The sequence below is a fragment of the Bradyrhizobium liaoningense genome (genome assembly GCF_018130825.1).
GTDB lineage: Bacteria > Pseudomonadota > Alphaproteobacteria > Rhizobiales > Xanthobacteraceae > Bradyrhizobium > Bradyrhizobium liaoningense_B.
In genome coordinates this window covers 1-55,755 of sequence record NZ_JAFCJS010000014.1, presented here as the reverse complement: position 1 = coordinate 55,755, position 55,755 = coordinate 1, and the positions used below count along the sequence as shown (strand labels likewise).

Below are 55,755 nucleotides of genomic sequence, written 5' to 3'. Positions count from 1 at the left end.
GGATCGACCGCGCCATCGAACGTGCCCATCGCGACCTCGAAGGCGTTGCGGGTATCGAGCACAAGCGTGTCGGGAGCTGCGATCAGCGCGTTCCATTCGTTCGCATCGACATAGGTGCCGACCTGGCGCGTCGGATCGGCGGCCGTATCGCCCAGCGTGACGATCTCCTTCTTCAGCCGCACCTTGAGCCGGCCGAACGGCATCGTCGCCGCAGTCGAGAACTTCAATTCGAGATTGTTCAGCCGGCCGCCGAACAGGGCGCCGTGTGCGAGCTCGTGGGCGAAGGTGTCGATCGCCTCCGGCGCGCCCGCGATGGTGCCGTTGATGCCCTCTTCGGCCAGCAGCACGCTGCCCTTCAGCGCCAGGCCGGCGCAGAACGCGCGCAGCGGCTCGCGCAGCTCGCGGTAATCGGGCAGGGCGGCGAATTGATAGAAGGCGCAGACCTTGTAAGGCATTTTCCTGGACGTCATGGCCGCTCGTTTAGCAGGCGGCCGGCGCCCGGAAAACCCGCATCGCGAGCGCCTGCAAAGGGTCTATACGCCCAGCGGATGGCTGCCATTTCCCTGGTATGCCAGCATTGCCCCGACCGGCCGGAATGTGCCATGTAGACCCGGTTTTTCCGAGACGGCGCGGCGCGCGCATCCACGGCCAAGAAAGCCTAACGAGAGCAAGAATTCGATGAGAAACTTCCATTTCCCCGGCAGGTCCACGGTCCACGCCACCAACGCCATGGTTGCGACCTCGCATCCGCAGGCCTCGCTGGCCGCGATCGAGGTGCTGCGCGAGGGCGGCACGGCGGTGGACGCCGCGGTCGCCGGCTCGGCCGTGCTCAGCGTGATCGAGCCGCAGTCGACCGGCATCGGCGGCGACTGCTTTGCGCTGATCCAGCCGCGCGGCGAAGGCAAGATCATCGCCTATAACGGCTCCGGCCGCGCCCCGAAGGCGGCGAACGCCGACTGGTATCTCGAGCGCAAGATCAATTCCGTGCCGCTGACCTCGGCGCATGCGGTCTCGATCCCCGGCGTGATCGACGCCTTCGCGACCGTGCTGCGCGATCACGGCAAGTTCGGCTTCGACCGCCTGCTGCAGCCCGCGATCAAGGCGGCCGAGGAAGGCTATGTCGTCGCGCCGCGCATCGCCTTCGACTGGAAGAACCAGTTCGAGAAGCTGAAGGCCGGCACCAACACCGTGCGCTACCTGCTGCCGGGCGGCAAGCCGCCGGTGGCCGGCGACGTTATCCGCCAGACCGAGCTCGGCAAGACGCTGCGCGCGATCGCCAAGGACGGCCGCGACGCCTTCTACAAGGGCGCGATCGCGGAGGATATGGTCGAGACCCTGCGCGGCATCGGCGGCCTGCACACGCTCGATGATTTCGCCGCGCACACCACCGAGACGACGACGCCGATCGGCACCGCGTATAAGGGCTACGACGTCTGGCAGTGCCCGCCGAACGGCCCGGGCGTCACGGCGCTGCTGATGCTCAACATCCTGTCGCGCTTCGACCTGACCAAGTACGCGCCCGTGAGCGTCGAGCGCTTCCATCTCGAGGCGGAAGCCGCGCGCATCGCCTACATGAACCGCGAGATGCACGTCGCTTCTCCCGAGCACATGAAGATCAACGTCGCCGAGATGCTCGAGAAGGGTTTTGCCGACGAGTACATCAGCAAGATCCGCATGGACGGCATGCTCGACCTGCCGAACGTTGCGCCCCCGATGAATCCCTCGACCATCTACATCACGGTGGTGGACAAGGATCGGAACGTCTGCTCGTTCATCAACTCGGTCGCGCATTCCTTCGGCTCGGCGATCGTCTCCAACAAGACCGGCGTCTTGTTCCAGAACCGCGCCGGCGGTTTCCGCATCCAGCCGGGCCATCCCAACTGCATCGAAGGCGGCAAGCGTCCGCTGCACACGATCATGCCGGGCCTGCTGACCAAGGGCGGCCGTTCCGCGATGTCGTTCGCGGTGATGGGCGGCCAGTACCAGCCGACCGGCCAGACTCATCTGTTGACCAACATTCTCGACTATGGCTGCGACGTGCAGGAGGCGATCGACATGCCGCGCGGCCTGCACTACGAGGGCCAGTACCAGCTCGAGGACAGCGTTCCCGCCGACATCGTCGAGGGCCTGAAGAAGCTCGGCCACAAGACCACCAGCGTGGTCGGCCCGCTCGGCGGCGCCCAGGCGATCTGGATCGATTGGGACAAGGGCACGCTCACCGGTGGTTCCGATCCGCGCAAGGACGGCTGCGCACTGGGTTATTGATCTTCGCGAGACAGTTCCTCGCAGACGATCAGGAAAAGTTGACGGAGGGCGGCGCGGTATCTGTTGCGCCGCCCTTTCTCATTCGGAACGGGGCTCATCGCTCCCAGTTAAGGGCGGAGCGGCGCAGGTGTGCGCCGCTTGATCCGAAAGCGGCGGAGGCCGTTCATGCCCGACAACTTGAGTTCCAGATCATCCGGCTTCGACCGACGCGCCTTCATGGCCGGTGCTGCCGGCAGCGCGCTTGTTCCGATTACGGCGCGCGCGGCCGCGCAGGACCCGCGCGCACCGGCTGCGCAGGATCCATCACTGCCGGTCGATGTCACGCTGCATGTGAACGGCAAGGATCGGCGTCTGCGCATCGATGCGCGCACGACCGTGCTCGACGCGCTGCGCGAGCATATGGGCCTCACCGGCAGCAAGAAAGGCTGCGATCACGGCCAGTGCGGTGCCTGCACGGTGCTGATCGGTGACCGCCGCGTGGTGTCGTGCCTGACGCTGGCGCTCGCAGCCGAAGGGCAGGAGATCACGACGATCGAAGGCCTCGCTACCGATGATCGCCTGCACCCGATGCAGCAGGCCTTCGTCGACAACGATGCGTTCCAATGCGGCTATTGCACGCCCGGCCAGATCATGTCGGCGATTGCCTGCGTCAAGGAAGGTCATGCGGGCTCCGAGGCCGACATCCGCGAATATATGAGCGGGAATATCTGCCGCTGTGCCGCCTATCCCAACATCGTCGCGGCCGTGAAGCAGGCTGCGCCCGAGATATTGAAAGGCTAAGCGCATGCGATCCTTCCTGTATCAGAGGGCGACGGACCCCGACATGGCCGTCCAGGCGCTGAGCGCAGATGCCGCGGCTAACAACCCGCTGACCCAGGCTACCGCCCAGCCGCTTGCTGGCGGTACCACGCTGATCGATCTGATGAAGCTCGACGTGATGCGGCCTGCCGCGATCGTCGACATCAACCCGCTCGCGGGAGGCTGGTCGGCGATCGAGCCCGGCGGCGAGAACTTGCGGCTCGGCGCACTCGCAAAAATGTCCGACGTCGCCGCGCATGACGAGATCCAGCGCAATTATCCGGTCATCGCCAATTCCCTGAAGCTCGCCGCCAGCGCCCAGTTGCGCAACATGGCAACGCTCGGCGGCAACGTGATGCAGCGGACGCGCTGCAGCTATTTTCGCGATGTCTCCTACGAGAACTGCAACAAGCGCAATCCGGGCTCGGGTTGCGCGGCGATGGACGGCGTCAACCGCATGCACGCCGTGCTCGGCGTCTCCGACCAGTGTATCGCGACCTATCCCGGCGATTTCGCGCAGGCCCTGATCGCGCTGGATGCGACGGTCGAGATCACCGGCAAGTCCGGCAGCCGCAGCATGCCCTTCTCGGAGCTGCACAAGGCGCCGGGCAATTCGCCTGATATCGAGACCACGCTTCAGCCGGGCGAGTTGATCTCGGTCTTTGTCGTGACCGGCCGCTGGCCGCGTTCGGTCTACCTCAAGGCGCGGGACCGGCAGTCCTACGAATTCGCCTTGTCGTCCGCTGCGATCGCGCTCGACGTGCGGGATGGCACGATCCGGGACGCGCGGGTCGCGCTCGGCGGCGTCGCCACGGTCCCCTGGCGCGCCCGCGAGGCGGAGGCGCTGCTCAAGGGGCAGAAATTCGATGACGGCCTCGCGCAGCGCGCTGCCGATGCCGCCTTTGCAGATGCTCGCGGCCGCCGGCACAACAGCTTCAAGATCGCGCTCGGCAAGCGCGTGATGGCACGCGCGCTCCAGCAGGCCGTAACGATGGAGATTTGACCATGACCGCTGCAGCTCCCGAGCCGAAGGCGAATATGGGCCAGCCCGTGCCGCGTTATGACGCGCGCTCGAAGGTCACGGGGCGGGCGACCTACGGGTCCGACATGCCGCTGGCCAATCCGGCCTATGCGTTCCTCGTCACCAGCGCGATTGCCAAGGGCCGCATCGACAATTTCGACCTCGACGACGCCAGGGCCGTCCGCGGCGTGATCGACATCGTCACGCACGAGAACGCGCCGAAGCTGAAGGAGTCGAAGCTGTTCAGCAATGGCGGCTATGCCGGGACCACGATCCAGCCGCTGAAGTCGCCCGACATCGCCCATGACGGACAGATCATCGCGGTCGTTATCGCCGAAAGCTACGAGGCCGCGCGCGAGGCGGCCAACCGCGTCAAGGTCGGCTATACGATCGCTACGCCCAGCGCGACCTTCGACTCGCCGGGCACGACGACGGCCGCGGCGAAGGGACAAAATTCGCAGTTCAAGGAAGACCCGAAGGTCGGCGATTTCGCCAAGGCGTTCGAAGGGGCCGAGATACAGCTCACCGCCTCCTACGATACGCCGACGCAGCACCACAATCCGATGGAGCTGTTTTCGACGAGCTGTGCCTGGATCGGTGACGATCTCGTCATCTACGAGCCCAGCCAGTACGTCCATGGCCTCAAGAACGGCGTCGCCGAGCAGCTCGGTATCGATGCCGACAAGGTGCGCGTGGTCAACCCTTACGTCGGCGGCGGCTTCGGTTCGCGCGGCTCGATGACGCCGCGCACCGCCATCATCGCCGGCATCGCCAGGCGGCTGAACCGGCCGATCAAGCTGGTCCCGACCCGCGACCAGGGCTTCACCATCACGACCCACCGCGCCGAGACGCGCCACGAGATCAAGCTCGGCGCCAGGCGCGACGGCAAGCTGGTGGCGCTCAGACATGAGGGCGCCGAGGTCTCCTCGCGGCCGGACGCCTATTGTGTCGGCGGCACCAAGACCACGACGCGGCTTTATGCCTGCCCGAACGTCGACAGTCTGGTGTCGATCGTGCGCGCCGACCGCAACACGCCCGGCTTCATGCGCTCGCCGCCGGAGGTGCCTTATTTGTTCGCGCTGGAAAGCGCGATGGACGAGCTCGCCGTGAAGCTCAACATGGATCCCGTCGAGCTTCGCCGCATCAATGACACCACGACCGAGCCGATCGGCGGCAAGCCCTATACGTCGCGATCGCTGATGGCATGCTTTGACGAAGCCGGCAAAGCCTTTGGCTGGGCGCAGCGATCGCGGCAGCCGAAATCGATGGCGGAGGGTGACTGGCTGATCGGCTATGGCTGCGCGGCCACCTGCTACCCGACCCAGATGGGACCGGCGGCGGCCCGTGTGCGCCTCCAGCGCGACGGCCGCACCCGCGTCGAGATCGCCGGCCATGAGATCGGCACCGGCGCCTATACGGTCATCGCGCAGACCGCGGCCGAGCGGCTCGGCGTGCCCCTGGAGAGGGTTGCGGTCTTCATCGGCGACAGCGATCTGCCGCCGGCGCCGGTTGCGGGCGGCTCGAACTCGACCGCCAGCACCTGCTCGGCGGTGATGATGGTGTGCGACCAGATCCGCCAGCGCCTGTTCAAGGCCGTGATGCCGAGCGACAGCCTCACGGAGAAGGCCAAGGAGACCGTCGGCATCAGCCAGGCGCCGAGCACGCAGGCGGCGAAGAGCGATCGTCCGCTCGATATCGAGAAGGCGTTCGACGCGCTCGGCGTCGGCGTGGTCGAGGAATATGGCGAGTGGAAGCCGGAGGGCGCGCCGCTGGACTCGTTCCGGGCCATGCACAGCGGGCACGTCCGGCTCGTGGGCGGCCATCAGATGAAGGACAAGATCGCCTACGCATTCGGTGCCGAATTTGTCGAGGTCAGGGTCAACCGCTTCACGCACGAAATCCGCTGTCCTCGCCTCGTCGGCGCGTTCGCGGCCGGCCGCATCATGAACCCGCGCACGGCGCGCAGCCAGCTGATGGGCGGTCTGATCTGGGGCATGTCCTCGGCACTGCTCGAGGCCACAGAGATCGACGAGCGCAGCGCGCGCTACGTCAACGACAATCTTGCCGATTATCTCGTGCCCGTGAATGCGGACGTACCCGGCGTCGAGGTGATCCTGCTCTCCGAGCAGGACGATCACATCAACCCCGCGGGTGCGAAGGGCCTGGGCGAGCTCGCCAATGTCGGCACCAATGCGGCGATCTGCAATGCGCTCTATCACGCCACCGGTCAGCGCATCCGCAAGCTCCCCGTCAGGCTGGAAAATATCGAGGTCTAAAGGGGTGGAAACGGCGTCGGCGTTGGGTTAGACACCTCCCGCCTCAAATGGAAGGTGTCTAATGCAGCGTTTCCAGCGCGTGCTCTTCGCTATCATGTCGGCACTCGCGATCACGGTGATCGCCAGCGTGTCCGATTTCGTTTCCACCACGGCCTCGGCCCAGACCGCAGGAAAGACCATGACCACAGCTTCAGGCTTGCAGACTATCGACAGTGTCGTCGGCACCGGCGCTTCGCCGAAGCCCGGCCAGATCTGCGTGATGCACTACACCGGCTGGCTTTATGAGAACGGCCAGAAGGGCAAGAAATTCGACTCGTCGGTCGATCGCAACGAGCCGTTCGAGTTTCCGATCGGCAAGGGCCGCGTGATCGCAGGCTGGGACGAGGGCGTCGCCTCGATGAAGGTCGGCGGCAAGCGCACGCTGATCATTCCGCCGCAGCTCGGCTATGGCGCGCGCGGCGCCGGCGGCGTGATCCCGCCGAACGCAACGCTGATGTTCGATGTGGAATTGCTCGCGGTGAAATAACACACAAACAAAAAGACCGGCCTCGCGGCCGGTCTTTTCGCTTTCAACCCTGCGCGCGCTACTCCGCAGCGCGGCGTGCGGCAGCCGCGGCGCGATCCATCGCTTCCTTCGCGGCGTCCTTGGCATCGCCCATGGCCTGCTGGCCCTTGCCCTTGACTTCCTGGACCGCGCCTTCGCCCTTCATGCGGTCGGAACCGGTGGCTTCACCGACACCCTGCTTGGCTTTGCCGATCGCCTCGTTGGCCGTGCCTTTGATCTTGTCGGTCGTGCTACCCATGAAAATTCTCCTTCGATTTTGCTCGCGAGGACAACGTCAGGCAGCTACGAGAGTTCCGATTTTGGTATGGCTTGCGGATGCGGCTTTGGGTTAGTTTGGCGCGCACGGAACCAACAGAAAGCAAGTCACATGACCGGCCATGACCATTCGCATTCCCACCATGACCACGATCATGACGATCACTGGAAACATGACGGCGTGCGCGTCATTCCCGGCAACCAGCTCGACACCAACGTGCCGTCGACACCGGGCATGAACCGCGCGGCAGCCATCAATTTCGCGCGCGTCGGCGCGCAGAAATTGTGGGCCGGCACCGTGAACATCAAGCCCGACGCCAAGACCGGCGCGCATCACCACGGCCACCTCGAAAGCGTCATCTACGTCGTGAAGGGCAAGGCGCGGATGCGCTGGGGCGAGAAGCTGCAATTCACTGCGGAGGCCGGCCCCGGCGATTTCATTTTCGTCCCGCCTTACGTGCCGCACCAGGAGATCAACGCCAGCCCGGACGAGGTGCTGGAATGCGTGCTGGTGCGCAGCGACGGCGAGGCGGTGGCGATCAACCTCGACATCGAGCCGGTCGAGAAACCCGAGACCGTGCTGTGGATCGACCCCGTGCACCGGGACCCCAACGAGAAGAAGTAAGCCTGCCTGATCGCCTGCCGGTTCTGTGCGGCAGAACCGCGCTGGCGCGGCCTCAAAAAATATCCGGAAGCTGTGTCGGGTGGCTGTTGGCCCGTCCGTCCTTGGGTGGAACCCGCCCAAGGAGCTTCCGATGCCCAGGATGATCTTCGTCAATCTGCCGGTGACCGACCTCAAGCGCGCGACCGCTTTCTACGAGGCGATCGGGGCGGTCAGGAACCCGCAATTTTGCGACGATACGGCGAGCTGCATGGTCTTCTCCGAGACCATTTTCGCCATGCTCCTGACCCACGACAAGTTTCGTCAGTTCACGCCGAAGCCGATCGCGGATGCCAGGACCTCGAACCAGGTGCTGTTCTGCCTGTCCGCGGACAGCCGCGATGAGGTCGACGACATCGTCGCCAGGGCCGAGGCCGCCGGCGGGGTGGCCGATCCCGGCCCGAAGGACGAATACAGCTTCATGTACGGCCGCAGCTTCGAGGATCCGGACGGCCACATGTGGGGTGTGAACTGGATGGACCTCGCGGCCTTCGCCGCGCAGTCCGACATGGCGCATGCCTGAGCGAAACCCAAGCCAGCTGAAGAGGAGCATTCACGATGTCCAAGCTCGTGCCCTGCATGTGGTTTAATGGCGATGCCGAGGAAGCCGCGAAGTTCTACACCTCGCTGGTGCCGAATTCGGAGATCACGCACGTTCAGCGCAATGTCTCGGACGGCCCGTCCGGCAAGACAGGCTCCGTGCTCGTCGTCGAGTTCACGGTGGCTGGGCAGCCGCTGGTCGCGCTCAATGGCGGCATGAAGATGGAGTACACCCACGCGATCTCGTTGATGATCCATTGCGACGACCAGGCCCAGGTCGACAGCGTCTGGAATGCGTTCCTCGCCCATGGCGGCAAGGAGGAGCAGTGCGGCTGGCTCAGGGATCGCTGGGGCGTGGCCTGGCAGGTGGTGCCGAAGGTGATGTTCGAATTCCTGTCGAGCCCCGACAAGGCCGCGGCCGCGCGCGCGATGCAGGCCATGATGAAGATGGTGAAGCTGGACGTGGAGGTGTTGCGGCGCGCGTTCGAGGGCAAGTCGGCGGCGTGAGGGCAGCACAGGTGCCGTAGGGGCGTCAGCACAGGTGCCGTAGGGTGGGCAAAGGCGCAAAGCGCCGTGCCCACCGTCCATCCCCGATCGCGAGAGTTGGTGGGCACGCTGTCGCTTTGCCCACCCTACGAGACCGTGCCCGCCGGCTAATAATTGATCCTCAGCCCCACGCCGCCATGAATCGTGTTGCCGACCGGCTGCGGACCCAGCGTGCCGTTGGCGAACAAATCCACGATCCAGCCCTTCTGCACGCGGAAGCCGAGGCGGCCGCCATATTCGAACCAGCCCTGGTTGCCCATGGTCGGCACCACCGTGCCGTTGCCGGTCACCGTGGCGACGATGCCGCTATGGCTGGCGAACGACTGCACCCAGCCGCCGTTGATGTTGGTCTCGATGTTGCTGCCGTAGAGATGCGTCCACTGGCCGCCGATCTTGACGAGGCTGGTGCGGTCGGTGCCATCAGCGATGCTGGCGTCGAATGGATTGAACGCCACCGCATTGTCGCTATAGCCGGAGACGCGCTGCCAGAGCTGCCAGACCTCGATCGAGGCTGCGACCTCGTCGCGCGGTGACACGCGGCTCATCCAGCCGGCACGGCCGTAGACCGCGTAGTTCGAAGCGTTGGTCGAACTCGTGACGCTGACCGGGCCGAGGCTGGTGTTGTAGCTGCGCGTGTAACGCGCCTTCTCCCATGGCGTCAGGATGGTGCCGACGTCGAAGAATGGGCGCGAGGAGCCCCAATCGGTGAAGTCATAGCGCAGCGCGAAGGCTCCGATCGGCGCGCTGGTGATCTTGTAGCCGCCCTCGTTGTACTGTGTGTAGGCGATGCCGGCGAGCAGCGACAGATTGTTGGTCAGCTCCTTGCGGCCGTGGATGCCGGCCGAGAACGAGCCGGCCGAGCCGAATGCGCTGATGCAGTCGCTGCAATTGATTTGCTCGTTGACGCCGAGCAGCACCGTGCCGAGCACCCGGTTGGTGATCATCTGGTTGAAGCGCTGATTGGCGAGGCCGCCGATCGAATTGCCGCTGGAATCCGCGCCCGTCGGTGTCGGGCTCGGCGACGGATACGGATTCGGCGAGGGAGACGGTGCCGGTGTGGGCGTCGGTGCCGGTGTCGGTGTGGGCGTTGGGGACGGCGAGTAGGTCGGCGACGGGTAGGGCGTCGGCTCGCCGCACTCGGACTCGCACTCCGCCGACTGGGCCGCTGCCGGACGCGTATCGAAAGCGAGAAGCGAAAACGCAGCGGCTGCAATCAGTGCAGCGGCGAGGATGAGGCGCCTGAAGTCGAACTTTACCATCGTCACCGCCCGCACAGCATGCCGTCGTCATGGACGGCGGGCGTGATGGTCGGCGAGGCGTCGGCGTATTGGTTGACCGCGCACAGCCCGGCGCTCGCGGCGCAGTTGGCGGCGAAGGTCCAGGGCGGCGTGCTGGTCTTGGTGATGGAGACCTTGCCGCCGGTCGAGGTGATGATCGCGGTGTCGCCGGGCTGGGTCAGCTGCACGCATTGGAAGCTCAACGTGCAGACACTCGCGGCGCCGTCCTGAAGCACGACGACGGAGCGGCCGCGCTGGGAGAGGATGTCGAGCGTGGTGCCGCGCACGCCGATGGTCGCGAGCGGCGTCGTGATCTTGTAGGCGGTCTTCTCGGAATGCCCGGTGACGAAGCGGAATGCGCCAGTCGTCATGCGGATCGCGACGTCGCGATAGCTGTGCTCGTCGTTGAAGACGGTGCGGTCGAGCTTCAGCGTGGCGCTCGGGCCGAGCGACAAATTGGTGCTGTCGGCCATGACGAAGCGCGCTGCGCTGTCGGCGCCGGTGCGCACGGTCTCGTCGCGCAGCATGCTGTCGCCGACGCTGATCGGCGTCGTGGTCGCGGCCACCCGCACCACCTCGTTCTGGATCACGACGGCTTCGCCGACGCGCGTCTGCGCCTGCGCGCAAGGCGCGGCACACAATGCGGCCGTGAGCAGTGTGGGGAAAAGCCAGAAACGCAAATTCATTTCGCAACCGATCGATGTGTCCCTGATCGTACCGGACCGCGCGCGCTTCTGATGTAGCGAAATTATCACAAGCGGCGTGGACGTGCGTTATGCTTAGTGACACTTGCGGCGGATTGCGTTCAATGAGAAGAGTGACTTTCGTTTTTGCCCGCGGTGACGCAAATTTGCCACGCAAAACATCCCCAGAAGTGCCGATCAAATTGCCTGCGGTTCCGAAGGTGTCGCGGAGCGCAGTGATTGCTGTCGCGATTTTCCTGATCGCGCATCTGGCGCTGCTGATCGGTCTCGCCGCGCCGGAAAAATTCGTCTTCGACGAGGTGCATTACGTACCGGCCGCACGGCAGATGCTGGCGCCCGCGATGTCGCAGCCGATGCTCAATCCGATGCATCCACCACTGGCCAAGGAGCTGATCGCGGCGTCGATCGCGACCTTCGGCGACAACGCGTTTGCCTGGCGCTATCCCGGGGCATTGTTTGGCGCACTCGCCATCGTCGCAATCTATCTCTGCGGCCTCGCGCTGTTCGCCGCGCAAGGGCCGGCGATCGCCGCCGCGCTGATCGCGGCGTTCAACCAGATGATCTACGTGCAGGCGCGCATCGCGATGCTCGACATCTTTGCGCTCGGCTTCGGTCTGCTCGCGACCGCCGCCTTCATGCATGGCTTCCGCAAAGAGCGGCCGCATTCGCTGTTCGCATTCGCGGGCTGCCTGTTCGGCCTTGCCGCGGCCTGCAAATGGAGCGGCCTGTTTCCGCTCGGCGTCTGCATCGCCATCGTCGCGGCGATCCGCCTGATGCAGGGCTGGCGCACGCTGTTCGCCGACGCAAGGCCGGACGATTGGTATCGGCCCGACCTCTGGCCGGACTTCAAGGCGCTCCATGTCGCGCTTTGCTTCGCCGTGCTGCCGGCGATGACCTATCTCGCCGCGTTCGTTCCGCTCTACGGATTGTCGCTGCCGGATCTGGTCGAGGCGCAACGCCGGATCTTTGCCGACAACACCACGACTGCGATCGCCGGGCACACCTATATGAGCTCGTGGCCGTCCTGGCCGCTGCTTGCGCGCCCGGTCTGGTTTCTGTTCGACAAGACGGCGGAGGACAATATCTCCGCGATCGTCTGCCTCGGCAATCCACTGGTGTTGTGGCCGGCCCTGCTCGCGCTCGCCGTCGTGCTGCGCGATTTCATCGTCATGCGCCGGTGGGATGCGTTCCTGATCGCGGCGTTCTACTTCGGCCCGTGGCTTGCCTGGGCGCTGCTGCCGCGCACGCTGGGATTCATCTACTACTACCTGCCGGCCGCGACCGCGGCTTCGCTTGCGCTGGTCTACGTCTTGCGCCGGGGCGGCCTGCCGGGCTGGCTGCTGTGGGCCTATGTCGGTGTCGCCGCGATCGGCTTTGTCGTCATGCTGCCGATCTCGGCGGCCTTCATCGGCACGTCGATGCAGACGTTCAATCGGCTGATGCTGTTCCAGAGCTGGATCTGACAACAGAAAGCCGCCTGCCGTTCGAGCGGCAGGCGGCTTGCTGGCCGGCAGTTGCTTATCAGATCATTTCGACGCGGTCTTGGTGTCCATGTTCACGACCTGGACGCGGCGGTTGATCGGGTCGGCGCCGTTGGCAATATCCTTCAGCTTGGTCTTGCCGTAGCCGACGGTGACGAGATCGGTGCCGTTGAGGCCGTAGTTCTGCACCAGGTACTTCTTGATGGTGTCGGCACGCCGTTCGGAGAGGCCCTGGTTGTACTCTTCGCCGCCGATCGCATCGGTGTGGCCGGCCACCACGAAGGTCGAGCCCTTGAGCGCCGGATCGGACAGCGCCTTGCCGAGCGCCTGCACCGACGGCACCGAGGTCTTGGCGATGTCGGCCGAGTTGTAGTCGAACTGGATCTCCAGATCGATCTTCGGCTTGGTCGCAGCTAACTCGGCGATCTGCTCGCGCTCGCCCATCGAGAGCGAGCGGGTCGAGCGGTTGCGCACCGTGTTCAGGAACGTCGCTTCCTTGGCTTGCGTGGCCGTATCGGCCTGCGGACCGACGGACAGGCCGCGGGTCAGCGGCTTCGGCTTCAGCGCGTCAAGGATCTTGTCGGTCGAGACGTTGTTGTCGCCGGCCAGAGCCAGGCCCGCCGTCATCGACAGCGCCGCGGAGAGAGTGATCGCCTTCAGTCCAAAAAACTTATCAAAACGGGTCATTGTCGTATTCCTCGCTGTACGCCTGATGGCGATTTGATGCTGCGAGCATAGGGGAGGTTCAAAAGCCAAAGTGTGATCCTGGTCACGGTGGAAATGGCAGCTTCCGTGGCGATCCCGGCGCGTTTTGCGGCGGTTCGGCTGCGGGAAGCAGGCGGCCAGTGCTCAGCTCCCCGAACCGCCACGGTGGGTGAACTGCGATTGTCGTGCCCGCTCCGCGCGCGGGTTCGGGGCGCCGCAGCTTTGGCGTGATCCGGATCACTTTGGGTCTGGTTCGCTTGCAGAAACCTGCGCACACCGATCGTCGCAAAGCCGTCGCCGCCCCGCCTGCTCGCGAACAAGAAATCGGCCAGATGCACGCCTAGCAGGATTCCTCGCCACCAACCGCAGACGAGGGGAGCCGAGTACCGTCCCGTGCCGAGGCCGAGTGAGTACCAGTTCTATCGCAGTGGTCCGCCGGATCGGACTGTGTCCCTGAGCTCCATGCCCATCTATATCGGCGCGGCGATGATCGCGCTGGCGATCCTGCTGTCGACGCTGGTCACGAGCCTCACCTCGCGCTATGTCGGCCTCGAAACGCCGAACGACGAAAACATGTGGCTGGTCGACCGTCTCACCGGCAGCGTCTATCGCTGCCAGGCCGAAGGGCGCGGCAGGGCGTCGTGTGAGCCGGACGTCGCCACAGGCAGTCTCGGCGGCCGGTCCGGGGCGACGAAGGAAAGCCGCTGACCGCGTCTGCCTTCGCGCTGCAGCAAGAAAATTGTCTTCTCTGCGAAACGTCTGCGCGAGAGAATACGTAATTGCGAAGGCCGGCATGACGCCGGTTTCGTTTTACGGAGGAGACTTTTTGATGAAGACCTTGCTCACGGCTGCAGCCTTTGTCGCGTTTACTCTTTCGCTGTCTCCCGCATCCGCCGCCATGATGGCGTGCACCAAGGATAACATGATGAAGACCGCCGCCACGATGGGCGGCACCCCCGACACGCCGGCCAAGATGGCAGCCAACAAGGAAATGGCGATGGCCAACACCGACATGAGCAACGGCAAGATGAAGAGCGCCTGTGCGCACTACATGAAGTCGCAGAAGGCGATGTCGATGAAGTAGGGGCGCCGCGCGCCATCCGGCCGCGCTGTCAGCAGATGGCAGCGCGGCTTTTTCTTTGACCGCTGCTTTGTCCCGTTCTTTCTCTTGGCGCGAATCCCGCTACATTGTGTCCTGCAATGTCCCGCGCGCCCAAACCTCTCCCGCTTACCACGACACAGGCCCGGCAGATCTGGTTACGCGCCCAGCGGCTGGATGAGCGCACGCCGTTCGGCAAGGGTGCGCAGGCCGTCGCCGATGCGGTCTCCCATCTCGGCTATGTGCAGATCGACACCATCAACGTCATCGAGCGCTGCCACCACCACATCCTGTACAGCCGTATCCCGTCCTATCGCCGCGCCGATCTGCGCCAGGCCCAGAGTATCGACAAAAGCGTGTTCGAATACTGGACCCATGCGCTCTCCTACGTGCCGGCCGGCGACTTCCGCTTCTTTCTTCCTGCGATGCGCGAGCATCGCCGCGAAGGGCACAAATGGTACGCCTCGGTCAAGCCTGTCGACACACGCAAGGTGATGCGGCTGCTGCGCGCCGGTCCGCTGACGATCCGCGACATCGAGGACGACGTACTCACCGAGAAGGAGCACCTCTGGCAGAGCCGCAAGCCCTCGAAGCGCGCCTTGCAGCTCGCCTTCTACACCGGCGTTGCGACCATCAGCGAGCGCCAGGGCATGCTCAAGACCTATGAGCTGATGACGCGCCATTTCGGCTGGGACAAGCTGCCGAAGCCGGCCTCGAACAAGGACATCACGGCCTATCTGCTCGATCGCGCGCTCCGCTCGCAAGGCGTCGTCAGCCTGGATTCGATCTGCCACCTCGATGCGCCGCGCAAGAAGGCGGTCGCGGGCCTGATCGCCGCGCGCGTCCGCCGCGGCGAGCTCGTGCCTCTCGCGATCGACGGGGCCGGCAAGCAGGAGCATTGGGCGCAGCCGGCGGCGCTGGAAGCGAACGGCGAGGTGTCGCCCGATCTCGTCCACATCCTCTCGCCGTTCGATCCCCTGATCATCCAGCGCAAGCGCACCAGCCTCATCTTCGGCTACAACCATCTGTTCGAGGCCTATGTGCCGAAGGCCAAGCGCAAGCTCGGCTATTTCGCGCTGCCGGTGCTGGTCGGCGACGAGATCGTCGCCGCGCTCGACCTCAAGACCGACCGGCAGGCGAAGAAGCTCCTGATGCAGAAATGGACCTGGGTCGGGCAGGGCAAGAAGACGGCGGGACGCAAGGAGCTGAAGCGTGTGATCGAGGAGGAGCTCGATCGCTTCGAACGGTTTCAGCTGGCGGAGTGAGTGCAGATTGTAGGGTGGATTAGCGAAGCGTAATCCACCACCGTTTGTCTCCTCGGAAGCTCACGAGGCGATATTGGCATAGCTGCAACAGCATCGCGTCAAATGTGTCGGCGTCGAGGGCGGGCGGTGGCTACCACCAGCCTGTCGTCGCCGCACTGGGGGCAAGAGTAGTTGTAGTGTGTCAGCCGGCTCAGATCGGGACGCTTACACTACGGGTCATGCGTCTCATTGCGAAGAGATTCGTGCACTATCACCGAAATTACAACGACGGGAGCGACGTGGGCCATACAACATGCACCGAAAACCGCGCCACGTCGATTTGGTGCGCTGTCAACGTAATTCCTCCTTCAGAATCTCTATTCGCGACCTGTCAGGTCCAGTACTGGGAGCTGGAGTTACAAGGCTCAGTTCGCCGACGACACATCGTGTCAAGCTGCAAAATTCTCATCGACGAACATCTCAGCGAACGTTTGAGCGCCGAGAGTCACGCCGTTAGTCCGAGCGATCTCGCAATTTCTGACCCAGATACCGCGAATTTTTGATGGCATGTCGAGAGGCATATGAACGGCGGCGGCGACTGCTTCGTGCCAAGTTCCACCGCCCCCATAGATTGCTTGCAATTTAGGAGCCATTTTATCGAGGTTCTGCTGATCGACTTGGGGGAGCTCATCGATTGCTCTCAATACATAGAGCTCAAGAAGGCGAAGCAATGGTTTTCCCTCATAGCGACGGCTGTCAGACATGCCGCCTCCTAGGCGTCGTTGATAGCGTAGTCTATCACCCGTTGACAGACTTCAGAAGGCGTTGGCTTTTGCTCCAATGAAGCCAACCAATCCTCAACAAAATCCTGCGCAACGCTGATTTCAAGAAAGTATCTCAAGCCGGCGCGCAAAGCCTCCGACGGAGTTCCTCCCGCATCCGGCTCACGGGCCACCATTGCCTCAGACTTAGGCGTCCACGGCTCCGAAGCATAGATGGTCGCCTCGCTATCCAGCGAGGATAGCCTGGAGACAACGTCGTCCAGTCTCATCACTTGAACCATATTGAGGCCCCGTAGGGTGGATTAGCGAAGCGTAATCCACCACCTTTCGTCTCCTCAGCACTGTTACCGCAATTGCTCAGTCCACCGCATTTAGCAGTTCGTGCAGACTGGCTGCTTGGGGGGCATTTAGAACGACGCTCTCATCGGCAACATAGGTCAACTTGAACCGCCCCCCTTCATCGTCGATCGTTCGCGCTCCGTCGAGTGCCGCTAGAAGTCCAAAAAGTGCTTCATGCACTGCAATTGCAATGACATCGTTGACGTGCTTGGCCTCTTCAGTTTGCAAAGTGTTGTACCATTCCGAGCGAATGCGCTCTTGAAGTGGTACCCGCCTGCCCGGGGGGGCTTTGAGATTGGCTATCGTGTCAGCGATCGCGGCATCTCGCACGTGGTGCTTGATAGCCTCAACGAACTTTTCGCTATTCACCCTGCTCTCCCTATTTCAAGAACGCATCCGGATACATCTATTTATTCAGGCCCCGTAGGGCGGATTAGCGAAGCGTAATCCACCACTGCTCGTATCCGCAGGGACAGAAGCGGTGGGTTACGCCAGCGGACTGCGCTTCGCGCAGCCGCAAGGCTAACCCACCCTACGAAGTTGGCCGAGCTGATCGATCCAAACGCCGAACGCAATCCCCACAGCATACGCCACAAGATTCCACAGCGAGAATATCCGCCCCAGGAGCAGCGCGCCGGCCGTCGTCAGCCGGAACGCATCGAGCCACGGTACATGCACCAGCCGAGAGAATTCCACGACGACCGCGATCACCGCCGCGATGGCTGCGATCTGCGTCCGCGTCCTCCGTGGCAGCAATACCCCGACCAGCAAGAACACCATCGTGGCCCATAGCAGCGAGCCGCCGTACTTGACCACGAAGGCGGGGAGACCGAGCGGGAAGCCATACCAGCGCAGGGACAGCCCGCAGACGATCACGACCAGCGCGAGGGCGGCGCGGACCAGCGATGTCCGCAGCGGCGCAGCAGGTTTATCCGGCTGCGTCCCGTGCATTGCTTGTTCCATTGACTCTTCGCCCGCGATGCTGAAAACCCCGGATCAGCCCATAAAAGCAACAACCCCGGGGGGAAGCCATGAGCCAGACCACGACCTATGCCGGTTCCGCCGGCGCTACCAAGAGCGAGATCGAGACCTCGACGATCCGCGCCATCTCCTGGCGCCTGATTCCGTTCCTGGTGCTGGCCTACTTCTTCTCCTATCTCGACCGCGTCAATCTCGGCTTCGCCGCGCTGACCATGAATGCGGAGCTGAAGTTCACGCCGCTGATCTTCTCCTGGGGCGCCGGCATCTTCTTCATCGGCTATTTCATCTTCGAGGTGCCGAGCAATCTGGCGCTGGAGAAGTTCGGCGCCAGCCGCTGGATCGCCCGCATCATGGTGACCTGGGGCATCATCTCGGCGCTGATGGCGATGGTCAGCGGCGTGACCAGCTTCTACGTCCTGCGCTTCCTGCTCGGTGTCGCCGAAGCAGGCTTCTTTCCCGGCATCATCCTCTATCTCACCTATTGGTATCCGGCCGAATATCGCGCCCGCTTCCTCGCGGCCTTCGCCATCGCCGTGCCGGTCTCGACCGTGATCGGCGCGCCGATCTCGGGCCTGTTGCTCGGGCTCGACGGCATGATGGGACTGAAGGGCTGGCAGTGGCTGTTCATCATCGAGGGCATCCCCTCGGTGCTGCTCGGCATCGTCACCTGGTTCTATCTCACCGACAAGCCGGAGAAGGCGGACTGGCTCTCGGCCGAGCAGAAGGCCTGGCTCAAGGCGAAGCTCGATTCCGAAATCGCGGCCAAGCAGGCGGTGAAGCATCTCTCGCTCGGCGAGGCGCTGTCCTCGCCCAAGGTGATCGCGCTCAGCCTGATCTATTTCGGCTTCGTCGGCGCGCTCTACGGCATGCAGTTCTGGCTGCCGCAGATCGTCAAGGCCTTCGGCCTCACCAACGCGCAGACCGGCTTCGTCACCGCGATCCCGTATCTGTTCGGCACCATCGCCATGATCCTGTGGGCGCGGCATTCCGATGCCACGCGCGAGCGGGTGAAGCATGTCGGTGCGCCGCTGCTGCTCACCGCGGTCGCGCTCGGCATCTCCTCCTATCTCACCGATCCCACGGCGACGATGGTGGCGCTGACGGTCGCCGCAATCGGCGTGTTCTGCTGCTTCGGCGTGTTCTGGACCCTGCCGACCGCCTGGCTCTCCGGCACAGCCGCGGCCGGCGCCATCGCGCTGATCAACTCCATCGGCAACCTCGCCGGCTTCGGCGGTCCGTATCTGATCGGCTGGGTCAAGGAAGCGACGGGGCAGACCTCGACCGGCCTGCTCGTCCTCGCCGTGCTGCCGCTGCTCGCCGGCATCCTGGTGTTTGTGGGCGGCCACGACACCAAGCACGAGTTTGCCGAGCAGGGGCGGTAGAGCCGCGCAAACGGTCCCGTAGGGTGGGCAAAGCGCAGCGTGCCCACCAGACCGTTATTGCTCAAATGAGAGATGGTGGGCACGGCGCTACGCGCCTTTGCCCACCCTACGGCATCTCGCCTGAGGCTTCGGATTGCGCTGCGCTCCATCCGGGTTGCGGGCCTTAGCCCGCCCTACAATCACACCGCCCTGCAACCATCCTCCAATCCTTACCACCCCTTAACGATCACGCTTTCCTGATGACTGACGATTATTGACTTTTATCAGTGATTAGTCGACATTCCTCTCATTGCAGCCGCAGGAGTGTCCTCCGATGTTCGTCCGGTCCGTTTTGTCCAGCTATTCCAAGCTTTTGGCGGGTGTGTCGCTGGCCCTGATGGCCGCCGCCCTGGCCGGGTGCAATGACACCGTCGCCGAAAAGGCCGAGCCGCCGCGGCCGGTTCTGGTGGCGACCGCCCATTATGATGCCGAGACCCCGGAGCGCAGCTTCGTCGGCACCGTCCGGCCCCGGATCGAGAGCGATCTCGGCTTCCGTGTCGCCGGCAAGGTCGCCAAGCGCCTGGTGGAAGTCGGCCAGACCGTCGAAATCGGCCAGCCGCTGGCCACCCTCGACGAGGTCGACCTGAAGCTCCAGGCCGAGCAGGCCCTGGCTGAACAGACCGCCGCGACCGGCGTGCTGGCCCAGGCCGCCGCCGCCGAGCAGCGCGCCAAGGACCTCAAGGCCAAGGGCTGGACCACCGACGCGCAGATGGATTCGAGCCGGGCTTCCGCCGACGAGGCCCGCGCCCGCCTGAACCGCGCCGAGCGCGCGCTCGAGCTGAGCAAGAATTCCCTTTCCTACGCGACGCTCGTTGCCGACGCCCGTGGCGTCGTCACCGCAACGCTGATCGAGCCCGGCCAGGTGGTCGCCGCGGGCCAAGCTTCGATCCGTGTCGCCCGCTTTGCCGAGAAGGAAGCGGTCGTCGCGATCCCTGAGACGCTGGTTGGACGCGCCAAGTCGGGCGTCGCCAGCGTCACTCTTTGGTCGGAGCCGGACAAGAAGTACGCAGCGAAGCTGCGCGAGATCGCGCCGGCGGCGGATCCCGCCACCCGCACCTATCTCGCAAAATTCTCGCTGCCCGAGGCCGACGACAAGGTCGCACTGGGCATGACCGCGACGCTGACGCTGTCGGACGCCGCCACCGAGCGCGTCGCGCGGCTGCCGCTGTCGGCGCTGTTCAACGAAGGCGGCAAGCCCTCTTTTTACGTCGTCGACGAGAACGGCGGCGTCACGCTCAAGCCGGTGACGGTGAAGTCCTATGAGAGCAACGACGTCGTCATCACCGGCGGTGTCGAGGAGGGCGCCAAGATCGTCGCCCTCGGCGTGCAGAAGCTCGATCCGGGCCAGCGAGTCCGGGTGGTGTCGTCCCTGTCTTTCTAGGTTTTTTACAAGTTACGTCGTGTGAGGTGAGTTTCGGCCTTTGTCCCTAAGCAAAGGCTGAAGCGGCGAAGCGATCCAGAACCTGCCCAGCCCCCTGGATTGCTTCGCTGCCTCGCAACGACGGTTTGAACAGAGCGGCTGTCGTTGTTTGCAACTGGATCGTCTTTCGGAGAGTGCGATGAAGCGCTTCAACCTTTCGGCCTGGGCCGTCAGCCATCCGACGCTGGTTCTCTTCCTGATGCTCATCCTCGGCGTCGCCGGCTTCTTCTCCTATGAGAAGCTCGGCCGCGCCGAGGATCCGTTCTTCACGGTGAAGGTGGTCAACGTCTCCGTGATCTGGCCCGGCGCGACCGCGCAGGAGATGCAGACCCAGGTCGCCGATCCCATCGAGAAGAAGATCCAGGAGCTGCCCTATTTCGAGAAGGTGCAGACCTACTCCAAGCCCGCCTTCACCGCGCTGCAGGTCACCTTCCGCGACAACACGCCGCCGAAGGACGTGCCCTATCTCTTCTATCTCCTGCGCAAGAAGCTGGTCGACGTGCAGGGCCAGTTGCCCTCCGGCATCCTGGGCCCCGTCGTCAACGACGAGTTCTCCGACGTCGATTCCATCCTCTACATGATGACCGGCGACGGCGCCGACTATGCCCAGCTCAAGAAGGTCTCCGAAGGTTTCCGCCAGCGCCTGCTGAAGGTGCCCGGCGTCACCAAGGTCGACGTCTACGGCAACCAGGATGAGCGCATCTTCGTCGAGTTCAGCCACGCCAAGCTCGCCACCCTCGGCATCACGCCGCAGGCGCTGTTCGATTCTCTCGCCAAGCAGAACAATGTGACCCCGGCCGGCACGGTCGAGACCTCTTCGCAGCGCGTGCCGCTGCGCGTCACCGGCGCGCTCGACGGCGCCAAGGCCGTCGCCGAGACTCCGGTCGAGAGCAACGGCCGCGTGTTCCGCTTAGGGGATATCGCCACCGTCACCCATGGCTATGTCGATCCGCCGAGCTTCGTCGTGCGCCAGGAAGGCAAGGCCGCCATCGGCATCGGTGTCGTCACCGCCAAGGGCGCCAACATCCTCGAGCTCGGCAAGGAGGTCGAGAAGGCGACCGCCGAGTTCATGAAGGCCGTGCCGCAGGGCATCGACGTCAAGCTGATCGCCGACCAGCCCAAGGTGGTCGAGCATGCCGTCGGCGAGTTCGTGCATTCCTTCATGGAAGCGCTCGTCATCGTGCTGTTCGTTTCGTTCCTGGCGCTCGGCTGGCGCACCGGCATCGTGGTCGCGCTGTCCGTGCCGCTGGTGCTCGGCATCGTCTTCATCGTCATGAACACGATGTCGCTTGACCTGCACCGCATCACGCTCGGCGCGCTGATCATCGCGCTCGGCCTGCTCGTCGACGACGCCATCATCGCGGTCGAGATGATGGTGGTGAAGATGGAGCAGGGCTGGGATCGCATGCGGGCGGCGTCCTTTGCCTGGGAATCAACTGCGTTTCCGATGCTCACGGGAACGCTGGTCACGGCCGCTGGCTTCCTCCCCATCGGCTTTGCCAATTCCGCGGTCGGCGAATATGCCGGCAGCATCTTCTGGATCGTGGCGATCGCGCTGGTCGCCTCCTGGTTCGTGGCGGTGATCTTCACGCCCTATATCGGCGTCAAGCTGCTGCCTGAGATGAAGGCGCACCACAACCACGATCCGCACGCGGTCTACGAGACCCGCATGTACCGGGGCCTGCGCGCCATCGTGCAATGGTGCGTCAACCACCGCATCACCGTGGTGGTCGCGACCGTCGGCGTCTTCATCGCCTCGATCGTCGGCTTCGGCCATGTCCAGCAGCAGTTCTTCCCGCTGTCGGAGCGGCCCGAGCTGTTCCTGCAGCTGCGCCTGCCCGAGGGCACCGCCTTCAACGTCACCGAGAAGTCGGTGAAGAAGGCCGAGACGCTGCTGAAGGACGACAAGGACATCGAGACCTATACGTCCTATGTCGGCCAGGGTTCGCCGCGCTTCTGGCTCGGCCTCAACCCGCAGTTGCCGAACGAGGCCTTCGCCGAGATCGTCATCGTCGCCAAGGGCGTCGAGGCGCGCGAGCGCATCAAGGCCAAGATCGAGGGCGCGGCTGCCAATGGCTTCCTGTCCGAGGCGCGCGTGCGCGTCGACCGCTTCAATTTCGGCCCGCCCGTCGGCTTCCCCGTCCAGTTCCGCGTGATTGGCCCCGATGCCAACAAGGTGCGCGAGATCGCCTACCAGGTCCGCGACGTCATGCGGCAGAACAAGAGCGTCAAGGACGTCCAGCTCGACTGGAACGAGCAGTCGCCTTACCTCAAGCTCGTCGTCGATCAGGATCGCGCCCGCGCCATGGGCCTGACCCCGCAGGACGTCTCGCAGGCGCTGGCGATGCTGATCTCGGGCTCGCAGGTCACGACCGTGCGCGACGGCATCGAGAAGGTCGGCGTGGTCGCCCGTGCGATCCCGTCCGAGCGCCTCGACCTCGGCGGCGTCGGCGACCTCACCATCACCTCGCGCAACGGCGTCGTCGTGCCGCTGCAGCAGATCGCCAAGATCGAGTATGCCCACGAGGAGCCGATCATGTGGCGGCGTAACCGCGACATGGCGATCACCGTGCGCTCCGACGTCGTCGACGGCGTGCAGGCGCCCGACGTGACCAACCAGATCACGCCGAAGCTGAAGGCGATCAAGGACCATCTCGAGCCGGCCTACCGGATCGAGGCAGGCGGTGCGTTCGAGGAATCCGCCAAGGGCAATGCCTCGATCTTCATCCTCTTCCCGGTGATGGTCATGGTGATGCTGACGCTGCTGATGATCCAGCTGCAGAGCTTCTCGCGCCTGATCCTAGTGTTCCTGACCGCGCCGCTCGGCATCGTCGGCGCCTCCTTGGGCCTCAACGTCGCCAACGCCCCGTTCGGCTTCGTGGCGCTGCTCGGCCTGATCGCGCTCGCCGGCATGATCATGCGCAACACGGTCATCCTGGTCGACCAGATCGAGACCGACGTCAGCCATGGCCTGACCCGCCGCGAGGCGATCGTGGAGGCGACCGTCCGCCGGGCCCGTCCGGTGGTGCTGACGGCGCTCGCCGCCATCCTGGCCATGATCCCGCTGTCGCGCTCGGCCTTCTGGGGCCCGATGGCGATCACCATCATGGGCGGCCTGTTTGTCGCGACGTTCCTGACGCTCCTGTACCTGCCGGGCCTCTATGCCCTGTGGTTCCGCAAGAGCCTGGACGAGGCGGGCACCCCCGAGCAGCCTGCCGCGCCGCAGCATGGGAGCGATGACCAGCGTGCAATTCCGCTTGCCGAAGCGGCTGAATAGATGAGAAGACTGCTGACCAGCGAGTCCTGACTGATGGCCCTTGTTTCGGAACATATCGAAGTCGACACCCGGGATCGCATCCTCGAGGTGGCCGAACGGCTGTTCCGTCAGATCGGCTACCAGAAGACCACGGTCGGCGACATCGCCAAGGAGCTCAGGATGAGCCCCGCCAACGTCTATCGCTTCTTCGAATCGAAGAAGGCGATTCACCAGGCGGTGGCGCGAGGCCTGATGGGCGAGGTCGAGCTGGAGGCGCAGCGGATCGTGACCCGGCCGGGTCCGGTACTCCCGCGCTTCCGCGAGCTGCTCACCACCATCCACCGCATGAACACCGAGCGCTATGTCGGCGACAACAAGCTGCACGAGATGGTCGCGATCGCGATGGAGGAGGACTGGGACGTCTGCGTCGCCCATATGGAGTGCATCGCCGGCGTCATCGGCCAGATGATCGCGCAAGGTGTCGCCTCCGGCGAGTTCGAGGCGCCGGACCTGCAACTGGCCTCGCTGTGCGCCTGCACCGCGATGATCCGCTTCTTCCACCCCCAGATGATCGCCCAGTGCGCCACCAAGCCGGGCCCGACCATCGACCAGATGATCGATTTCGTCATCGCGGGTCTGTCGCCGCGCCACTGACGGGCAGGCGGGTTTCTTCCTATAAGCTGCTTCGCAGTCATTCCGGGGCGGTCCGCAGGACCGAACCCGGAATCTCGAGATTCCGGGTTCGATGCTTTGCATCGCCCCGGAATGACGGATAGCGGAGAAGCAAGCGCGTGACCGATAAAGACCTTTACTTCTACGAGCCCTCCAAGGGGCATGGCCTCAAGCACGATCCCTTCAACGCCATCATCGCGCCGCGCCCGATCGGCTGGATCTCCTCGCGTGACACCAAGGGCCACGTCAACCTCGCGCCCTACAGCTTCTTCAACGCGTTCTGCTACGTGCCGCCGATCATCGGCTTCTCCTCCACCAACTGGAAGGACACGGTGTCGAACATGGAGCAGACCCGGGAGTTCGTCTGGAATCTGACGACCATGGATCTCGCCAAGCACATGAACGCGACCGCCGCGCATGTCGCCCCCGAGGTCGACGAGTTCAAGCTCGCGGGCCTCACCGCAGTGCCCGGCAAGCTGGTCAACGTGCCGCGGGTGGCTGAGAGCCCCGTCGCCTTCGAGTGCAAGGTGTCCGACATCGTTCGCCTCAAGGGCGCCGACGGCAAGGAGGCCGACGCCTGGCTGACGCTGGGCGAGGTCGTCGCCGTCCACATCGACAAGGCCATGATCAAGGACGGCGTCTACCAGACCGCCGCCGCCCGCCCGATCGTCCGCGCCGGCCGCCGCGGCGATTATTTCGAGATCAAGCCGGAAAACATGTTCGAGATGGTCAGGCCGGATTGATCTGGCGCCTCTCTCTCCACACGTCATTCCGGGGCGACGCACAGCGTCGAGCCCGGAATCCATTCATCGACTAACGCCGCCGCACGATGGATTCCGGGCTCGCGCCTGTCGGCGCGCCCCGGAATGACGCTTCCCCCTCCCGGAACTGCCACCACGCCCCGGCCGTTATGGCCTGGGCGGCCGCCCGGCCGCGTCAATTCGCTTCGATTTGCCCGCGAAGTGTTCACGCACCCCGGTCACTTTCCGCTAAAATGCCCTGTCACCGCGCCGATGCATGAGGTCCGCCATGAGCTTCCGCCGCGACACCATCACAAAGCCGATCTTCTCCTGGGCGCGTGGCGTGCTGCCGGCGATGTCCGACACCGAGCGCGAGGCGCTGGAGGCGGGCGACGTCTGGTGGGATGCCGATCTCTTCACCGGCGATCCCGACTGGTCGAAATTGCTGAAAATCGCGCCGGCCAGATTGACCGACGAGGAGCAGGCCTTCCTGAGCGGCCCGGTCGACGAGCTCTGCGCCATGCTCGACGAGTGGAAGATCTTCTGGGAATGGCGCGACCTGCCGCAGGACGTCTGGCACTTCGTCAAGCGCGAAAAGTTCTTCGGCATGATCATTCCGAAGGAGTTCGGCGGTCTCGGCTTCTCGCCCTACGCGCATTCGGAAGTGGTGCGCAAGATCTCGACCCGCTCGATCGCTGCCGCCGTCACGGTGATGGTGCCGAACTCGCTCGGCCCCGGCGAGCTCCTGATGCGCTTCGGCACCAGGGAGCAGCAGGAGCGCTGGCTGCCGCGCCTTGCCGACGGCCGCGACATTCCCTGCTTCGGCCTGACCAGCCCCGAGGCCGGCTCGGATGCCGCCTCGATGGTCGACACCGGCATCATCTGCAAGGGCAATTTCGAAGGCCGCGAGGTGGTCGGTCTCCGCCTCAACTGGCACAAGCGCTACATCACGCTCGGCCCCGTCGCGACGCTGCTCGGTCTCGCCTTCAAGGCCTATGATCCCGATCATCTCGTCGGCGATCAGGAAGAGCTCGGCATCACCGTGGCGCTGATCCCGACGAACTTGCCCGGCGTCGAGATCGGCCAGCGCCATCTGCCCTCGATGCAGGTGTTCCAGAACGGCCCGAACTGGGGCCGCGACGTCTTCATCCCGCTCGACTACGTCATCGGCGGCAAGGAGCGCCTTGGCCAGGGCTGGAAGATGCTGATGACCGCGCTCGCCGCCGGCCGCGGCATCTCGCTGCCGTCGCTGTCCGCGGCCGGCGCCGCCTATGCCGCACGCACCACCGGCGCCTATGCCCGCATCCGCGAGCAGTTCGGCATCTCCATCTCCAAGTTCGAGGGCGTCGAGGAGCCGCTCGCGCGCATCGTCGCCACCGCCTATCAGCTCGATGCCGCACGCCGTCTGACTTGTGCGGCGTTGAATTCCGGCATTCATCCCGCCGTCATCTCCGGCATCATGAAGCTGCACGCGACCGAGCGGATGCGCACCGCCGTCGATGACGCCATGGACATTCACGGCGGCAAGGCCGTGATCGACGGTCCGCAAAACTACCTTGGCAATCTGCATCGCGCCGTGCCCGTCGGCATCACGGTCGAGGGCGCCAACATCCTTACCCGCAACCTGATCGTGTTCGGGCAGGGCGCCATCCGCGCCCATCCCTATCTGCTCGACGAGATGAACGCGCTGGCGGACACCGATCGCGAGCGTGGGCTCACCGCCTTCGACGCGGCATTCTGGAAGCATGTCGGCCACAGTTTTCAGACGCTGTTCCGCGCCTTCGGCCGGAGCTGGACGTTTGGCGCTTTCGCAATGGCGCCCGATGCCGGCGATGCCACGCCATTCTACCGCCAGCTCTCGCGCTATTCGGCGGCCTTCGCGCTCTGCGCCGACATGGCGCTGCTGACGCTCGGCGGTGCGCTCAAGCGCAAGGAGATGCTGTCGGCACGCTTCGGCGACATTCTCTCCGAACTGTATCTGCTCTCGGCCGTCCTGAAGCGCTGGCAGGACGAGGGCCGGCAGAAAGAGGATTTTGCCGCGCTGGAATGGTGCATGGCGACCGGCTTCAAGACCATCGAGAACCGGCTTGCCGAAATCCTCGCCAATCTGCCCAACCGCTTCGTCGCCGGCTTCCTCAAGCTCGTGGTCCAGCCCTTCGGCGCGCGCGTGCTCGGCCCGTCCGACCGCGTCGTGCACCAATGTGCAGGTCTCGTGCTGGAGCCGTCGGCAGCGCGCGAACGGCTCACACCGGATCTTGCTGATGTCGATGACGACGGCGGCTTTGCCCGGCTGGAGCGCGCGTTCAAGCTGGTCGCGGCGGCCGACGCCATTGCCAAGCGCCTGCGCTCGGCTCATATCCGAGACTGGAAAGACGCCGTCGCGAAGGGCGTGATCACGCAGGCCGAAGGCGAGCAGCTTGCGGCGGCTCACGAAGCCGTCACAAAAGTCATCGAAGTCGACGATTTTGCACCGGAGGCGCTGTCGCCGATTTACAGGAAAGCCGGCGACGTGCATCAGTTCTTCCAGGAACTCGGTGAGCAGAGGGCGGCAAGCTGATGGCACGACCGGTTTTCATCGTCGACGGCAGCCGGACGCCGTTTCTGAAGGCACGCTCGGGGCCGGGCCCGTTCACGCCGGTCGATCTGGCCGTGCAATGCGGACGGCCGCTGCTGGCGCGCCAGCCGTTTTCGCCTGATGATTTCGACCAGGTCATCCTCGGCTGCGTCAACGTCATCGCCGACGAGATGAACCCGGCTCGTGTCGCCGCGCTCCGGCTCGGCATGGGCGAGGACATGGTTGCCTTCACCGTGCAGATCAATTGCGGCTCGGGCATGCAGTCGATCGACACTGCCTATCGCTACATCCGCGAAGGCCATGCCGACATGATCCTGGCCGGCGGCACGGAGGCGCTGAGCCACGCGCCGCTGGTCTGGCCGAATTCCGGCGTGCGCTGGTTTGCGGGGCTCGCCACCGCCAAGGGCGTGGCGGCAAAGCTCGCCGCCGCGTTCAAGCTGCGGCCACGTTATCTCAAGCCGATCATCGGCCTCGAGCGCGGGCTGACCGATCCCGTTACCGACCTGAACATGGGCCAGACCGCCGAGGTCGTCGGCCATCTCTTCGGCATCACCCGAGCACAGTCGGACGCCTATGCGGCCGAGAGTCACCGCCGGCTCGCGCATGCGCAAGGCGCGGGTTTTCTGAAGGGCGAGGTCGAGACCGCGTTCTCCCGTGACGGCAAGTTCTTCGACCATGACGACGGTGCGCGGCCGGACTCGACGGCCGAGTCTCTCGCAAAACTGAGGCCGGTGTTCGAACGTCCCTGGGGCCAGGTCACCGCCGGCAATTCCTCGCAGATCACCGATGGCGCATCCTGGGTGATCCTCGCTTCCGACGCGGCGGTGGCCAAGCACAAGCTGGAGCCAAAGGCTGTCATCGTCGACAGCCATTGGGCCGCGCTCGATCCCAGCATCATGGGCCTCGGTCCGGTGATGTCGGCGACACCGCTGCTCCAGCGCAACGACCTCACCATCAAGGACGTCGAGACCTGGGAGCTGAACGAGGCGTTCGCGACGCAGGTGCTCGGCTGTCTCGCCGCCTGGAACGATGACAAATTCTGCCGCGAGATCCTGGGGCTCGACGGCGCCGCCGGCGAGATCGACCGTGAAAAGCTCAACGTCGATGGCGGCGCGATCTCGCTCGGCCATCCCGTCGGCACCTCCGGCAACCGCATCGTGCTGCATCTCGTCAATGCGATGAAGCGGCTCGGCACGCGGCGCGGCGTTGCCACCGAATGCATCGGCGGCGGGCTCGGCGGCGCCATGCTGATCGAGGCGGTGTGACCATGGATTCCAAGATCATGACCGCGCTCGGCGATCACGTCCTCACGCTCGGGCCGCAACCTGCGACCGATGGTCCATACAAGCATTTCAAGCTGACGCGCGATGCCGACGGCGTTGCCTGGCTGCTGTTCGACCGTGACGGCGCCAGCGCCAACACGCTGTCCTCGGACGTGATGGAGGAGTTCGACGCCGCGCTCGCGGCGATCGAAACCGAGCGTCCCGCGGGCCTCGTGATCCGTTCGGCAAAACCGTCCGGCTTCATCGCCGGTGCCGACGTCAACGAATTCCGCGGCGCATCCGACCCTGAAGTGGTCGAGACACGTATCCGCGCCGCGCATGCGGTGGTCGATCATCTGGAAGCGCTAAAACTGCCGACGGTCGCGGTCATCCATGGCTTCTGTCTCGGCGGCGGCCTCGAGGTCGCACTGGCCTGTCAGGCACGCATCGCGATCGACGGCGCGCGCTTCGGCTTCCCGGAGGTGATGCTGGGCCTGCATCCCGGCCTCGGCGGCACTGCGCGCTTCACTGCGCTCGTCAACCCGACGCAGTCGATGGCGCTGATGCTGACCGGCCGCACCATCGATGCACGCCGCGCCAAATCGCTCGGCCTCGTCGACACCGTGACGCAGGAGCGCCACGTCCGTGGTGCCGTGAAAGACGTGTTGTTTGGCCGGCTGAAGCGGGCCAAGCCCGGCCTGCTGACCCGCGCGGCCAATCTCGGACCGGTGCGCGGACTGCTGGCCAAGCGCATGCGTGCAGAGGCGGCGAAGGCCGCATCCCGCGAGCACTACCCCGCGCCTTACGCGCTGATCGATCTCTGGGAGACCCATGGCGGCAGCAAGGCCGCGATGCTGAAGGCCGAGCAGGCCTCATTCGCCAAGCTGATGGTGACGCCGACGGCGCAGAACCTGATCCGCGTGTTCTTCCTGCGCGAGCAGATGAAGAAGGCGGCAGGCTCCGGCAACACGGTGAAGCATGTCCATGTCATCGGCGCCGGCGCCATGGGCGGCGACATCGCGGGGTGGTGTGCGGGGCAGGGGGTGCGCGTCTCGCTGGCCGACATGAAGGCGGAGCCGATCGCCGGCGCGGTGAAGCGCGCCGCCGACCTCTACGGCAAGATCATCCGCAAGCCCACCGACGTGCGCGACGCGCTCGATCGCCTGATCCCCGACATGGACGGCGAGGGCGTCCGCAACGCCGATCTCATCATCGAGGCGGTGCCGGAAAAGCTCGAGCTGAAGCAAAAGGTCTATGCCGGCCTCGAGCCCCGAATGAAGCCGGGCGCGATCCTCGCGACCAATACATCGAGCATTCCGCTGCAGGATCTGCGCACCACGCTGGCGCGACCGGAGCGGCTGGTCGGCCTGCATTTCTTCAATCCGGTGTCGCGGTTGCAACTGGTGGAGGTCGTCAGTCATGACGGCAATGACGCGCAGGTGCTGAAAGACGCGCTCGCCTTCGTCGGTGCGATCGATCGCCTGCCGCTGTCCGTGAAGAGCTCGCCCGGCTTCCTCGTCAACCGCGCGCTGACGCCGTACATGCTCGAAGCCATGGTGATGCTGGACGAGAAGACCGACCAGCGCCTGATCGACGCCGCGGCCGAGCAGTTCGGCATGCCGATGGGGCCGATCGAGCTCGCCGACCAGGTCGGGCTCGACATCTGCCTCGACGTCGGCGACATGCTGCGCACCAAGTTCGGTGACCTGCTGCCGCCGACGCCGGCCTGGCTGCGCGAGAAGGTGGCCAAGGGCGAGCTCGGCCGCAAGACCGGCAAGGGCTTCTACACCTGGAAGGACGGCAAGGCGGAGAAGGCGCCGTTGCCGGAGACCGGCCCGCGCGTCACCGACCAGATGATCGACCGCCTGGTGCTGCCGATGTCGAATGTCTGCGTCGCGGCGCTTCGTGAGGGCATCGTCGATGACGCCGATGCGGTCGATGGGGCCATGATCTTCGGCACGGGTTATGCACCGTTCCGCGGCGGTCCGCTGAACTATGCGCGCACGCGCGGCGCGGAAAACATTGTATCCACCCTGCGTGCGCTGGCGGAGCGATTCGGCGAGCGCTTCGCGCCCGATCCGGGTTGGGACAATTTCAAGTGAGCAATCGCAAGTGAGCGAGGCATGAACGAACAGGCGAACACTGGGCCGAGCGGCGATCTCTGCATCCGCACGCTGGCGATGCCGGCCGATACCAACGCGAACGGCGACATCTTCGGCGGCTGGCTGCTCAGCCAGATGGACGTCGGCGGCGGCGTGTTTGCGTCAAAGGTCGCGAAGTCGCGCACCGTCACGGTCGCGATCGAGGCGATGAATTTTCGCAAAGCCGTCTATGTCGGCGATCTCGTCTCCGTCTACGCCAACCTCGTGCGTGTGGGGCGCACCTCGATGACCGTGCATCTGGAAGCCTGGGCATTGCGGCGCGGGGAGGAGCATCCGTTTCTCGTCACCGATGGCAATTTCACCTACGTCTCGATCGACGAACATGGTCGCCCGCAGGCGGTTCGTTCGGGCGACGCTGTCATCGCGACGTAATCGCGCGCGACGCTCTGTCTCGTCTCACGAAAACTTGCAGCACACGAAACGCGGCGCGCGCGAGTCGTCGCGTCGCGGCTTTGCCAAGAACGGGTCATAAAACGGATGAGGTCCCGGCGTACTGATTTGCAGGTCGATTCGGGGTGGAAACCGGTTGATTTGCCCTAGGAACCAAAGGGCAGAGATGCCGTTATCTGCCCGCACTGAGGATCTACGGGCATGCCGGATAGCTACATCATCGAAGTGAATTCAGAGACCGCGGGCATCGTCGTTCGCGGTCAGGGCGGTTACTGCTTCTTCGCCTCGTCTCACCTGTTCAATCGCCTCGAAGGCCAGCTCTTCCGCAACGCACGCGAAGCCGAGCGCGCCGCGCGCAGGCTGTTGAATGGCGATGTGAAGGAGGCGGCGTAAGTAAGCGCCTGCCGCGGGTAATTTCTGACGCGCGAAGCGTGGTCGGAATTTTTTGCAGCCCCTTCCTTCTCCCCTTGTGGGAGAAGGTGGCGCGAAGCGCCGGATGAGGGGTCTGCTTCCGCAAATTCAACTGTGAGAGGTCAATCGCGGAGAGAGACCCCTCATCCGTCTCGCCGCGTTGCGGCGAGCCACCCTCTCCCACAAGGGGAGAGGGTAAGAACTTCATCACAACTTCGTCGCGGAGCGGGACAACAGCTTCCAATCGTCGCCCTGCTTCAGCCAGTTCATCAGGATGTGAAGGCTGTTTGCCACTTTCTGTCCGCCGGTCATCATCTCGGCCAGCCAGTGGAAGCGTACGATCGCGGCGGGACCGACGATCTTGATGGTTGGATCCTTGTACGTAATCGACAGGAACTCGGTCTTGCCGTCGGTGGCGTTGGCGATGAAAGCCGCCTTGTCCTCGAGGAAGCCGCTGGAATGGCTGTAGCTCAAATCGTCCGCGCACAGCGCGCCGAGCGCCTTCGGATCGGCCGCGATCTGGGCGAGGCGAAATGCCTCGACGTTCTTTGCCACCGCCTCGTAGTCCGTCGTGGCAGCATGATCGCGATTCAGTGTCATCATATCCTCCGTCCCTTGATCTTGCGCCCACTGTTGCAGCCGCACTTGATTTTGTCGAGCGTCAGGTCGCAATACGCTGCATTGCGCCAGGCAGCGCGATTTCTGACACGCGAAGCGTGGTCGGAATTTTTTGCCGCCCTTGATGCCGCTGCACTTTCTTCTCCCCTCATGTCCGCCGAAGCCCTGGCGAAGGCGGATGTGGGAGAAGGTCGCATAGGCCGCCTTCGGCGGCCGTGCCTTAAGAGAACGCCGAAGCAAAGCTCCGGCGTTTTTAAGAACGGCGGCCAAAGGCCGCCTATGCCACCCTCTCCCACAGGGGGAGAGGGTGAGAACGTCATCACAACTTCGTCGCGGCCCGCGACAAGAGCTTCCACTCGTCGCCCTGCTTCTGCCAGTTCATCAGGATGTGAAGGTTGGTCGATACTTTTTTCCCATCGGCTGCCATCTCCTGTTCTCCCAGCCAGTGGAAGCGCACGATGGCGGCGGGGCCGACGACCTTGATGGTCGGGTCCTTGTATTCGATCGACAGGAACTTTGATTTGCCGTCGGTGGCGTTGGTGATGAAGGTCGCCTTGTCCTCGACCTTGCCGCTGGAATGGCTGTAGCTCAGATCGTCCCAGCACAGCGCGCCGAGCGCCTTCGGGTCGGCCGCGATCTGGGCGAGGCGGAAGGCCTCGACCTTCTTCGCCACGGCGTCCTCGTCTGCTGAAGCGGCCAGCGCCGATGTGGTGAGAGCGAGCGCGGAAACCGCCAGAGTCGAGAGAGCCAGATCGCGTCGGTTGATCGTCATCGTTTCCTCCTTTTTGGTCTTGGCGAGAGTGTTGCAGCCGCGCGCGCCTTTGTCGAGTGTCGCATTGTCGTCATGTGGATGCGTCATTGCGCGATCGGGGCCGTATTGATACGTCTCGCGCATCGATGCATCGCACATTTGGGAAAGTACGGAAATGATCGAGGCGAAAAGGGAGAAGATGGGCCGGGCGTTGCTGTTCGATATCGACGGCACGTTGGCAGACACGGACCCCCTTCATCGCGAGGCATTCCATCGCGTGTTCGCGCCGCGCGGTCATGTCGTCGATGACGAGCGCTTCAAGCGCGAGCTCCAGGGCTTTTCCAACGTGTCGATCGGCGAGCGATTTCTGCCCGACGAATCGCCGGAACGGCGCCTCGCGATCCTCGACGAGAAGGAGACGATCTTTCGCGACCTGGTGGCTGGGCAGATCGTGCCGCTGCAGGGCCTGATGGCGCTGCTCGACCGGGCCGACAGCGCCGGCATTCCCATGGTGGCCGTGACCAACGCGCCGCGTCTCAACGCCGAGCTGCTGCTCTCCGGCCTCGGCATCACGCACCGTTTCAAGGCGCTCGTGATCGGTGCCGAGCTGCCGCACGGCAAGCCGCATCCGCTGCCCTATCAGGAAGGCTTGCGCTTCGTCGGCGCCAGCGCGCAAGCCTCGATCGCGTTCGAGGATTCCCGCACCGGCATTGAGTCGGCGACGGCCGCCGGTATCCCGACCATCGGGATGCGCACCACTCTCAGCCATGCTGACCTTGTTGCCGCCGGCGCGGTCGCTTCCGCGAGCGCCTACGACGATCCGGACCTGCTCGCGCGTCTTGCCGCCGCCATGACTTGGTAAGAAATGGCGTGGTGAGGGCCCTTCGTCCGTTAACCGTGATTGGCGCCCGCATTGACCGAAGGCGCGAACCGCCGCACCATGCATCATTCTGATTTGAGGGCGTTGCCGTGACCGGATTGACCCATCGCCAAGCCGAAATCCTCAACATCGCGCGCGCGTCCGGCCGTGTCATGGTCGAGGAGCTCGCGCGCCGGTTCGAGGTCTCGGCGCAGACCATCCGCAAGGATCTCAACGATCTCTGCGAGCGGAGATCGCTGACCCGCATCCACGGCGGCGCCATCATCGCCTCCGGCGTCGAGAACCTCGCCTATGAGGCGCGCCGCTTCGTCGCCGCCGACGAGAAGAAGGCGATCGGGGCTGCGGCCGCCTCGTTGATCCCGAACGGCTGCTCGCTCTTCATCAACATCGGCACCACGACGGAGGAGGTCGCGAGCGCGCTGACCTCGCATGAGGATCTGCTCGTCATCACCAACAACCTCAACGTCGCGATGCTGCTGTACCGCCATCCGCGCATCGAGGTGGTGGTCGCCGGCGGCACGGTGCGGCGCGCCGATGGCGCCGTGGTCGGCTCGACCGCGACGCAGCTGATCGGCCAGTTCAAGGTCGACTACGCCATCATCGGGGCGTCCGCGATCGACGAGGAGGGCGCGCTGCTCGACTTCGACTATCGCGAGGTGCAGGTGGCGCAGGCCATCATCGCCAATGCCCGCAGCGTCATGCTGGTCGCCGATTCGACAAAGCTCCGCCGCAGCGCACCGGTGCGCATCGCCCACATCACCCAGATCCAGACCTTCGTCACCGACCAGGAGCTGCCCGAGCGCCTCGCCACCATCTGCCACAGCAAGGGCATCGAGGTGGTCGAGGCGATGCCGAAGGGGGCCGACATCGATGATCCGCAGGCCGATGCCCAGGATGCAGCACCGGAAGCCGCACCGGTGGTGCGGCTGAGATAGGGTCCTATACGTCGTCCCACGGATTGAGCAGCGGGACGCCGAACGTCGCAAAATCCTTTACATTGCGCGTTACCAGCGTGAGGCTGTTTGCGAGCGCGGTCGCCGCAAAGAAGCCGTCCATCACTGACAACGCAACGCCGCTCCTGCGGCTCTGAGCCATCAGATCGCCCCAGCGCTCCGCCACCGCATGGTCGATCGGTAGGACTCGTTCGGCAAACCGCGCCGGCAGATCGTGGGCAAGCCAGGCGGCCAGCGCGGTGCGCCGGCGGCCATCCTCCAGCAATGCGATGCCGCGGCGAAGCTCCGCGATAGAGGCGACGCTGATGAACGCGCGATCCTCATCGACCGTATCGAGCCATGCCAGAACTTTCGGCGAAGGTGCGGGCCGCTGAATCTCCGAGAGCACGTTGGTGTCGAGCAACAGGTTCACGGCATTTCGTCGCGTGGTGCGTCGTGCACGCGTTCAAGGTCGAGGTCGGCGCCGCGCAGCGGCGAGGCCAGCAGAAATTCGGCGAGCGTGCCTTTGCGTGCGGTCTTGCGCGCCCATTCCTCGGCGGAAACGACCACCGCGTTGGGCTTGCCGTGTCGGGTGATGACCTGCGGGCCAGCTTGGGCGCGGTCGATCACCTCGGACAGCCGCGCCTTGGCGTTGGCGAGCGTCCAGGTGTCATCAGTCGGAAGTGCGTCGGGTGCAGTGTTTCGGTCGGCCATGCAAGCTGAAAACCAATATGACTATTATGACTATAATTCTGTGAATTGGATCATTCAAGGGCGCTGCTGCTTCTCGAATTGCCGTCGAAGCTGCTCATTCCCGCAGCCTTTTGCCCACCAAAAAGTTCCTCTTTCACTTCCTTTCGCCTCTCTTTCATCTTGCTTTCGTTTTTCGGTGTGATCTAATCAAAAACGAAAGTAGCCGCTCGAAGGAACGAGCGGTCGCCGGGGGATGCGTCTGTTGGAGCGTATTTTCGATCTCGCCATCATCGGAGGCGGTGTTAACGGCTGCGGCATCGCGCGCGACGCGGTGGGCCGGGGCAACACGGTTTTCCTGTGCGAAATGAACGATCTGGCGTCCGGGACCTCGTCCTGGTCGACCAAGCTGGTGCATGGCGGCCTGCGCTATCTCGAATATTACGAGTTTCGGCTGGTCCGCGAGGCGCTGATCGAGCGCGAGATTCTCTGGGGCATCGCGCCCCACATTATCCGCCCCCTGCGTTTCGTCTTGCCGCATCACGCCGGCCTGCGCCCGGCCTGGCTGCTGCGCCTCGGCCTCTTCCTTTACGACCACATCGGCGGCCGCCATCTGCTGCCCGCCACACGCTCGGTCGACCTCAAGCGCGACGAGGTCGGCAAGCCGCTGATCCCGAACCGCTACAGCCGCGCCTTCGAATATTCGGACTGCTTCGTCGACGACGCCCGCCTCGTCGTGCTCAACGCGCGCGATGCCGCCGACAAGGGCGCCGAGATCCGCACCCGCACCCGCGCCACCGAGATCCGCCAGGCCGACGGCGTCTGGACCGTCAGCATGCTCAACACGCTCACCGGCGAGCGCTCGCAGATCCGGGCGAAGGCGCTGGTCAATGCCGGCGGTCCCTGGGTCGAGGACGTGCTCGGCCGCGGCGCCGGCGTCAATGCGAAAGCCAAGGTGCGTCTCGTCCAGGGCTCGCACATCGTGGTCAAGAAGCTCTACGACCACGACCGCGCCTACATGTTCCAGAATGCCGACGGCCGCATCATCTTCGTGATCCCGTACCAGGACGATTTCACGCTGATCGGCACCACCGATCGCGACTATGACGGCGATCCCGCCAAGGTGAAGGCGACGCCGGAGGAGATCCAATATCTCTGCACCGCGGCGAGCGAATATCTGGCCAAGCCCGTGACGCCGGAGGACGTGGTCTGGACCTATTCCGGCGTGCGGCCGCTCTATGACGACGGCGCGAGCGAAGCCAAGGCCGCGACGCGCGACTACGTGTTCGAGCTCGACACGCCCGGCGGCTCTCCGCTGCTGTCGATCTATGGCGGCAAGATCACGACCTATCGCCGCCTCGCCGAGGAGGCGCTGGAGCGGCTTGCGCCCTATCTCCGCAGTGCGAAAGCGCGCGAGGGCTGGACCGGAAAATGGCCGCTGCCGGGCGGCGACATGAACGTGTCCGATATCGACGGCCTGATCGTGGAGTTGCAGCGCGGCTATCCCTTCCTCGGCCATGAGCATGCGCGGCGCCTCGCGCGCGCCTATGGCACCCGCGCCATCAAGCTGCTCGGCGATGCCAAGTCGGCCGCCGATCTCGGCCAGGCCTTTGGCGCCACGCTGACCGAGCGCGAGGTCCGCTACCTCATGGCCAACGAATGGGCCGTCACCGCCGAGGACATCGTCTGGCGCCGTTCCAAGCTCGGCCTGCGACTATCTGCCGACGAGATCGGGGCGCTTGATGACTGGATCAGGGCCCACTCCGTGTCGCAAAGTCCCCTGCTCGAAGCGGGAGGACGCTCATGAGCGTGACACTCGATCACGTGACCCGGACCGTCGACGGTGTCGAGCACATTCGCGACGTCTCGCTGACGCTCGAGAGCGGCACGCTCAACGTGCTGCTCGGGCCGACGCTGTCGGGCAAGACCTCGATCATGCGGCTGCTCGCCGGCCTCGACAAGCCGACCACGGGCAGGGTGCTGGTTGGCGGCAAGGACGTCACCGGCGCCGACGTGCGCCAGCGTTCGGTCGCGATGGTCTATCAGCAGTTCATCAACTACCCCTCGCTGACGGTCTACGAGAACATCGCGTCGCCTTTGCGTGTGCAGGGCAAGCCGCGCGAGGAGATCGAGACGCGCGTGGCGGAGGCCGCGAAGCTGCTGCGGCTCGAGCCGTTCCTGAAACGGACGCCGCTCCAGCTCTCCGGCGGCCAGCAGCAGCGCACCGCGATCGCGCGTGCCCTGGTCAAGGGCGCCGATCTCGTGCTGCTCGACGAGCCGCTCGCCAATCTCGACTACAAGCTCCGCGAGGAGCTGCGCGCCGAGCTGCCGCGCATCTTCGAAGCCTCCGGCGCGATCTTCGTCTATGCCACCACCGAGCCGACCGAAGCGCTGCTGCTCGGCGGCAATACGGTGTGCATGTGGGAGGGGCAGGCGCTGCAGATGGGCGAGACCGCCAACGTCTACCGCCGGCCGCAGACCTTGCGCGTCGCGCAGGTGTTTTCCGATCCGCCGCTCAATCTCGTCGGCATCGAGAAGAAGAACGGGCACGTCGCCTATGCCGGCGGCACGGCGTCGCCGGCCTCGGGACTCTATTCGTCGCTCGCCGACGGCACCTACCGCGTCGGCTTCCGCGCCCATCAGCTCGGGCTTGCCAATGGTGAGGCCGACCGCCACGCCTTCCATGCCACGGTGACGGTGACCGAAATCACCGGTTCGGAGAGCTTTGTGCATTTGACCCGCGACGGATTGAACTGGGTGGCGGTGCTGCACGGCGTGCACGAGTTCGAGCCGGGCCAGACCATCGATGCCGTGCTCAATCCCAATGATGTCTTCGTCTTCGATGCCGCCGACCGTTTGGTCGCGGCACCGGGCTCGTAAGGGGGAGATGCGCGATGGCCCGCATTGACCTCGTCGATCTCGCCCATTCCTACGGCGGCAATGATGCGCCGCAGGAGAGTTTTGCGCTCAAGCCTGTCACCATGACCTGGCGGCAAGGCGGCGCTTATGCGCTGCTTGGCCCAAGCGGCTGCGGCAAGACCACGCTGCTCAACGTCATCTCCGGCATCATCACGCCGTCGCGGGGGAAAATCCTGTTCGACGGCAAGGACATCACACCGCTGTCAACCCAGAAGCGCAACATCGCCCAAGTGTTCCAGTTTCCGGTGATCTACGACACCATGACGGTGGGGCAGAACCTGGCGTTTCCGCTGAAGAACCGCGGCGTGCCGAAGGCCGATATCGACAGGCGCGTCGCCGAGATCGGCCGCCTGCTCGACCTCGAGCCTTATCTGAACCGCAAGGCGACGCGGCTCACGGCCGACGCCAAGCAGAAGATCTCGCTCGGCCGCGGCCTCGTGCGCAACGACGTTGCCGCCGTGCTGTTCGACGAGCCGCTGACGGTGATCGATCCCGAGCTGAAATGGCAGCTCCGCTCCAAGCTGAAGGCGCTGCATCGCGAGCTCGACCTCACGATGATCTACGTCACCCACGACCAGACCGAGGCGCTGACCTTCGCCGACACTGTCGTCGTCATGCATGACGGCCGCGTCGTGCAGAGCGGCACGCCGGCCGAACTGTTCGACAAGCCGGCGCATACCTTCGTCGGTTATTTCATCGGCTCGCCCGGCATGAACATCCTGCCGGCCGAGGTGAGGGGGCGCGAGGCGCTGATCGACGGCCACGTCATCGCGCTGAACCGTGCTTACGACAAGCTTCCGGCCGGCGCCAAGATCGAGATCGGCGTGCGCCCCGAGTTCGTCGAGGTGGTCGCACCCGCACCCGGCCTGCTCACCGCCAAGATCGAGCGCATCGACGATCTCGGCCGCATCCGCTTTGCCCGTGCGCGCCTCGGCGATGCCAAGCTCGCGGCGCGCGCGCCGGCGGGCTTCACGAGCTCGGACGGCAGCGCCGGGCTGAAATTCGATCCGTCGCACGTCCACGTCTATGCCGACAGCCTTCTGGTGGAGGGAGCCGCCTGATGGACAAGACCGTCAACCAAAAAGCCTGGTTCCTGGTGCTGCCGGTGTTCCTGGTCGTCGCCTTCTCCGCGGTGCTGCCGCTGATGACGGTGGTGAACTATTCGATGCAGGATACCTTCGGCAACAACCAGTTCTTCTGGAACGGCGTCGGCTGGTTCAAGGAGCTGCTCGATCCCTCGACCGATCTCGGTGGCCGCTTCCTCGCCTCGCTCGGCCGCAATCTGTTCTTCTCGATGGTGATCCTCGCCATCGAGGTGCCGCTCGGCATCGTCGTAGCGCTGTCGATGCCGCGCGAGGGCTGGACCGTGGCGGCCTGCCTGATCATCCTCGCGCTGCCGCTGCTGATTCCGTGGAACGTGGTCGGCACGATCTGGCAGATCTTCGGCCGGCCCGACATCGGCCTGCTCGGCTATGTGCTGAACGCCATCGGCATCGACTACAATTACGTCTCCAATGAGGTCGACGCCTGGGTCACGGTCATCGTGATGGACGTCTGGCACTGGACCAGCCTCGTCGCGCTGCTCTGCTATGCCGGCCTGAAGTCGATCCCGGATGCCTATTACCAGGCCGCCCAGATCGACGGCGCCTCGCGCTGGGCGGTGTTCAAGGCGATCCAGCTGCCGAAGATGAACCGCGTGCTGCTGATCGCGGTGCTGCTGCGCTTCATGGACAGCTTCATGATCTACACCGAGCCGTTCGTCGTCACCGGCGGCGGCCCCGGCAACTCCACCACCTTCGTGTCGATCGAGCTCGTCAAGATCGCGCTCGGCCAGTTCGACCTCGGCAAGGCCGCGGCGCTGTCGCTGGTCTACAACCTGATCATCCTGATCGTCTGCTGGATCTTCTATACCGTCATGACCAATGCCGGTGTCGAGCGGAAGGTTCAGGCGGAGAGCGAGCCGGCGGCGGAGCCGAAGCCTTCGGCCGCGCTCAAGCCCGTGCCAGCGCTCAAGCCAAAGGAAGGAGTGGCCTGATGCATTCGATCCCCGGCCGCCGCCTCATCATGGGGCTGTTCCTGATCTTCCTGCTGCTGCCGATCTACTGGCTCATCAACATGAGCTTCAAGACCAACAGCGAGATCGTCTCGACGATGACGCTGTGGCCGCACACCCCGACGCTGCAGCATTACAAGCGCATCTTCACCGACGAGAGCTGGTATTCCGGTTACATCAACTCGCTCGAATACGTCGTCCTCAACACCATCATCTCGATCTCGGTGGCGCTGCCGGCGGCCTATGCATTCTCGCGCTACCGCTTCCTCGGCGACAAGCATCTGTTCTTCTGGCTGCTGTCCAACCGCATGGCGCCGGCGGCGGTCTATGCGCTGCCGTTCTTCAACCTCTATTCGGCGATCGGGCTGTTCGACACGCCCTGGGCCGTCGCGCTCGCGCACTGCATCTTCAACGTTCCGCTGGCGGTGTGGATCCTCGAAGGCTTCGTGTCAGGCGTGCCGCGCGAGATCGACGAGACCGCCTTCCTCGACGGCTATTCCTTCCCGCGCTTCTTCATCAAGATCCTGGTGCCGCTGATCGCGAGCGGCATCGGCGTCGCCGCCTTCTTCTGCTTCATGTTCTCCTGGGTCGAGCTGCTGCTGGCGCGCACGCTCACTTCGGTGCACGCCAAGCCGATCGCCGCGATCATGACCCGCACGGTGTCGGCCTCGGGCATGGACTGGGGCCTGCTGGCAGCCGCCGGCGTGCTCACCATCATTCCGGGTGCGCTGGTGATCTGGTTCGTCCGCAACTACATCGCGCGCGGTTTCGCGCTTGGCCGCGTGTAAGGGGAGGCTCACATGGAATCCATCGCATGGATGGCGTGGACGCTGCCGACCGCGATCTTCTTCGCCGCGCTCGCCTGCACCCTCGCGGTCATGACGTACCTCGCCGCGGTCTATCCCGAAGCCGAGCGCGTCGGCGTGCTCACTATTCCGACCACGCGAGGCGACCGCCTGTTCATCTCGCTGATCGCCGCGGCCGTCATCCATCTGCTCTGGATCGGCCTCGTCGGCACCGACGCGATCGCCACGCTGCCGATCGGCGAGGAAGGGTTTGAGATCTCGAGCCTGTGGCTCGCATCAGGAATTTCGCTGGTCACGGCCGCGCTCATTTTCCGCACGGTCTGAAGCTCGCGAAGGGACGGCCAGATCCGGGACCAACCCGGGCCTGTATAAAAGTTTGTCGCTGCAACGGAGGAACAACATGCGACAGTTTAGGAGAAGGAAAGGTCCATTGACCAAGAATAGTTTTCTGACCATGTCCAGCGTCGCCGCGATCGTTGCGGTGTCGTTCGCCGTCTCGGCGCCGGTCCGCGCCGCCGACGAGGCCGTGATCCAGAAGTGGATCGCGGAATTCCAGCCCTCGACGCTGTCGAAGGAAGACCAGAAGAAGGAGCTGGAGTGGTTCGCCAAGGCGGCCGAGCCCTTCAAGGGCATGGAGATCAACGTCGTCTCCGAGACCATCACGACCCACGAATACGAGTCGCAGACGCTGGCCAAGGCGTTCTCCGAGCTCACCGGCATCAAGCTCAAGCACGACCTCATCCAGGAAGGTGACGTCGTCGAGAAGCTGCAGACCCAGATGCAGTCCGGCAAGAACGTCTATGACGGCTGGATCAACGATAGCGACCTGATCGGCACGCACTTCCGCTACGGTCAGACCGTGATCCTGTCGGATTACATGACCGGCGAAGGCAAGGACGTCACCGACCCGATGCTCGACGTCAACGACTTCATCGGCAAGTCGTTCACCACCGGTCCGGACGGCAAGCTCTATCAGCTGCCCGACCAGCAGTTCGCGAACCTCTACTGGTTCCGCTACGACTGGTTCACCAACCCCGACTACAAGGCCAAGTTCAAGGCCAAGTACGGCTACGAGCTCGGCGTGCCCGTGAACTGGTCCGCCTATGAAGACATCGCCGAGTTCTTCACCAACGACATCAAGGAGATCAACGGCGTCAAGGTCTACGGCCATATGGACTATGGCAAGAAGGACCCGTCGCTCGGCTGGCGGTTCACCGACGCCTGGCTGTCGATGGCCGGCAACGGCGACAAGGGCATTCCGAACGGTCTGCCGGTCGACGAGTGGGGCATCCGCATGGAAGGCTGCCGCCCGGTCGGCTCCTCGGTCGAGCGTGGTGGCGACACCAACGGTCCGGCCGCGGTCTACTCGATCACCAAATACCTCGAGTGGCTGAAGAAGTATGCTCCGCCGCAGGCTCAGGGCATGACCTTCTCCGAAGCAGGTCCGGTGCCGGCGCAGGGCAACATCGCCCAGCAGATCTTCTGGTACACCGCTTTCACCGCCGACATGGTGAAGCCGGGCATCGCGGTGATGAACGCGGACGGTACGCCGAAATGGCGTATGGCTCCGTCGCCGCACGGCTCGTACTGGAAGGAAGGCATGAAGCTCGGCTATCAGGACGCCGGCTCCGCCACGCTGCTGAAGTCGACGCCGGCAGATCGCCGCAAGGCGGCCTGGCTCTATCTGCAGTTCATCGTCTCCAAGTCGGTGTCGCTGAAGAAGAGCCATGTCGGTCTCACCTTCATCCGTGAGTCCGATATCTGGGATAAGTCGTTCACCGAGCGTGCGCCGAAGCTCGGCGGCCTGATCGAGTTCTACCGCTCGCCCGCCCGCGTGCAGTGGACCCCGACCGGCAACAACGTGCCTGACTATCCGAAGCTCGCGCAGCTGTGGTGGCAGAACATCGGCGATGCGTCGTCCGGTACCAAGACGCCGCAAGCCGCGATGGATGCGCTCGCAGCCGCCCAGGACTCGGTGCTCGAGCGTCTCGAGAAGTCGAACGTGCAGGGTGCCTGCGGTCCGAAGCTGAACAAGAAGGAGACTGCTGAGCATTGGTTCGCCAAGGCCCAGAAGGACGGCACCATCGCTCCGCAGCGCAAGCTCGCGAACGAGAAGCCGAAGGGCGAGACCGTCGACTACGACGCGCTGATCAAGTCGTGGCCGGCCACTCCCCCGAAGCGCGCGGAAGCGAAGTAAGCAGCGCGTAGCGTCATCAAACACAAAAGGCCGGGAGCGATCCCGGCCTTTTCTTTCTTCGCCTCTCCCCGCTTGCGGGGAGAGGCCGGAATGCGCGCTGAAAGCGCGGATTCCGGGTGAGGGGGACTCTCCGCGAGTCCAACTGCCTCCGTCCCCGGGGAGACTCCCCCTCACCCCAACCCTCTCCCCGCAAGCGGGGAGAGGGAGAAGAAACTACTCCGCCGGCTCGGCCGCCAGCGTCGGGTAGTCCGTATACCCCTTCGCGCCGCCGCCGTAGAACGTGTTCTTGTCCCAGTCGTTCAGCGCCGCACCCGCCTTCAAGCGCTCGACGAGGTCGGGGTTGGAGATGAACGGCTTGCCGAAGGCGATGAGATCGGCCGCATTCGCCTCCAGCACCTTGCTGGCGAGATCGAAATCGTAGCCGTTGTTGGCGACGTAGGCGCCGGCAAAGCGCTTGCGCAGGGACGCATAGTCGAACGGGGCGATGTCGCGCGGCCCGCCGGTGGCGCCTTCGACGACGTGGAGATAGACCAGCTTCAGCGCGCTGAGGCCGTCGACGATGTGGTCGTACAGCGCCTGCGGATTGGAATCCGAGATATCGTTGGCCGGCGTCACCGGCGAGATGCGGATGCCGGTGCGATCGGCGCCGGCTTCGGCCACGACGGCCTTGGAGACCTCCAGCATCAGCCGCGCGCGGTTCTCGATCGAGCCGCCATAGGCGTCCGTGCGCTTGTTGGCGCCGTCCTTGGCGAACTGCTCGAGCAAATAGCCATTGGCACCATGGATCTCGACGCCGTCGAAGCCCGCTTCCAGCGCATTCTTCGTCGCGCGCTTGAAGTCGTCGATGATCCCGGGAATTTCGGACAGCTCGAGCGCGCGCGGCTCGGAGACGTCGGCGAAGCTGCCGTTGACGAAGGTCTTGCCCTTGGCGCGGATCGCGCTCGGCGCCACCGGGGCCGCGCCATTCGCCTGCAGATCGACATGCGAGATGCGGCCGACATGCCAGAGCTGGATGAAGATCTTGCCGCCACGCTCATGCACCTTGTCGGTGACCTTGCGCCAGCCGGCGACCTGCTCCTTGCTGTAGATGCCGGGGGTGTCCTGGTAGCCCTGGCCCTGTTGCGAGACCTGGCTCGCTTCGGTGATCAAGAGGCCCGCGGAGGCGCGCTGGCCGTAATAGTCGGCGGCGAGCGCGCCGGGGACGAACGTGCCGGGCACCGCGCGGTTGCGCGTCAGCGGCGCCATGACGAGGCGGTTGGCCAGCGTGATCGGGCCGAGCTTGTAGGTCTCAAACAATTTGGTCGAACGGCTCATGAGAATGCTTCCAGGCGGTGAGAGGTCCCGAACACTTGTGCATCGCGACATCAGGCGCAAGAGACGAGCCATACGGAAAGTGCAGGCGAGCTACGCGGCAAAGCCCGCGTAGCATAATTCATGTGCAATTCCGGCGACGGCAGCGGATTTTGACTGCCGCCGCCGTGCGATTTGACAAGTCAGTTCGCGCCCATGAAATCGCGCTTGCCGATCTCGACGCCGTTGTGGCGCAAAATGCCGTGAGTGGTCGCCGCGTGGAAATAGAAGTTCGGCAGCGAGAACGCGCTGAAGAATTGCTGCCCCTTCATGGTGATGGATTTGTCGGGGCCGGCCGGGAAGGTGACGTCCTTGGTCTCGGCACCCTCGAACTGCTCGGGCTTGAACGACTTCACATAGTCGATGGTCTTGGCGAGCCGCTGCTTCAGCTCCTCAAACGTCTTTTCCGTATCGGGGTTCGACGGCACCTCGCTATGGGTCAGCCGCGCGCAGCCCTTGGCAGCGAAATCGCTGACGAGCTGGATCTGCTTCGACAGCGGCAGCATGTCCGGGAACAGGCGCGAGCCGAGCAACACGCTCGGATCGATCTTCTTCGCCGCGCAATGCGCCTCGGCTTTGGTGAGCAGGCCGGTCAGGCTGTTCAGCATTTGCAAATAGGCGGGGACGACGGCGTCGTAGAAGGACATGTGATGCTCGCTTCAATGAGTGGAATTCTCAGGAGAAAACCTGAGCCACTCACATGGGAGCCTCATGGAAAAATACAATCGCGAAAGCGGCTTGTGCGATGCGAAAATTCTACCGCACAATCCCCGTCGGTTGCGCCTGTGCCGTGCCGCCGCGCATGCGGGCGAGCAGCTCGGCAGTCGGCCAGGAATCCGCGGGAAGGCCGAACTTGATCTGCATCGCCTTCACGGCGGCGCGGCTCTGCTGGCCGAGCACGCCGTCGACCTTGCCGACATTGTAACCGGCCTGGACCAGAAGCTGCTGCAATTGCTTCAGCTCATTGAACGGCAGTTGCGCGACCGGCACGGCCGGTTTGCGCATCGGCGGTGCGCCCGCGATGCGGGTGGCGAGATAGCCTGCGGTGGTCGAATAGATCAGCGAGTTATTCCACTCGGTATAGGCCGCGAAATTCGCATAGGCCATGAAGGCAGGGCCGGTCCGTCCCATCGGCAGCAGCACGGAGGCCGGCAGATTGTCGTTCGGCAGCGGCCGTCCGTCGGGATAGGTGACGCCCAGCTGCGCCCATTTCGAGCGCGGCTGCTGCACGGTGAGATCGGTCTGCTCCCATGGCAGGTTCTGCGGCACCTTGATCTCTTCCAGCCACGGCTCGCCGCGCCGCCATTTCAAGCCGTTGGCGATGTAGTTCGCGGTCGAGCCGATCACGTCGTCCTCGCTGCGCAGCAGATCGCGCCGTCCGTCGCCGTCATAGTCGACGGCATAGTTGACGTAATGCACCGGCAGAAATTGCGTCTGCCCGAGCTCGCCGGCCCAGGAGCCGACCATCTCGTCGGTCGTGAGATCGCCGCGATCGATGATCTTCAGCGCGGCGATGGTCTCGTTCACGAACATCTCCGAGCGCCGGCAGTCATAGGCGAGCGAGACCAGCGATTTCAGCGTCGGCAGGTTGCCCATGTTGGCGCCGAAATCGCTCTCCAGGCCCCAGAACGCGGCGATCACCGCCGGCGGCACGCCATACTCCTTTTCCGCGCGCGCGAATGCAGAGGCGTGGTTCTTGATGTGCTGCTGGCCGTTCTGCATGCGATAGGGCGCGGCCATGCGTCCCGCGAACTCGGTGAAGAGCTGACCGAACACGCGCTGGCCGCGGTCGCGGTTGACGATGCCCTGGTCGTAGACGAGGTAGGGCGAGGCCTCCGCGATCGTTCGCTGCGAGACGCCGGCCGCGACGGCCTGTTGCTTCACGTCGGCGAGGAAACGATCGAAGCTCGCGCCGTTATGGCACGAGGCCGCGCGCGGCGAGGGCGCGCTGGCCTTGGGCGCCACAGGCCTTGCGGGCGGCGGTACGAATTGGGCAGAGGCGGTGGCTGAGCATGCGAGGAGCGCGACGGCCGCGATCGCAAATCGGGTCTGGAGCATAGGGGTTCCGGCGGGGAGGCGGGCGTGGATTCGCCCGAAGTTTATGTGAAGTGACGGCCCCAGGCCATCCCCTCAAGGCCAGGCCGGCTCATCCAGTCTGGTTCGCGACCGGGCGCTCGCCGTGCGTTTACCGGACGGCTTCGGCGATCTTCGGTCCGGGTGACAACATCTGCGCGTTGGCTGCCAGGGGCCGCTTCGACGGCGATGCCGGGTCCGGCAATCGGAAAGCGGCGTCGGGCGTCGGTCCCTGCGATGGTCGGCGGGCAGCCGTTGCCGGAAGCACGATCACTTTCGCTCCGACTTTCACGCGCTCATAGAGGTCCACGACGTCGTCATTGGTCAGCCGGATACAGCCGGATGAAACCTTCTTCCCGATCGTATCGGGGTTGTTGGTGCCGTGAATGCGATATTCGGTCTCGCCGAGATACATCGCCCGGGCGCCGAGCGGATTGCCGGGGCCCCCCGCCATGAACCGCGGCAGATAAGGTTGACGCCCAACCATCTCGGCAGGCGGATGCCAGTCCGGCCATTCTGCCTTGCGGGCTACAGTCTGTTCACCCGACCACGTGAAACCTTCGCGGCCGACACCGATGCCATAGCGCATCGCCTGCCTGTCGTTCAGCACGAAATAAAGGAATGTGTTTCCGGTATCGATGATCACGGTGCCCGGGGCCTGACGGCTGGCGTAGTCAACCACTTGCCGAGCAAGTGCTCCGGGAACGCCGGCGTCGGCTTTTGGTGGTTCGACCAGAGGCGCCGGGGCCGGAATCGGAATCGGAATCGCAGCCGTAGCCGCGGCCGCAACCGGCGCCGATGCACGAGCTGGCGTTGCCACGTAGACCGGCGTTGACGAGGCCTGGGCCTGGAGCGCGGACGGCTTCCGCGCCGGCTGCACGCTCGCGGGGTGAAACAGCAAACCGTATCCCGCTGCGGCGACAGCCACGGCCGCAATTGCAACTCTCGCAGCCATGGGTATTGCGAGGGCCTCTGCCTTCTTGCGTTTGGCCCGCTTGCTCATGTCGTACCCCAGGTCATCATGCCCAAAAGAGGTACCCAGCAAAATTTAACAAACTTCGAAGCGATTCCGCTCGGAAGGGAATCGTTAACCGTGTGAGCTGACGTTCACGCGTGCAGACCCTAGCCGAACAGCCGCATCAGCAGCGCTTTGCCGACCGGCAGCGCCCGGACGCCCTGATAGGCGCGGACATATTCGCCGGCATAGAAGGCCCGGATCGCATGCACGCGCGTGTCCATGCCCTCCTCGAACCGGACTGCGAATCCGTCCGTGGTCCGCCGCACCACGATCGCGGCGATCGAGCGGCCGTAGATGCGACATTCGATCGTGCTACCGGGCCTCGGCGGATCGGGATCGATCAGCCGGGCGCCAGTGATGGAGATGTCGGCGAGCCGCGCCAGATGCGACCTGCCGTCCTGGCGCAGCAGCACCGGCTCATTGCGGTTGAAGCGCTCCGCCTTGCGCTTGCGCGGCTGCTCGATGCAGACGAAGCAGACCACGGCGAGGATGAACGCGTTGTAGAGGCTCCAGGCCAGCGCCAGTCCGCCATAGGCGATGTTCTCGCCGCGCAAATGCAGGATGAAGGCATAGGCGATGGCCGCGAGCGTGATGAGAAGCGCGCTGCCATAGAGCCGCAGCAGCGGCCATTCGACGAAACGCCTGTCACGGTCGCCGCCTTTCGCGGTGACCTTGAACTTGTGCCCTTTCGGCTTCAACAGGCCGGTTGCCACCGCCTTCAGCACCGCTGGCGCGGCGATGAGTTGCGAGACATCCGTCATCATGGCGAGCGAGCGGCCGCGCGACAGCCAGGCCATGGTGAGACCGTGCCAGACATAGAACGGCAGAAAATAGCGCAGCAGCTCGGTCAGGTCGGCCCGAACCGCCTTGATGCCGAACAGCAGGAACAGCCAGGGCACCACGAGCCCCGCCACTTTCGACGTGTAGACCGCGGCCCAGCTCATGAAGGCATCGGCCAGCGAGAGCCGGTCGATGAAGGAGAGCTTCGACGTCCGCGACAGCGGTCCGCTGCGGCCGCGCACGATCTGCATCAGGCCGAGGCACCAGCGGGCGCGCTGGGTGATGTATTCTTTCAACCCTTCCGGTGCGAGCCCGATGGTCAATCGCTCGTTGAGATAGATCGTGTTGAGCCCGTATTCCTTCAGGCGCAGCGTGACGAGATAATCTTCCGTCACCGAGTCGGTCGGAAACCCGCCGATCCGCACCAGCCCGGCATAGCGAATGAGCGACGAGGTGCCGCAGCAGAAGGCGACACCCCAGGCATCCTTCGCCGGCAGCAGGATGTCGAAGAAGAAGCGTTGCTCGTCCGGCCAGACGTCGGTTGCGGCAAGGTTGGTCTGGATCGGGTCGGGATTGATGAAGTGTTGCGGCGTCTGCACCACGCCGACCGAGGCATCGTCCATCAGCGAGACGGTGCGCGAAAGGAAATCGGGCCGCGGCACGAAATCCGCGTCGAGAACGGCGATGAATTGCGGCGGCTCCGGCAGCGCGCCGACATGCCGGAGCGCATGATTGATGTTGCCGGCCTTGGCGTGGCGGTTGTCGGGCCGCGTCAGATAATGGCAGCCGAGTTCGCTCGAAAGCCGCCGCAGCCAGGGTCGCCTTCCGTCGTCGAGCACCCAGACGCGATAATTGCCGTACGCCATGCCGGTCGCGCCGATGATGGTGCGCTCGAGGATCGATCGCTCCTCATTGTAGGTGCAGATGAAGACGTCGATCAGCGGCGCGCGCGGATCTCTGGCGCGGCCATCGATCCTGGCTGACTTGGTGCGGTCGAGCGTGCGACTGAGGAACAGCAGCGACAGTGAGACCGCAACCAGCGAAGCCGCCTCCAGCAGCATGAAAGGATAGCCGATCACGGCATCCGCCGTCAGATGCGGCGGAGGAAGGGTCGCGGTGACGCGCCATTGGAGATAGCGCAGCAGGAGAACCAGCGACACGACGGCCAGGAATGAGCGTGCCATCGTGCTGTCGCGCCGGAGCAGCGGCACGATCGCCAGGAAGGCGCCGAGCGCTATCAGGCCGGGCGTCAGCGCGCTCGTCACGGCGCGGTCTCATGCCTTGCGAACACGACGCGGCCGGTGCGTCCCACCGTGCAGCCGTGGGCGGCGGCATCGGCAAGCGCAACGGTCACGCGATACGGCTCCTTGCTCAGCGCGTCGGGATTGATGGCGAGATTGGCGGGCGCGCCGGCGGCGCCCGTCAGATTGACCACGGTGCCGGAGATCGGCGCGCCGCCGTCGTTCGGCTCGAATGTCGCGTGGTCGCCGAGCTGCAGGCGGTTGTAGACATTCTCGGTGACGTTCGCGGTGATGACGGCGCTGCTGCAATCGAGCACCTTGAGCAGGGGCTGGCCGGCCTGCACGTCCTCGCCGGGCGAGGTCATCATCTCCCAGACGCGCCCTGAGACGGGTGTCGTGATGTTGGCCTCGGAGAGATCGGCGAAGCGGACCTCCTCGACGATGATCTCGCTGCCGAGCCAGGCGATCTCGGTGTCGACGCGTGCGAGATCGGCCTCGAGGTCGCTGGCGCGCTGGCGCATCTCCTCCTCGCGCTGCACCGAGCTCGGACGATCGTTGTAGCTGTCGCCGAGGAAGGAGCCGCTCCGTGCCGCTGTGAGCTCGACCTTGGCGGCATCCAGCCGCTTGCGTGCACCGAGCTCGGTCTGCTGCGACACCGAGAGCTCGCGCGTCAGCCGCGCCAGCTCGACGGTCGAGACATTGCCGGTTTTCGCCAGCGAGGAGGCGCGCTCGACGGCGGCGCTGGCCTCGTCCCGCCGCGCCGCGGCCGCCTCGATCGAGGTCTGGATCTCCGCAATGCGGGCCTCGAGCTGAAGCACCCGTCCGTCGCGGAATTGCGCGGCCTGCCGCGCCAGGTCCTTTTGCGCGGCTTGCGCGGAGGCGAGCTTGGCGGCGAGGCTCGGCCGCTCGTTCTCCAGCCGCGATTTCTGCCGCCGGAGATCGTCGAGCCGGGTGCGGTCGCCGCGCGAGTTCACCACGCGCAAGACCACGGCGCCGGCGTCTAACCTGGCCTGATCGGTCAGGCGCTGGGCGGCCACCACGCGACCGCCGATCGGCGTGCGCAGGGTGACGAGGCGGGAATTCAGCACGGCCTCGACGCTCGAATATTCCCAGATCGCGCGCAGCGGCAACCAGCCGAACACGGCAAGGATGGCAAGGCCGATGGCGATCTTGGCGCCACGTCGCAGGTGCGGCCAGCGCCGCTGCGGTTCCGCCGGCGCCTGCGCCTCGGGCGAATGACCGTGGTCGTCATTGGCGAACAGCTGCTCGTGCAGTGCCTCCTGCAATCCCTTGGCGTCACCTTTGGCCTCCTTGGCGTCGTGAGGCGGGGCAGCGGATGCTGGCTCGGTGGAAGCGGCGCGAGAGCGATCGATCATGACGGTCACCGTGCTGACGCAATGTCAACGGAACCGGGTCAATGCACGACAACCATGCGGTGTGCCCGGCTACCGCCGATTTAGCCGAGCCTGCGCTTTCCAGGTTGCTAAGCGCCGACGCGCGTTTTTGTGTAAATCCCGGTCAAGATTTAGCGAGGAGGGAAAGGCTGGCCGCACCGCAATGAATCTGCGGCCCGGCGACGCACGAACCTTGCAGCGGCTGCCTGCATCCATACCTCGAAGGGGCCGGCCGGAGGCTTGCCCGCGGCCGTTCCAGGAGACGGCCATGAACTATCTTCGTACCGCAATGCTGCTCGCAGGCCTCACCGCCCTGTTCATGGGGGTGGGCTATCTGATTGGCGGGGCCTCCGGTGCCATGATCGCGCTCGTCATTGCTGCCGCGACCAATCTCTTCACCTACTGGAACTCCGACCGCATGGTGCTGTCGATGTACGGCGCCCATCAGGTCGATCGCGCCAGTGCGCCGGAACTGGTCGGACTCGTTGCGGAACTTGCGGGCCGCGCTGGCCTGCCCATGCCGCGCGTATTCGTGATGGACGAGGCGCAGCCCAATGCATTCGCGACCGGCCGCAACCCCGAGAACGCCGCAGTCGCCGTCACCACCGGTCTGATGAACCAGCTCAGCCGCGAGGAGCTCGCCGGCGTGATCGCGCACGAGCTCGCGCACATCAAGCATCACGACACGCTGTTGATGACGATCACCGCGACCATTGCGGGTGCCATCTCCATGCTCGCCCAATTCGGCATGTTCTTCGGCGGTCATCGCGACAACAACAGCGGCCCGGGCATCGTCGGCTCGATCCTGCTGATGATCCTGGCCCCGCTCGGCGCCATGCTGGTGCAGATGGCGATCAGCCGCACCCGCGAATATGCAGCGGACAATCTCGGCGGCCGCATCGTCGGCCAGCCGATGTGGCTCGCCTCGGCTCTGATGAAGATCGAGGGCGCCGCGCACCAGGTCCCGAACTTTGAGGCCGAGCGCAATCCCGCGACCGCGCACATGTTCATCATCAATCCGCTGTCTGGGCATGGTATGGACAATCTCTTCACCACCCATCCCTCGACGCAGAACCGCATCGCGGCGCTTCAACAGCTCGCGGCCGAGCTTGGCGCGCATGCGGCGCCGTCGCTGGGCGCCAACGAGAACTATCCGCCGCAAGGCCCGTGGGGCCGCTCGTCCTGGCGCGGTCCCTCACGTGGTCCTTCACGCGGTCCCTGGGGCTGATGGAACCGGGCAGGATTTGCGCGGGGCTTTGTGACCTGGCGCACACAGGATCGTCGCGGCGGGTGCTAACACCTCGCCGTGAGATTTCCTTCGAAAGGGGATGCGTGGCCGGCGCAATGCCGGCCGGCGTCGAAGATGACCAGAGTTGCCGTACCATTGCTGATCGTCCTGGCCGTGCTCGTCGGCCTGTCCACGCATATGGTCGTCAATTGCGGGGACGAGGACGATCCCGATATTTGCGCGGCCGTGATCGGCTTCTCGCCGCTGCGCGGCTCGCTGATCGCCTTTGCCTATGAGGGACGCGGACGGATCGCGTTGCGCCATGGCGACTTCCGCCGGGCGATCGCCGATTTCGACGAGGCCATCCACCTCAATCCCAACCGCGCCTCGCTCTATCGCGACCGCGCGCTCGCACGCCGGCAGAACGGTGATCTGGAGCTGGCCATCGAGGATTATGACGAGGCGATCGCGCATGATCCCAAGCACGCCGCGCCCTATCACCAGCGCGGCCTCGCGCTCGCGGCCACCGGCGATCTCGACCGCGCCATCCTGAGCTACAACACGGCGGTGCGCCTCGATCCCTCCGATGCGCAGGCGCGCCTCGACCGTGGTCTGGCATTTCTCGCCCGCGGCCAGCTCGACGACGCGCGCGCCGATTTCGAAGCAGCGCTGGCGCTTCCGCCCGGCAAGGACGTCCGCACCCGCGATGCCGCGCGCGCCAAGCTCGCCGAACTCGCCAGCGCCGAGCCGACCCGGCTCACCACGCCAAGGCGGTAGGGATACCTAAAGCGGCATTCGCCGCTGCACCCTCTTCCCTTGCGGGAGAGGGTGGCTCGCCGCGTAGCGGCGAGACGGGTGAGGGGGTTCTATCCTCACGAACAATCTTGCGAGTGGAGAGAACCCCTCATCGGGCGCTTCGCGCCACCTTCTCCCGCAAGGGGAGAAGGGAAGGGACCGCGCTTACTTCGCCTTCTTGGCCTTCGCCTTCTTGGCTTTGGCCTTCTTCGCCGGCTTCTCGTCCTTCGCCTTCTTCTCCACCTTCACAGTGACAGGCGCGCTGGCGGCGAGGCGCATCGCGCGGGCGTAGCTGTCGGCGACGTTGTCGGCGGACATCTGCAGGCGCTTGGCGGCGGCGGTGGCCTGCTCCATGGTGGCCTTGGCCATCATCTTGAAGCGGTCGCCGGTCTCCTTGCCCTTGGCCTTGGCCGCAAGGCCGTTGAAGCGATCCCGCCGCTCCTTGGCGCGGGTCATCAGGCCCGTATGCAGCTGTCTGGCCAGTTGCCGGATCACGACATCCAGGTCGGCGTCCGCCATGTTCTTCCATCCTCTTGAAAACAGGTATCGATGCGGGCGGGACTATGCAGATCGGGCCCCACCTTGGCAATTGGCGGCCGCCCGTCATCCGCAGCTTCCGGCACCCAAAACAAAAAAGCCGCGCATTTTGCGCGGCTCTTCTGTGTTCTGGCGGTGTTTCGCCTCACTTCAGCGAGGCAACCGGGCCGCTCGATGCTGCCGGGTCGGGGTCGAAGCCGAATACGCCGACGAGGTATTTGTAATAGTCCGGCATCTTCTCCTTGAGCGTCTCGCGCGACTTGGGATCGTGGAATTCGCTCTTTCCGGAGAGGAAGATGCTGGCGGTGACGGCGAAGAACTCCATCGGGTTCTTCATCGCATAGGATTCCTTGGGCAGCATGTCCTTGGACTTGGCCAGGGCATAATAGCCGATCACGCCCTTGTTGGCGTAGCCGTCCGGCAGCAGCCGCGCGTGGAAGGCGTGCAGCATCTCGTGCAGCAGCACGGCCTCCTTCTCGTAGCGCATCATGTCCGGCCGCAGCATGATCACGCCGAGGCCCGAATCGACCGCGAGGTCGACGGCATTGGGATTGGTCCAGCGCTGCTTGGCGGGGTCCCAGACCGTCAGGGCCCGGGGCGCGGTGCGCTGCATGTCCGGCGTGACCCGGCCGTAGCAGGCGGTGGCGGCGCCTTCGTCGAGGCAGGCGAGCTCGCTCGCGACGATCGGAACGGTGTGGAAGAAGCGCAGCACGCGCGGGGAGAGGCCGACGCCTTCGACGACGTCGATCTGGCTCTTGAGGTTCTCGGTGAGCTTGTCGACGTCCTTGCGGTCGCGGTTCTCGGAGATGTCGAACATGTAGCCGCGGTAGCTCTGGAAGCCCGGCGGCAACGCTTGCGCCGCGTCGGCATCGAGCGAACCGGCCCTGGACGGATTGGCAAAGAGCGCGCCGACGATGGTCGCGGTCAGCAGCAACGCAATGCGCATGATGAACCCCCTGATGTCACTTCGCCCGGCAGGATAGGCCGCCGTTGTTTGCGAAAAGTGAGTGGGGCGAGACTAAGGCAGCGATGTTGAGGCGTGCTTAACCGTTGGTTGCGGATCGGGGAGACGGATTAGGGCGGGGTTAACCAAGGATGACGGGGTTTGCCGTCAGGTGTAAGCTCACAGCACCAAGCTTCAAACAGCCGGAAGGGGAGGATGCCATGTATGCCGCCATCCGTCAGGCCAAGGCGAAAAGCGGGAGTGCGGAAGAGCTGACGCGTCGCATCAAGGACGGCGCCGTTCCGATCATCAGCGATGTCGACGGTTTCCGCGCCTATTACGTCGTCTATGCCGGCGACGACACGGTCACCGCGATCTCGATCTTCGACAAGTTCGAGCAGGCCGAGGAGGCGAACAAGCGCGCCATCGCCTGGATCGAGAAGAATCTCGGCCCGCTGCTCGCCGGCGACGCGCACGCCGCCGCGGGGCCGGTGATCGTGCATACGCTGGCGTAGGGTTGGCGCGAGCTGTCTCCTCAGCGTCGTCCCGGCGAAGGCCGGGACCCATACTCACAGGCAGGAGTTGTGGCGCGAGATCGGAGTCACCAGTCTTCGCCAAACTACGGCCTGTGGTTATGGGTCCCCTGAGTTCACAAACGAAGTGCAACACTTCCTGGAGGAGGTGTTGCCATGGGGCGGAGTT

55 protein-coding genes (1 of these 55 only partly in view) are annotated in these 55,755 nt (G+C 64.7%); 34 read left to right on the top strand and 21 right to left on the bottom strand.

Going from position 1 to position 55,755, the window contains the following annotated elements; genetic code table 11:
• On the bottom strand, positions 1–455 hold the 5' portion of the coding sequence (locus JQ603_RS36805; protein WP_212348207.1) for a rhodanese-related sulfurtransferase. The gene continues 292 nt to the left of window position 1, outside the view; 455 of the gene's 747 nt are visible here — the first part of the coding sequence; its start codon is at positions 453–455; its stop codon lies off the left edge, out of view.
• 223 nt (positions 456–678) lie between these two features.
• On the opposite strand from JQ603_RS36805, the gene ggt reads away from it, so the two are divergent.
• The 5 genes from ggt to JQ603_RS36780 all read left to right on the top strand — a co-directional run bounded on the left by ggt (position 679) and on the right by JQ603_RS36780 (position 6,886).
• Positions 679–2,265: a gamma-glutamyltransferase gene (gene ggt / locus JQ603_RS36800; RefSeq protein WP_212348139.1), complete on the top strand. Its 1,587-nt coding sequence runs from the start codon at positions 679–681 to the stop codon at positions 2,263–2,265.
• A 216-nt stretch (positions 2,266–2,481) separates the two neighbouring features.
• Positions 2,482–3,045 carry a (2Fe-2S)-binding protein gene (locus JQ603_RS36795; RefSeq protein ID WP_212348204.1) on the top strand — a complete coding sequence of 188 codons (564 nt, stop codon included), beginning with the start codon at positions 2,482–2,484 and terminating at the stop codon, positions 3,043–3,045.
• A 4-nt stretch (positions 3,046–3,049) separates the two neighbouring features.
• Entirely contained in the window at positions 3,050–4,066 is a 1,017-nt protein-coding gene (locus tag JQ603_RS36790) for an FAD binding domain-containing protein (protein ID WP_212348136.1), read from the top strand.
• 2 nt (positions 4,067–4,068) lie between these two features.
• Positions 4,069–6,360 (top strand): xanthine dehydrogenase family protein molybdopterin-binding subunit, encoded by a 2,292-nt coding sequence (locus JQ603_RS36785; protein WP_212348135.1) that lies wholly within the window; start codon positions 4,069–4,071, stop codon positions 6,358–6,360.
• 61 nt (positions 6,361–6,421) lie between these two features.
• The gene (locus JQ603_RS36780) at positions 6,422–6,886 is read left to right on the top strand and encodes an FKBP-type peptidyl-prolyl cis-trans isomerase (protein WP_212348133.1); all 465 of its coding nucleotides are present in this window, start codon (positions 6,422–6,424) and stop codon (positions 6,884–6,886) included.
• Positions 6,887–6,944: 58 nt separating this feature from the next.
• Here JQ603_RS36780 and JQ603_RS36775 read toward each other — a convergent pair whose 3' ends face one another.
• Positions 6,945–7,163 carry a CsbD family protein gene (locus JQ603_RS36775; protein ID WP_212348131.1) on the bottom strand — a complete coding sequence of 73 codons (219 nt, stop codon included), beginning with the start codon at positions 7,161–7,163 and terminating at the stop codon, positions 6,945–6,947.
• A gap of 129 nt (positions 7,164–7,292) precedes the next feature.
• Here JQ603_RS36775 and JQ603_RS36770 point away from each other — a divergent pair, with 129 nt between their 5' ends.
• The 3 genes from JQ603_RS36770 (at position 7,293) to JQ603_RS36760 (ending at position 8,888) form a co-directional block, all read left to right on the top strand.
• Positions 7,293–7,805 (top strand): cupin domain-containing protein, encoded by a 513-nt coding sequence (locus JQ603_RS36770; protein ID WP_212348129.1) that lies wholly within the window; start codon positions 7,293–7,295, stop codon positions 7,803–7,805.
• 130 nt (positions 7,806–7,935) lie between these two features.
• A complete protein-coding gene (locus tag JQ603_RS36765) occupies positions 7,936–8,364 on the top strand; it encodes a VOC family protein (protein ID WP_212348127.1) in 429 nt (142 codons plus the stop codon).
• 35 nt (positions 8,365–8,399) lie between these two features.
• Positions 8,400–8,888, top strand: a complete 489-nt coding sequence (locus JQ603_RS36760; protein WP_183250303.1) for a VOC family protein — start codon at positions 8,400–8,402, stop codon at positions 8,886–8,888.
• 146 nt (positions 8,889–9,034) lie between these two features.
• Here JQ603_RS36760 and JQ603_RS36755 read toward each other — a convergent pair whose 3' ends face one another.
• Positions 9,035–10,186, bottom strand: a complete 1,152-nt coding sequence (locus tag JQ603_RS36755; RefSeq protein WP_212348125.1) for a hypothetical protein — start codon at positions 10,184–10,186, stop codon at positions 9,035–9,037.
• A gap of 2 nt (positions 10,187–10,188) precedes the next feature.
• Positions 10,189–10,890: a FecR family protein gene (locus JQ603_RS36750; RefSeq protein WP_212348123.1), complete on the bottom strand. Its 702-nt coding sequence runs from the start codon at positions 10,888–10,890 to the stop codon at positions 10,189–10,191.
• Between the two features lie 200 nt (positions 10,891–11,090).
• Here JQ603_RS36750 and JQ603_RS36745 point away from each other — a divergent pair, with 200 nt between their 5' ends.
• Complete coding sequence (locus JQ603_RS36745) at positions 11,091–12,371, top strand: phospholipid carrier-dependent glycosyltransferase (protein WP_212348121.1); 1,281 nt, start codon at positions 11,091–11,093, stop codon at positions 12,369–12,371.
• 63 nt (positions 12,372–12,434) lie between these two features.
• Here the strand turns inward: JQ603_RS36745 and JQ603_RS36740 are convergent, their stop codons facing one another.
• Entirely contained in the window at positions 12,435–13,076 is a 642-nt protein-coding gene (locus JQ603_RS36740) for an OmpA family protein (protein ID WP_212348118.1), read from the bottom strand.
• A gap of 480 nt (positions 13,077–13,556) precedes the next feature.
• Between JQ603_RS36740 and JQ603_RS36735 the strand changes: the two genes are divergently transcribed.
• From JQ603_RS36735 to JQ603_RS36725, 3 genes are all read left to right on the top strand, one after another.
• Positions 13,557–13,802, top strand: coding sequence for a hypothetical protein (locus JQ603_RS36735; protein ID WP_212348115.1), 246 nt, complete (start codon positions 13,557–13,559; stop codon positions 13,800–13,802).
• A gap of 121 nt (positions 13,803–13,923) precedes the next feature.
• Positions 13,924–14,178 (top strand): hypothetical protein, encoded by a 255-nt coding sequence (locus tag JQ603_RS36730; protein ID WP_212348112.1) that lies wholly within the window; start codon positions 13,924–13,926, stop codon positions 14,176–14,178.
• Positions 14,179–14,294: 116 nt separating this feature from the next.
• Positions 14,295–15,458: a winged helix-turn-helix domain-containing protein gene (locus JQ603_RS36725; RefSeq protein ID WP_212348109.1), complete on the top strand. Its 1,164-nt coding sequence runs from the start codon at positions 14,295–14,297 to the stop codon at positions 15,456–15,458.
• 428 nt (positions 15,459–15,886) lie between these two features.
• Here the strand turns inward: JQ603_RS36725 and JQ603_RS36720 are convergent, their stop codons facing one another.
• The 4 genes from JQ603_RS36720 to JQ603_RS36705 form a co-directional block, all read right to left on the bottom strand.
• Positions 15,887–16,201 carry a hypothetical protein gene (locus tag JQ603_RS36720; RefSeq protein ID WP_212348106.1) on the bottom strand — a complete coding sequence of 105 codons (315 nt, stop codon included), beginning with the start codon at positions 16,199–16,201 and terminating at the stop codon, positions 15,887–15,889.
• Positions 16,202–16,209: 8 nt separating this feature from the next.
• The gene (locus tag JQ603_RS36715; RefSeq protein WP_212348103.1) at positions 16,210–16,500 is read right to left on the bottom strand and encodes a hypothetical protein; all 291 of its coding nucleotides are present in this window, start codon (positions 16,498–16,500) and stop codon (positions 16,210–16,212) included.
• Positions 16,501–16,576: 76 nt separating this feature from the next.
• On the bottom strand, positions 16,577–16,927 hold the full coding sequence (locus JQ603_RS36710; protein WP_212348100.1) for a hypothetical protein: 351 nt from the start codon (positions 16,925–16,927) through the stop codon (positions 16,577–16,579).
• 153 nt (positions 16,928–17,080) lie between these two features.
• Positions 17,081–17,509, bottom strand: a complete 429-nt coding sequence (locus JQ603_RS36705) for a DUF2809 domain-containing protein (protein WP_212348202.1) — start codon at positions 17,507–17,509, stop codon at positions 17,081–17,083.
• An 80-nt stretch (positions 17,510–17,589) separates the two neighbouring features.
• Here JQ603_RS36705 and JQ603_RS36700 point away from each other — a divergent pair, with 80 nt between their 5' ends.
• From JQ603_RS36700 to JQ603_RS36655, 10 genes are all read left to right on the top strand, one after another.
• On the top strand, positions 17,590–18,921 hold the full coding sequence (locus tag JQ603_RS36700) for an MFS transporter (RefSeq protein WP_212348097.1): 1,332 nt from the start codon (positions 17,590–17,592) through the stop codon (positions 18,919–18,921).
• A 313-nt stretch (positions 18,922–19,234) separates the two neighbouring features.
• The gene (locus tag JQ603_RS36695) at positions 19,235–20,341 is read left to right on the top strand and encodes an efflux RND transporter periplasmic adaptor subunit (protein WP_212348094.1); all 1,107 of its coding nucleotides are present in this window, start codon (positions 19,235–19,237) and stop codon (positions 20,339–20,341) included.
• Positions 20,342–20,519: 178 nt separating this feature from the next.
• Entirely contained in the window at positions 20,520–23,657 is a 3,138-nt protein-coding gene (locus JQ603_RS36690; protein WP_212348092.1) for an efflux RND transporter permease subunit, read from the top strand.
• Between the two features lie 33 nt (positions 23,658–23,690).
• On the top strand, positions 23,691–24,290 hold the full coding sequence (locus JQ603_RS36685) for a TetR/AcrR family transcriptional regulator (protein WP_211409571.1): 600 nt from the start codon (positions 23,691–23,693) through the stop codon (positions 24,288–24,290).
• Between the two features lie 137 nt (positions 24,291–24,427).
• Positions 24,428–25,051 (top strand): flavin reductase family protein, encoded by a 624-nt coding sequence (locus JQ603_RS36680; protein WP_212348089.1) that lies wholly within the window; start codon positions 24,428–24,430, stop codon positions 25,049–25,051.
• Positions 25,052–25,337: 286 nt separating this feature from the next.
• Positions 25,338–27,605, top strand: a complete 2,268-nt coding sequence (locus tag JQ603_RS36675; RefSeq protein ID WP_212348086.1) for an acyl-CoA dehydrogenase — start codon at positions 25,338–25,340, stop codon at positions 27,603–27,605.
• Positions 27,605–28,888: an acetyl-CoA C-acetyltransferase gene (locus JQ603_RS36670; protein WP_212348083.1), complete on the top strand. Its 1,284-nt coding sequence runs from the start codon at positions 27,605–27,607 to the stop codon at positions 28,886–28,888. The genes JQ603_RS36675 and JQ603_RS36670 overlap by 1 nt, the downstream gene beginning before the upstream one ends.
• Positions 28,889–28,890: 2 nt before the next feature.
• Positions 28,891–30,987 (top strand): 3-hydroxyacyl-CoA dehydrogenase NAD-binding domain-containing protein, encoded by a 2,097-nt coding sequence (locus JQ603_RS36665; protein WP_212348080.1) that lies wholly within the window; start codon positions 28,891–28,893, stop codon positions 30,985–30,987.
• 21 nt (positions 30,988–31,008) lie between these two features.
• Positions 31,009–31,419, top strand: a complete 411-nt coding sequence (locus JQ603_RS36660; protein WP_212348078.1) for an acyl-CoA thioesterase — start codon at positions 31,009–31,011, stop codon at positions 31,417–31,419.
• A 219-nt stretch (positions 31,420–31,638) separates the two neighbouring features.
• A complete protein-coding gene (locus tag JQ603_RS36655) occupies positions 31,639–31,830 on the top strand; it encodes a hypothetical protein (protein WP_212348075.1) in 192 nt (63 codons plus the stop codon).
• A 225-nt stretch (positions 31,831–32,055) separates the two neighbouring features.
• Here JQ603_RS36655 and JQ603_RS38480 read toward each other — a convergent pair whose 3' ends face one another.
• Both JQ603_RS38480 and JQ603_RS36645 read right to left on the bottom strand, forming a co-directional pair.
• On the bottom strand, positions 32,056–32,451 hold the full coding sequence (locus tag JQ603_RS38480; protein ID WP_018645287.1) for a DUF4440 domain-containing protein: 396 nt from the start codon (positions 32,449–32,451) through the stop codon (positions 32,056–32,058).
• Positions 32,452–32,785: 334 nt separating this feature from the next.
• Positions 32,786–33,238 carry a nuclear transport factor 2 family protein gene (locus JQ603_RS36645; RefSeq protein WP_212348072.1) on the bottom strand — a complete coding sequence of 151 codons (453 nt, stop codon included), beginning with the start codon at positions 33,236–33,238 and terminating at the stop codon, positions 32,786–32,788.
• A 154-nt stretch (positions 33,239–33,392) separates the two neighbouring features.
• Between JQ603_RS36645 and JQ603_RS36640 the strand changes: the two genes are divergently transcribed.
• Both JQ603_RS36640 and JQ603_RS36635 read left to right on the top strand, forming a co-directional pair.
• A complete protein-coding gene (locus tag JQ603_RS36640) occupies positions 33,393–34,079 on the top strand; it encodes an HAD family hydrolase (protein WP_212348069.1) in 687 nt (228 codons plus the stop codon).
• A gap of 107 nt (positions 34,080–34,186) precedes the next feature.
• Positions 34,187–35,032: a DeoR/GlpR family DNA-binding transcription regulator gene (locus JQ603_RS36635; RefSeq protein ID WP_211409579.1), complete on the top strand. Its 846-nt coding sequence runs from the start codon at positions 34,187–34,189 to the stop codon at positions 35,030–35,032.
• A 4-nt stretch (positions 35,033–35,036) separates the two neighbouring features.
• On the opposite strand, the gene JQ603_RS36630 is transcribed toward JQ603_RS36635, so the two are convergent.
• Positions 35,037–35,462 carry a type II toxin-antitoxin system VapC family toxin gene (locus JQ603_RS36630; protein ID WP_212348066.1) on the bottom strand — a complete coding sequence of 142 codons (426 nt, stop codon included), beginning with the start codon at positions 35,460–35,462 and terminating at the stop codon, positions 35,037–35,039.
• Complete coding sequence (locus JQ603_RS36625) at positions 35,459–35,743, bottom strand: type II toxin-antitoxin system Phd/YefM family antitoxin (RefSeq protein ID WP_212348063.1); 285 nt, start codon at positions 35,741–35,743, stop codon at positions 35,459–35,461. Before JQ603_RS36625 ends, JQ603_RS36630 begins: the two co-directional genes overlap by 4 nt.
• 232 nt (positions 35,744–35,975) lie before the next feature.
• On the opposite strand from JQ603_RS36625, the gene glpD reads away from it, so the two are divergent.
• The 7 genes from glpD (at position 35,976) to JQ603_RS36590 (ending at position 43,694) form a co-directional block, all read left to right on the top strand.
• Positions 35,976–37,526: a glycerol-3-phosphate dehydrogenase gene (glpD, locus tag JQ603_RS36620; RefSeq protein WP_212348060.1), complete on the top strand. Its 1,551-nt coding sequence runs from the start codon at positions 35,976–35,978 to the stop codon at positions 37,524–37,526.
• Positions 37,523–38,599 (top strand): ABC transporter ATP-binding protein, encoded by a 1,077-nt coding sequence (locus JQ603_RS36615; protein WP_212348057.1) that lies wholly within the window; start codon positions 37,523–37,525, stop codon positions 38,597–38,599. The genes glpD and JQ603_RS36615 overlap by 4 nt, the downstream gene beginning before the upstream one ends.
• A 14-nt stretch (positions 38,600–38,613) precedes the next feature.
• Positions 38,614–39,699 (top strand): ABC transporter ATP-binding protein, encoded by a 1,086-nt coding sequence (locus tag JQ603_RS36610; RefSeq protein WP_212348054.1) that lies wholly within the window; start codon positions 38,614–38,616, stop codon positions 39,697–39,699.
• Complete coding sequence (locus JQ603_RS36605; RefSeq protein WP_212348051.1) at positions 39,699–40,673, top strand: carbohydrate ABC transporter permease; 975 nt, start codon at positions 39,699–39,701, stop codon at positions 40,671–40,673. The genes JQ603_RS36610 and JQ603_RS36605 overlap by 1 nt, the downstream gene beginning before the upstream one ends.
• On the top strand, positions 40,673–41,479 hold the full coding sequence (locus tag JQ603_RS36600; RefSeq protein WP_212348049.1) for a carbohydrate ABC transporter permease: 807 nt from the start codon (positions 40,673–40,675) through the stop codon (positions 41,477–41,479). Before JQ603_RS36605 ends, JQ603_RS36600 begins: the two co-directional genes overlap by 1 nt.
• Before the next feature lie 12 nt (positions 41,480–41,491).
• On the top strand, positions 41,492–41,821 hold the full coding sequence (locus JQ603_RS36595) for a DUF2160 domain-containing protein (RefSeq protein WP_212348046.1): 330 nt from the start codon (positions 41,492–41,494) through the stop codon (positions 41,819–41,821).
• A gap of 130 nt (positions 41,822–41,951) precedes the next feature.
• The gene (locus tag JQ603_RS36590) at positions 41,952–43,694 is read left to right on the top strand and encodes an ABC transporter substrate-binding protein (protein WP_212348199.1); all 1,743 of its coding nucleotides are present in this window, start codon (positions 41,952–41,954) and stop codon (positions 43,692–43,694) included.
• 213 nt (positions 43,695–43,907) lie between these two features.
• On the opposite strand, the gene JQ603_RS36585 is transcribed toward JQ603_RS36590, so the two are convergent.
• From JQ603_RS36585 to JQ603_RS36560, 6 genes are all read right to left on the bottom strand, one after another.
• Positions 43,908–45,008 carry an alkene reductase gene (locus tag JQ603_RS36585; protein ID WP_212348043.1) on the bottom strand — a complete coding sequence of 367 codons (1,101 nt, stop codon included), beginning with the start codon at positions 45,006–45,008 and terminating at the stop codon, positions 43,908–43,910.
• A 179-nt stretch (positions 45,009–45,187) separates the two neighbouring features.
• Positions 45,188–45,691 (bottom strand): DUF1993 domain-containing protein, encoded by a 504-nt coding sequence (locus JQ603_RS36580; RefSeq protein WP_212348040.1) that lies wholly within the window; start codon positions 45,689–45,691, stop codon positions 45,188–45,190.
• Between the two features lie 109 nt (positions 45,692–45,800).
• Positions 45,801–47,102 carry a lytic murein transglycosylase gene (locus JQ603_RS36575; protein ID WP_212348038.1) on the bottom strand — a complete coding sequence of 434 codons (1,302 nt, stop codon included), beginning with the start codon at positions 47,100–47,102 and terminating at the stop codon, positions 45,801–45,803.
• A 127-nt stretch (positions 47,103–47,229) separates the two neighbouring features.
• Positions 47,230–48,120, bottom strand: a complete 891-nt coding sequence (locus tag JQ603_RS36570; RefSeq protein ID WP_212348035.1) for a L,D-transpeptidase — start codon at positions 48,118–48,120, stop codon at positions 47,230–47,232.
• Between the two features lie 119 nt (positions 48,121–48,239).
• Positions 48,240–50,180: a glycosyltransferase gene (locus tag JQ603_RS36565; protein ID WP_212348033.1), complete on the bottom strand. Its 1,941-nt coding sequence runs from the start codon at positions 50,178–50,180 to the stop codon at positions 48,240–48,242.
• The gene (locus JQ603_RS36560) at positions 50,177–51,532 is read right to left on the bottom strand and encodes an HlyD family secretion protein (RefSeq protein WP_212348030.1); all 1,356 of its coding nucleotides are present in this window, start codon (positions 51,530–51,532) and stop codon (positions 50,177–50,179) included. Before JQ603_RS36560 ends, JQ603_RS36565 begins: the two co-directional genes overlap by 4 nt.
• 286 nt (positions 51,533–51,818) lie before the next feature.
• On the opposite strand from JQ603_RS36560, the gene htpX reads away from it, so the two are divergent.
• Entirely contained in the window at positions 51,819–52,778 is a 960-nt protein-coding gene (gene htpX, locus JQ603_RS36555) for a zinc metalloprotease HtpX (RefSeq protein ID WP_212348027.1), read from the top strand.
• Between the two features lie 135 nt (positions 52,779–52,913).
• Positions 52,914–53,555: a tetratricopeptide repeat protein gene (locus tag JQ603_RS36550; RefSeq protein WP_212348024.1), complete on the top strand. Its 642-nt coding sequence runs from the start codon at positions 52,914–52,916 to the stop codon at positions 53,553–53,555.
• Between the two features lie 183 nt (positions 53,556–53,738).
• Here JQ603_RS36550 and JQ603_RS36545 read toward each other — a convergent pair whose 3' ends face one another.
• On the bottom strand, positions 53,739–54,092 hold the full coding sequence (locus JQ603_RS36545) for a hypothetical protein (RefSeq protein ID WP_212348021.1): 354 nt from the start codon (positions 54,090–54,092) through the stop codon (positions 53,739–53,741).
• A 163-nt stretch (positions 54,093–54,255) separates the two neighbouring features.
• Entirely contained in the window at positions 54,256–55,056 is an 801-nt protein-coding gene (locus JQ603_RS36540) for a hypothetical protein (protein WP_212348019.1), read from the bottom strand.
• Positions 55,057–55,274: 218 nt separating this feature from the next.
• Here JQ603_RS36540 and JQ603_RS36535 point away from each other — a divergent pair, with 218 nt between their 5' ends.
• Positions 55,275–55,568 (top strand): antibiotic biosynthesis monooxygenase, encoded by a 294-nt coding sequence (locus JQ603_RS36535; protein WP_212348016.1) that lies wholly within the window; start codon positions 55,275–55,277, stop codon positions 55,566–55,568.
• The last annotated feature ends 187 nt before the right edge of the window (positions 55,569–55,755 follow it).

Bases quoted from the DNA above. Each gene is read 5' to 3' on its own strand.
- ggt (WP_212348139.1), top strand. From the start codon at position 679: ATGAGAAACTTCCATTTCCCCGGCAGGTCCACGGTCCACGCCACCAAC.
- JQ603_RS36795 (WP_212348204.1), top strand. From the start codon at position 2,482: ATGGCCGGTGCTGCCGGCAGCGCGCTTGTTCCGATTACGGCGCGCGCG.
- JQ603_RS36790 (WP_212348136.1), top strand. From the start codon at position 3,050: ATGCGATCCTTCCTGTATCAGAGGGCGACGGACCCCGACATGGCCGTC.
- JQ603_RS36785 (WP_212348135.1), top strand. From the start codon at position 4,069: ATGACCGCTGCAGCTCCCGAGCCGAAGGCGAATATGGGCCAGCCCGTG.
- JQ603_RS36780 (WP_212348133.1), top strand. From the start codon at position 6,422: ATGCAGCGTTTCCAGCGCGTGCTCTTCGCTATCATGTCGGCACTCGCG.
- JQ603_RS36775 (WP_212348131.1), bottom strand. From the start codon at position 7,163: ATGGGTAGCACGACCGACAAGATCAAAGGCACGGCCAACGAGGCGATC.
- JQ603_RS36770 (WP_212348129.1), top strand. From the start codon at position 7,293: ATGACCGGCCATGACCATTCGCATTCCCACCATGACCACGATCATGAC.
- JQ603_RS36765 (WP_212348127.1), top strand. From the start codon at position 7,936: ATGCCCAGGATGATCTTCGTCAATCTGCCGGTGACCGACCTCAAGCGC.
- JQ603_RS36760 (WP_183250303.1), top strand. From the start codon at position 8,400: ATGTCCAAGCTCGTGCCCTGCATGTGGTTTAATGGCGATGCCGAGGAA.
- JQ603_RS36755 (WP_212348125.1), bottom strand. From the start codon at position 10,186: ATGGTAAAGTTCGACTTCAGGCGCCTCATCCTCGCCGCTGCACTGATT.
- JQ603_RS36750 (WP_212348123.1), bottom strand. From the start codon at position 10,890: ATGAATTTGCGTTTCTGGCTTTTCCCCACACTGCTCACGGCCGCATTG.
- JQ603_RS36740 (WP_212348118.1), bottom strand. From the start codon at position 13,076: ATGACCCGTTTTGATAAGTTTTTTGGACTGAAGGCGATCACTCTCTCC.
- JQ603_RS36735 (WP_212348115.1), top strand. From the start codon at position 13,557: ATGCCCATCTATATCGGCGCGGCGATGATCGCGCTGGCGATCCTGCTG.
- JQ603_RS36730 (WP_212348112.1), top strand. From the start codon at position 13,924: ATGAAGACCTTGCTCACGGCTGCAGCCTTTGTCGCGTTTACTCTTTCG.
- JQ603_RS36725 (WP_212348109.1), top strand. From the start codon at position 14,295: ATGTCCCGCGCGCCCAAACCTCTCCCGCTTACCACGACACAGGCCCGG.
- JQ603_RS36720 (WP_212348106.1), bottom strand. From the start codon at position 16,201: ATGTCTGACAGCCGTCGCTATGAGGGAAAACCATTGCTTCGCCTTCTT.
- JQ603_RS36715 (WP_212348103.1), bottom strand. From the start codon at position 16,500: ATGGTTCAAGTGATGAGACTGGACGACGTTGTCTCCAGGCTATCCTCG.
- JQ603_RS36705 (WP_212348202.1), bottom strand. From the start codon at position 17,509: ATGCACGGGACGCAGCCGGATAAACCTGCTGCGCCGCTGCGGACATCG.
- JQ603_RS36700 (WP_212348097.1), top strand. From the start codon at position 17,590: ATGAGCCAGACCACGACCTATGCCGGTTCCGCCGGCGCTACCAAGAGC.
- JQ603_RS36695 (WP_212348094.1), top strand. From the start codon at position 19,235: ATGTTCGTCCGGTCCGTTTTGTCCAGCTATTCCAAGCTTTTGGCGGGT.
- JQ603_RS36690 (WP_212348092.1), top strand. From the start codon at position 20,520: ATGAAGCGCTTCAACCTTTCGGCCTGGGCCGTCAGCCATCCGACGCTG.
- JQ603_RS36685 (WP_211409571.1), top strand. From the start codon at position 23,691: ATGGCCCTTGTTTCGGAACATATCGAAGTCGACACCCGGGATCGCATC.
- JQ603_RS36675 (WP_212348086.1), top strand. From the start codon at position 25,338: ATGAGCTTCCGCCGCGACACCATCACAAAGCCGATCTTCTCCTGGGCG.
- JQ603_RS36670 (WP_212348083.1), top strand. From the start codon at position 27,605: ATGGCACGACCGGTTTTCATCGTCGACGGCAGCCGGACGCCGTTTCTG.
- JQ603_RS36665 (WP_212348080.1), top strand. From the start codon at position 28,891: ATGGATTCCAAGATCATGACCGCGCTCGGCGATCACGTCCTCACGCTC.
- JQ603_RS36660 (WP_212348078.1), top strand. From the start codon at position 31,009: ATGAACGAACAGGCGAACACTGGGCCGAGCGGCGATCTCTGCATCCGC.
- JQ603_RS36655 (WP_212348075.1), top strand. From the start codon at position 31,639: ATGCCGGATAGCTACATCATCGAAGTGAATTCAGAGACCGCGGGCATC.
- JQ603_RS38480 (WP_018645287.1), bottom strand. From the start codon at position 32,451: ATGATGACACTGAATCGCGATCATGCTGCCACGACGGACTACGAGGCG.
- JQ603_RS36645 (WP_212348072.1), bottom strand. From the start codon at position 33,238: ATGACGATCAACCGACGCGATCTGGCTCTCTCGACTCTGGCGGTTTCC.
- JQ603_RS36640 (WP_212348069.1), top strand. From the start codon at position 33,393: ATGATCGAGGCGAAAAGGGAGAAGATGGGCCGGGCGTTGCTGTTCGAT.
- JQ603_RS36625 (WP_212348063.1), bottom strand. From the start codon at position 35,743: ATGGCCGACCGAAACACTGCACCCGACGCACTTCCGACTGATGACACC.
- glpD (WP_212348060.1), top strand. From the start codon at position 35,976: ATGCGTCTGTTGGAGCGTATTTTCGATCTCGCCATCATCGGAGGCGGT.
- JQ603_RS36615 (WP_212348057.1), top strand. From the start codon at position 37,523: ATGAGCGTGACACTCGATCACGTGACCCGGACCGTCGACGGTGTCGAG.
- JQ603_RS36610 (WP_212348054.1), top strand. From the start codon at position 38,614: ATGGCCCGCATTGACCTCGTCGATCTCGCCCATTCCTACGGCGGCAAT.
- JQ603_RS36605 (WP_212348051.1), top strand. From the start codon at position 39,699: ATGGACAAGACCGTCAACCAAAAAGCCTGGTTCCTGGTGCTGCCGGTG.
- JQ603_RS36600 (WP_212348049.1), top strand. From the start codon at position 40,673: ATGCATTCGATCCCCGGCCGCCGCCTCATCATGGGGCTGTTCCTGATC.
- JQ603_RS36595 (WP_212348046.1), top strand. From the start codon at position 41,492: ATGGAATCCATCGCATGGATGGCGTGGACGCTGCCGACCGCGATCTTC.
- JQ603_RS36590 (WP_212348199.1), top strand. From the start codon at position 41,952: ATGTCCAGCGTCGCCGCGATCGTTGCGGTGTCGTTCGCCGTCTCGGCG.
- JQ603_RS36585 (WP_212348043.1), bottom strand. From the start codon at position 45,008: ATGAGCCGTTCGACCAAATTGTTTGAGACCTACAAGCTCGGCCCGATC.
- JQ603_RS36580 (WP_212348040.1), bottom strand. From the start codon at position 45,691: ATGTCCTTCTACGACGCCGTCGTCCCCGCCTATTTGCAAATGCTGAAC.
- JQ603_RS36575 (WP_212348038.1), bottom strand. From the start codon at position 47,102: ATGCTCCAGACCCGATTTGCGATCGCGGCCGTCGCGCTCCTCGCATGC.
- JQ603_RS36570 (WP_212348035.1), bottom strand. From the start codon at position 48,120: ATGAGCAAGCGGGCCAAACGCAAGAAGGCAGAGGCCCTCGCAATACCC.
- JQ603_RS36560 (WP_212348030.1), bottom strand. From the start codon at position 51,532: ATGATCGATCGCTCTCGCGCCGCTTCCACCGAGCCAGCATCCGCTGCC.
- htpX (WP_212348027.1), top strand. From the start codon at position 51,819: ATGAACTATCTTCGTACCGCAATGCTGCTCGCAGGCCTCACCGCCCTG.
- JQ603_RS36550 (WP_212348024.1), top strand. From the start codon at position 52,914: ATGACCAGAGTTGCCGTACCATTGCTGATCGTCCTGGCCGTGCTCGTC.
- JQ603_RS36545 (WP_212348021.1), bottom strand. From the start codon at position 54,092: ATGGCGGACGCCGACCTGGATGTCGTGATCCGGCAACTGGCCAGACAG.
- JQ603_RS36540 (WP_212348019.1), bottom strand. From the start codon at position 55,056: ATGCGCATTGCGTTGCTGCTGACCGCGACCATCGTCGGCGCGCTCTTT.
- JQ603_RS36535 (WP_212348016.1), top strand. From the start codon at position 55,275: ATGTATGCCGCCATCCGTCAGGCCAAGGCGAAAAGCGGGAGTGCGGAA.